The sequence below is a fragment of the Burkholderia sp. AU32262 genome (genome assembly GCF_020419985.1).
Lineage (GTDB): Bacteria > Pseudomonadota > Gammaproteobacteria > Burkholderiales > Burkholderiaceae > Burkholderia > Burkholderia semiarida.
The window spans coordinates 57,401-112,333 of sequence record NZ_JAIZRS010000025.1; the positions used below are offsets into that span (position 1 = coordinate 57,401).

Sequence of the window (54,933 nt, forward strand, 5' to 3'; positions counted from 1 at the left end):
ATGTCGTACCGCGCGATCATCAACATGCTGATCATGTGCGGCTGCATCGGCAAGCCGGGCGGCGGCTGGTCGCATTACGTCGGCCAGGAGAAACTGCGCCCGCAGACCGGCTGGACCGCGCTCGCGTTCGCGCTCGACTGGAGCCGGCCGCCGCGGCACATGAATGCAACCTCGTTCTTCTACGCGCACACCGACCAGTGGCGCTATGACACGATGGACCCGGGCGCGCTGCTGTCGCCGCTCGCGGACAGGGCGCAGTTCCACGGCTCGCCGATCGACTACAACGTGCGTGCGGAACGGATGGGCTGGCTGCCGTCCGCGCCGCAGCTCGCGGCGAATCCGCTGAAGGTCGGCGCGAGCCTGGACGACCCGTCGCGGGCCGGTGCGGACATCGCGCAACGGTTGAAGGCCGGCACGCTGCGGATGGCGTGCGAGGACCCGGACGCGCCCGGCAACTTCCCGCGCAACCTGTTCGTGTGGCGCTCGAACCTGCTCGGCTCGTCGGGCAAGGGCCACGAGTATTTCCTGAAGCATCTGCTCGGCACCACCAACGGTGTGCAAGGGGAGGACCTCGGCGCGACGGGCGGCGCGCGCCCCGAGGAAGTGAATTGGCGCGACGACGCGCCGCGCGGCAAGCTCGACCTGCTCGTCACGCTCGACTTCCGGATGTCGACGACCTGCATGTATTCGGACATCGTGCTGCCGACCGCGACGTGGTACGAGAAGGACGACATGAACACGTCCGACATGCATCCGTTCATTCATCCGCTGTCGGCGGCGGTCGATCCTGCATGGGAATCGAAGAGCGACTGGGAGATCTTCAAGGGGATCGCGAAGCGCTTCTCCGAGCTGTGCGACGGGCATCTCGGCGTCGAGCGCGACGTCGTGCTCGCGCCGATCGCGCACGACACGCCGGGCGAGCTCGCGCAGCCGTTCGACGTGCAGGACTGGAAGCGCGGCGAATGCGAACCGGTGCCGGGTCGCACGATGCCGAACGTGATCGCGGTCGAGCGCGACTACCCGAACACGTATGCGCGCTTCACGTCGCTCGGGCCCCTGATGGACAAGCTCGGCAACGCGGGCAAGGGCATCGGCTGGGATACGCGGGATGAAGTGAAGCTGCTCGGCGAGCTCAACTACACGGTCGCTCAAGGCGCCGCACAAGGCCGCCCGCGCATCGACACCGCGCTCGACGCGGCCGAGGTGATTCTCGCGCTCGCGCCGGAGACCAACGGGGAAGTGGCGGTGAAGGCATGGCGCGCGCTGTCCGGCATCACCGGTATCGACCACACGCACCTGGCCGCCGCGCGCGCGGACGAGAAGATCCGCTTTCGCGACATCCAGGCGCAGCCGCGCAAGATCATCTCGTCGCCGACGTGGAGCGGGATTGAATCCGAGCACGTGTCGTACAACGCGGGCTACGTGAACGTGCACGAGCTGGTGCCATGGCGCACGCTGACGGGCCGTCAGCAGTTGTACCAGGATCACCCGTGGATGCGCGCGTTCGGCGAATCGCTGTGCGCATACAAGCCGCCGATCGACACCGGCAGCTACGCGCACATGGTCGGCAAGCGTTCGAACGGCAACCCGGAGCGCGTGCTGAACTTCCTGACGCCGCATCAGAAGTGGGGGATCCACAGCACGTACACCGACAACCTGCTGATGCTGACGCTGTCGCGCGGCGGCCCGATCGTATGGATGTCGGAGGACGACGCGAAGGCGATCGGCGCGGCCGACAACGACTGGATCGAGTGCTACAACTCGAACGGCGCGTTGTGCGCGCGGGCCGTCGTGAGCCAGCGGATTCCGTCCGGGATGGTGATGATGTACCACGCGCAGGAGAAGATCGTGAACACGCCGGGATCCGAGATCACCGGCACGCGCGGCGGCATTCACAACTCGGTCACGCGCATCGCGCTGAAGCCGACTCACATGATCGGCGGCTATGCGCAACTGTCGTACGGCTTCAACTACTACGGCACGGTCGGCTCGAATCGCGACGAGTTCCTGATCGTGCGCAGGATGAACAGGATCGACTGGCTCGACGGGGAAGACGCCGCGAGCGACCCGACAACGCAGGCCGTTCGCATCGGAGAAACGTCATGAAAATCCGCGCACAGATCGCGATGGTGCTGAACCTCGACAAGTGCATCGGCTGCCATACCTGCTCGGTGACCTGCAAGAACGTGTGGACGAGCCGCGAAGGAATGGAATACGCGTGGTTCAACAACGTCGAGACGAAGCCGGGCATCGGCTATCCGAAGGACTGGGAGAACCAGGATCGCTGGCGCGGCGGCTGGCAGCGGCGCGCGGACGGCAGGATCGAGCCGCGCCTCGGCGGCAAGTGGCGGCTGCTCGCGCAGATCTTCGCGAACCCGCACCTGCCCGAGATAGACGATTACTACGAGCCGTTCACGTTCGATTACGCGCACCTGCAGGAAGCCGGCAACACGCGCGCGATGCCGGTCGCGCGGCCGCGTTCGGTGATCAGCGGCCAGCGGCTCGAGAAGATCGAGTGGGGGCCGAACTGGGAGGAAATCCTCGGCGGCGAGTTCGAGAAGCGCGCGAAGGACATCAACTTCGAGAACGTGCAGAAGGACATCTACGGGCAGTTCGAGAACACCTTCATGATGTACCTGCCGCGCCTGTGCGAGCACTGCCTGAACCCGGCGTGCGTCGCGTCGTGCCCGTCGGGCTCGATCTACAAGCGCGAGGAAGACGGCATCGTGCTGATCGACCAGGACAAGTGCCGCGGCTGGCGCATGTGCGTGTCGGGCTGCCCGTACAAGAAGATCTACTACAACTGGCAGAGCGGCAAGGCCGAGAAGTGCATCTTCTGCTATCCGCGCATCGAGGCCGGCCAGCCGACCGTGTGCTCGGAAACCTGCGTGGGCCGCATCCGCTACCTCGGCGTGCTGCTGTACGACGCCGACCGGATCGGCGAGGCGGCCAGTGCCGCGAACGAGAAGGATCTGTACGAAGCGCAACTGTCGCTGTTCGTCGATCCGGACGATCCGGCCGTGATCGCGCAGGCCGAGCGCGACGGCGTGCCGGCCGCGTGGATCGACGCCGCGCGGCGTTCGCCGACCTACAAGATGGCGATCGACTGGAAGATCGCGTTCCCGCTGCATCCGGAATACCGGACGCTGCCGATGGTGTGGTACGTGCCGCCGCTGTCGCCGATCAACGCGGCCGCCAATAGCGGCGACCTGGGGATGAACGGCTACCTGCCGGACGTCGAATCGCTGCGCATCCCGCTGCGCTATCTGGCCAATCTGCTGACGGCCGGTGACGAGGTGCCCGTGAAGCGCGCGCTCGAACGGCTGCTGGCGATGCGCGCGTTCATGCGCGCCCGCCACGTGGACGGCATCGATGCACGCGGCGTGCTCGACCAGGTCGGGCTGTCGCTCACGCAGGTCGAGGAGATGTATCGCTATCTGGCGATCGCGAACTACGAGGATCGCTTCGTGATCCCGACCACCCACCGCGAATATGCGGAGAACGCGTACGACCTGCGCGCGTCGTGCGGCTTCTCGTTCGGCAACGGCTGCTCGGACGGCCGTTCCGAGACGAGCCTGTTCAGCCCGAGGAAGGGCAACAAGACGATTCCGATTCACGAGGCTGCCCGATGACGAGCACCGCACCCGATCCGACCTATGCGGCGCTCGCGGCGCTGCTCGACTATCCCGACGAATCGCTGGTCGCCGCGCTCGATTCGATCGACGCGCACCTGCGCGAGCGCACGCGTTTGCCGAAAGCGGTGCGCGCGGGCCTCGACCGGTTTTTTGCGTACGTGCGCGAGCGCGATCTGCTGACGCTGCAGGAGAACTACGTCGGGCTGTTCGACCGTGGCCGCGCGACGTCGCTGTACCTGTTCGAGCACGTGCACGGCGAATCGCGCGACCGCGGGCAGGCGATGGTCGACCTGCTGCAGATGTACGAGCGGCACGGGCTGTTCCTGAACCCGGGCGAGCTGCCCGACTACCTGCCCGTGTTTCTCGAATACCTGTCGCGGCTGCCGGCGCCCGATGCCCGCAAGCTGCTCGCCGAAACCGGCGAGATCCTGAGCGCGCTGGCCGGCCAGCTCGCGCAGCGCGGCAGCCATTACAGCTTCGTCGTCGGCGCGCTGCTGCCGATGGCCGGGCTCGCGCCGGCCGACGCGCCCGACGCTGCCGACGACGACGTTGCCGCCGAGCGGCCGAGTGCCGACGACTACCGCACGCTCGACGCGTCGTATGCGGACGAGGCCGTGCGCTTCGTCGGCGCGGCAACGCCGGCGTCGACCGAGCAGACCGTGCGGTTCCACGACAAGCGGCCGGCCCGCGGCGCGTGAGCGCGGGCCCAATTGGGGAATGACATGAACGCTTACTTGCATCAGTTCCTGTTCGGGATCTACCCGTACATCTGTCTCGCCGTATTGCTGGTCGGCAGCCTGATCCGCTTCGACCGCGAGCAATACACGTGGAAAAGCGATTCGTCGCAACTGCTGCGCCACGGCATGCTGCGACTCGGCAGCAACCTGTTCCACTGGGGCGTGCTGGTCGTCGTGCTCGGGCACTTCGGCGGCTTCCTTGCGCCGCACTGGCTCGTGTCGCCGTTTCTGTCGGCATCCGCACACCAGTTGGTCGCGATGGTGGCGGGCGGCGCGGCCGGCGTCGCGGCGATCGTCGGGCTCACGATCCTGATCCGGCGGCGCCTCGGTGATGCGCGCATCCGCCGCAACAGCCGCCGGTCGGACATCCTGATCGTGTTGATGCTGTGGGTGCAGCTCGCGCTCGGGCTCGGCACCGTCGTGCTGTCGACGCGCCACATGGACGGCGTGATGTTCGAACAGCTCACCGATTACGTGAAGGGCGTCGTCACGTTCCGTCCGGACATCGCGAGCCTGCTCGTCGGCGTGCCGCTCACGTACCGGCTGCACATCCTGCTCGGCTTCACGATCTTCCTCGTATCGCCGTTCACGCGGATGGTGCACGTCTGGAGCGGGATCGCGTCGGTCGCGTACCTGATCCGCCCGTACCAGCTCGTGCGCAAGCGCTGAGGAGGCTGCATGAACGACGTTCTCTCCGAAGTCGTCACGGCGCCGCTCACGGTCAACGGCGTAGCGATCGGCAACGACGCGATCGCGGCCGAAGCCGCGCATCACGGCGATGCGCCCGATCCGCTCGATGCGGCGCGGCGCGCGCTCGCGGTGCGCGAATTGCTGCGGCAGCGCGCGGTGTCGCTCGCGCTGCTCGACGAAAGCGCGGCGCTCGACGACGCGGCGGTCGACGCATTGCTCGAACGCGAACTCACACACGTGCCCGACCCCGACCGCGAGGCGTGCGAGCGCTATTATGCGCGGCATCCGGCGCGCTTTCGCCGCAACGACATCGTCTATGCGAGCCACGTGCTGTTCGCGATGACGGACCGCGTGCCGCTCGCGCCGCTGCGGCAGCGCGCGGAACGGGCGCTCGCCGGCATCGTGGCCGCGCCCGACACGTTCGAGACGGTCGCGCGCGCGTCGTCGAACTGTCCGTCGGCCGAAGTCGGCGGTAGCCTCGGGCAACTGCTGCGCGGCGACACGGTGCCGGAATTCGAGGCCGCGCTGTTCGACACCGACAGCATCGGCGTGCTGCCGAAACTCGTCAACACGCGCTTCGGCTTCCACATCGTGCGCATCGAGCGCCGCGTGCCGGGCGATGCGGTGCCGTTCGACGAAGCAGCCGATCAGATCGCCGCGCACCTGGCCGCGCGCGTACGGCAGCAGGCGATGCGGCAGTACGTGGCGATTCTCGCGGGCGGCGCACGGGTCGAAGGCGTGACCTTCGACGGTGCGAACGGGCCGCTGGTCCAATGAAAACGAGGTTGACGTATGGCAACTCAACAAGGTAACGCCGGGCCGGTCGTGAGCGCGCCGGCCGTCCCGCTGCGCGCGTGGTCGGTGCTGGCCGCGAGCACGCTCGCGTTCATGGTGTGTTTCGTCGTGTGGATGATGTTCGGCGTGCTCGGCGTGCAACTGCGCGCCGATCTCGGCCTGAACAGCACCGAGTTCGGGATGCTCACGTCGACGCCGGTGCTGACCGGCGCGCTGATGCGTTTGCCGCTCGGCACCTGGACTGACCGCTTCGGCGGTCGCATCGTGATGACGGTGCTGCTCGTCGTGTGCGCGGTGCCCGTCTATGTCGTCAGCTACGCGACGCAGCTGTGGCAGTTCCTGCTGATCGGGCTGTTCCTCGGCTGCGTCGGTGCGTCGTTCGCGGTCGGCACGCCGTATGTCGCGCGCTTTTTCCCGCCGCAGCGGCGCGGGCTTGCGATGGGCGTGTTCGGCGCGGGGACGTGCGGCGCGGCGGTCAACCTGTTCGTCACGCCGGTGCTGCTCGACGCGTACGGCTGGCGCGTCGTGCCGCGCATCTACGCGGTCGCGCTGCTCGTCACGGCGCTGATCTTCTGGTTCGCGTCGGCGCCCGATCCGGGCGCGGGCAAGCGCGGCGGATCGATGCTCGATTCGTTCAAGGTGCTGCGCGACCCGCGCGTGTGGCGGCTCTGCCAGTACTATTCGATCACGTTCGGCGGCTTCACCGCGCTGTCGCTGTGGATCCCGCAGTACCTGAAGAGCGAATACGGGATGTCGCTGGTGATGGCGTCCGCGTTTGCGGCCGGCTTTTCGCTGCCGGGCTCCGTGCTGCGCGCGCTCGGCGGCGCGCTGTCCGATCGCTTCGGCGCGCATGCGGTCACGTGGTGGGGGCTGTGGGTCGCGTGGATCGCGCTGTTCCTGCTGTCGTATCCGGCGACCGATTTCGTGATCCACACGATCGACGGCACCGCGACGCTGAACGTCGCGATGCCGGTGGCCGGCTTCGTCGCGCTGACCTTCGTGCTCGGTGCGGTGTTCGCGCTCGGGATGGCCTCGACGTTCAAGTACGTCGCCGACGATTTCGCGGACAATATGGGCGTCGTCACCGGCATCGTCGGGCTCGCGGGCGGGCTCGGCGGTTTCCTGCTGCCGATCCTGTTCGGCATGTTGCTCGACCTGCTGCGCGTGCGCACGACCTGCTTCATGTTTTTGTACGGAATCGTGTGGGTGTCGCTGATTCTCATCTACCTGTCCGAAGTGCGCCGCACGCCTGTCGTCACGGGTTGAGGTCGGTTCGAACGGTCCGATGCGCTCGCGTGATGCCCGGAGGAGGGTTCGGGGTCGCGCACGCGCATCGTTGCGTTCTGGAGGTTCGCGCGCGACGTACCCGGCCGCCCGCGCTTCTGTCAAACTGGCGCCCATGAAACCGCGCCTCACTGCACAGCTTTCCCCCGATTCCACGCCTGCGCCCGCAGGCTTTCCCGATGCCGACGAACTGGCCGCACTGCGCGCGTGGTACGCGGGCATGGCCGTGCGCCAGGCCGTCGAGCGCTATCTGCCCGACCGGCTCGGCGACGGGCGCTCGGCGCGCGGCGTGATCGGCGCGATTCGCCGCCGCCTCGTGCGCGTCGCGCGGCAGGTCGGCCGCCCCGATCTCGCGGAACGGCTCGGCCATCCGGACGGTGAGCGTTTGCGGCAGGCGAAAGCGGCCACCGACGCGATCGGCCAGTTGCGTCATGCGCGCGCACCGGTCCCGCAGATGGGCGACGACGTCGGCCTGTGGCTGCCGGCACGCGCGGTCGTTGCGTTGCGTGCGCACGGCATCGCGACGCTCGCCGACCTGACGGTGCGGATTCCGCGCCGGCGCCAGTGGTGGCGCGCGATCGCGGGCCTCGGCATGGCCGGCGCGCGGCGCATCGAGGCATTCTTCGCCGCGCATCCGAACCTGACCGAACGGGCGCGTGCGCTGATCGCCGCGACGCCGCGCGGCAGCATCGTGCCGTGGGAGCAATTGAAACTGCCGCACGAAGTCGACGGCTCGGCCGGCACGTTCCGCGCGCCGCGCGCGACCTGCACGCTCGACGCGGACAACGATTACGCGGCCGTGCACGCGTGGCTGTCGCTGCACGAATCGGCCGCGACGCGGCGCGCGTACCGCAAGGAGGCCGAGCGGCTGATCCTGTGGGCGATCGTCGAGCGCGGCCGCGCGCTGTCGTCGCTGACGACCGAGGACGCGCTCGCCTATCGCGCGTTCATCCGCCGCCCGACGCCGCACGAGCGTTGGGTCGGGCCCGTGCGGCCGCGCGGCGCGCCCGACTGGCGGCCGTTCTCGGGTGCGTTGTCCGCGCGATCGGCGGCGTATACGCTGTCGGTGCTCGGCGCGCTGTTCCGCTGGCTGATCGAGCAGCGCTACCTGCTCGCGAATCCGTTCGCGGGCGTGAAGGTGCGCGACACGCGCGGCGTGACCGCACTCGATACGTCGCATGCGTTCACCGAAGGCGAGTGGCTGCTGGTCCGCACGATCGCCGACGGGCTCGAATTCGGCAAGCGCACGGCCGACGGTGCGCCGCGGTCGGGCTGGACGCCGGCCGCCGCGCAACGGCTGCGCTTCATTCTCGATTTCGGCTATGCGACCGGGCTGCGCGCGAGCGAACTGGTCGGCGCGACGCTCGGCGACATCGAGACGGACGCGCACGGCGACGCGTGGCTGAAGGTCGTCGGCAAGGGCAGCAAGGCCGCCCGCGTCGCGCTGCCGCCGCTCGCGCGCACGGCGCTCGATCGCTATCTGGTCGCGCGCCGGTTGCCGGTCACGCCGGCGCGCTGGCGGCCCGATACGCCGCTGATTCCGAGCCTCGCGGAAGACGACGCGGCCGCGATCACGAGCGTGCGGCTGTGGAAGGTGATGCAGCGCTTCTTCGCGCAGACGGCCGATGCCGTCGAAGCCGACAACCCGGCGCTCGCGCACAAGCTGCGCCAGGCGAGCCCGCACTGGATGCGGCATACGCATGCGACGCACGCGCTGGCGCGCGGCGCGGAGCTGACGACGGTGCGCGACAACCTGCGGCACGCGTCGATCTCGACGACGTCGATCTATCTGCATGGCGACGACGTGAAGCGGGCACGGCAGATGTCGAGCGCGTTCGGTATCGACAAATGAGTGGAACGGCACGGCATCGACGCAGGTCAGACGAATTTTCGATTCCGGAGATCGCTATGGCATCGAGCCAGGGTACGTCGATTTCATCGTCGAGCAGATCGCGGCGGCCGGTACGGTATCGGCGCGCAAGCTGTTCGGCGATCGCCGGGACGATCGCGCATGGCTGGCGACGCCGATCCGGATCACCGCCGCGCGCTTGCCGCTGCCGGTGAAGCGCGGCCGATGACGAACGCGCCGCATGCCGCACCGCATAGCAGGCAGGCGTATTCTGTGACACATGCGCGCGACCATCGTGCGCCAGGGAGTACCAACATGGAGACATCCGGAGCTTCGCGCGGCACGCGGCTGGCGCGCCGCGCCTGGCGCGCGCTCGTCGTGACCGTGTGCGTGGGATGGAGCGCGCTGTCGTTCGGCGCGGAGGGCGCGAACGGCGCGGCCGCGCTGCTCGAGCGCTATCGCAGCCTCGGCGCGCAACTGAAGGACAACGCGTTTCACCGGCCGGTGGTGCTCGAATCGTCGGAAGCGTCGTCTTCGCTGAAGGGCGACATCTATGCGGTCGTCGATTATCCGTTCGCGGTGGTGAACGGCCAGCTCAACGATCCCGCGCAAGGCCCCGCGAACTGGTGCGCGGTGCTGATCCTGCACCTGAACACGAAGTACTGTCGTGCGTCGAGCGGCGGCAACGGCCCGGTGCTCGACGTGAACCTCGGCCGCAAGGTCGAGCAAAAGCTGTCGGATACCTATCGCGTGCAGTTCCGCTATCGCGTGGCGGCCGCGACGCCCGACTATTTCCAGGTCGACCTGACCGCCGACAGCGGCCCGATGGGCACGAAGGATTACCGGATTGCGCTCGAAGCCGTGCCGGTCGGCGCGTCGCGCACGTTCCTGCACCTCACGTATTCGTATGGTTTCGGCACGGTCGGCCGGATGGCGATGAAGACCTACCTCGCGACGGTCGGCAGCGACAAGGTCGGGTTCACGCCCGCCAGCGGCGCGTCGGCCGCGCAGCCGCAGTACATCGGCGGCGTGCGCGGGCTGCTGGAGCGCAACACGATGCGCTACTACCTCGCGATCGACACCTACCTCGCGACGCTCGACAAGCCGCTCGGCCAGCGCCTCGCGCGCTGGTTCGACGCGACCGAGCAGTATCCGCAGCAACTGCATGAAGTGGAGCGCGGCGCGTATCTGCAGATGAAAGCGCAGGAGGTGCAGCGGCAGCAGACGGCGCGATGACGCCGCCTGCCGGCTGCCGCTCGGCGTCGATCAGTTCGACGCGCCGCCGACCGTGCGAATGCTGCGCCACTGCCCCTGTTCGACACGGAACAGCGTGTACGGCGGCTTGACCAGGTCGCCGCGCTCGTCGAACGAGATCTTGCCGTGCGCAACCGATTCGACGAATACGAGCGACAGCACCTGCCTGCGCTGTCGCGCCATCACACCCAGCGGTAAATCCGACAACCGGTTCAGCAGCGCCAGTGTTGCGTCCCGATATCGCGCTGGCGGACCGGATTCGTCGCGCGGGCACCGGCCGCCGTACGGGGCGCATCGTCGTCGAGCGCGAACGTGGACACGGACACGCTGACGAGCAGGTCGACCGCACGCGCGACTTCCGAAAACACCACCGAATGGCGCCCGCCTATCGGCAACGGCGCCCCGGCGCGCGCCGTGCCGGTGAAGCCCGGGCGGGCATCCAGGGCCGATCCGGCCGCGCGGTGCCGGCCAACCGGCCGTCCGGCCATTTCATAAGACGTACAGTTTCCCCGCGATGCGCGATTCGCGCCGAACTGTACTCTTGTTCGCGCGCTCGATGTGTGTACTCGCCGTTAACTGTTCTTCTCTTAAGATTCGATCATCAAGTGCACAGTGCTGCAGATCCAGCCGTATCGGAACCCTGCCGGCGCATCTTCAAGAGAGAGCCAGTGCGATGGAAAAGGCAAAACCGGAGGGAAAGATCAGGAATCACGGCGGCCCGGTCGGCGGGCGAAACATCTGCAACACGTGCGTATGGGACGCACACGGCGAAGCGGTGCGATGGCGCGTGCCGGCAGGAGGGGCACGATGAAACTCTATGAAAAACTCGCGGACGATATCGAGCGCCTGATCCGCCAGGGCGTGTACCGGCACGGCGACCGGATTCCGTCGGTGCGCCAGGCGAGCCAGCAACACCGGATCAGCATCACGACGGTGCTGCATGCGTATCTGCTGCTGGAAAGCCGCGGGCTGCTCGAAAGCCGTCCGCAGTCCGGCTATTTCGTGAACCTGCGGCGCGACGACGGCCATGCGCCGGTGCGCGAGCTGCGGCCGTCGAAGCCGATCGCGATCTCGTCGTCGGTCGACGTGAGCCGGCTCGTGCTGTCGACGCTGCGCTCGATCGGCACGGACGACGCGGTGCCGCTGGGTTCGCCGTATCCGGACCCGAGCCTGTTTCCGTTCGAGAAGCTGAACCGCTACGCGTACGCGGCCGGTCGCGACAAGTCGCTGTGGGGCGTGACCGACGGGTTGCCGCCCGGCCATCCGCGGCTGATCCGGCAGATCGCCCGCCGCTACCTGGAAAACGGGATGTCGGTGGACCCGAACGAGATCATCGTGACGGTCGGCGCGACGGAGGCGATCAACCTGTGCCTGCAGGCGGTGGCGAAGCCGGGCGACACGATCGCGGTGGAGTCGCCGACGTTCTACGCGATGCTGCACGCGATCGAGCGGATGGGGATGAAGGCGATCGAGGTGGCCACGCATCCGGAATACGGGATCGACATCGCGGCGCTGGCCGCGATCGCGAAGTCGCAGCCGATCGCCGCGTGCATGGTGATGCCGAATTTCCAGAATCCGCTCGGCTTCCAGATGCCGGACGAGCGAAAACGCGAACTGGTTGAGTTCGCAACGAAGGCTGGCATGCCGATCATCGAGAACGGCGTGTACAACGAACTGTATTTCGGCGATACGCATCCGAGTTCGCTGAAATCCTACGACCGGACCGGGATCGTGCTGCATTGCTCGTCGTTCTCGAAGAGCCTGACGGCCGCGTACCGGATCGGCTGGGCGCTGCCGGGCCGCTACCGCGATCAGGTCGAGAAGCTGAAGTTCCTGAATACGCTGGCGACGCCGTCGTTGCCGCAGCTCGCGATCGCGGAGTTTCTCGAACGCGACGGCTACGAACATCACCTGCGGCGGATTCGCAAGGCGTATGCGCAGCAGGCGAACCTGATGCGCGCGATGGTGTCGCGGTTCTTTCCGGAGGGCACGCGCATTTCGAGCCCGGCGGGCGGGTACGTGCTGTGGGTCGAGCTGCCCGCGCAGGTCGATGCGATGCGGCTGTACCAGCTCGCACTGGAGCAGGGGATCACGATCGGCCCCGGCTACATGTTCTCGATCACGGACAATTACCGGAACTTCATCCGGCTGAACTACAGTAGCCCGTGGTCGCCGGAGATCGAGCAGGCGGTGATCACGGTCGGGAAGCTGGCCACGGCATGCATGCGGTGAATGGACGCGCGCGGTACGCCGCGCTTCGATGACACAGCCGGCCTCGTGCCGGTTTTGTTTGGGGTCTTCGTGGATTTCCGTGGACGTCCCTGGCCGACCCACGTCGGCCCGTCGCACCCGCTCGACGACAATGACGGCTTTCAACTGCGGATCAAACGCATCCTTCGTTTTGGCGCACCTCCCTACCCACTCATGCTGCTTCCGTTAATGTGGAGTAAGCCTGTGAGATACTGCATTGGAGGCTTTTACCGCAGTTAGCAGCATCTATTGTCATAAAAAATGGAAAATCTGTCTGAAACAGTCGATATACACACGATACGCATTCCCGCAGGAACGATTGCATTGAGGGACGACAGAATTGGCCGTAGGTGGTCTGTCGACCTGCCGCATTTTTTGATCGGCCGCTATCCCGTCACGCAGGCGCAATATGCTGCGGCAACCGGACAATGGCCGTCGTCCTATGTCGCCGCGCAATGTCCGGTAGTCAACGTATCCTGGATCGATGCCGCCCGGTTCTGCAATATGCTTTCAAAGGCAGCGGGCCTTCTCGATTGTTATGAATTTGATGGCGATGGAACGGGGGCTTCTCTTGTCCCGAAAAGTAACGGCTATCGCCTGCCCACCGAAGCTGAATGGGAGTACGCTTGCCGCGCCGGAACAAATGGTCCGAGATACGGCAAACTCGACGATATAGCCTGGTATAGAGAAAACGCGGGGGGCCACACGCATGAGGTGGGTCAAAAGCAAGCAAATGACTGGGGGCTTTTCGACACGCTAGGAAACGTTTGGGAGTGGTGCACCGATCTATACGACCCGGAAGTCTATGGTTCGTATCGCGTGTTTCGTGGCGGTGGTTGGGCTGATGCCGAACGAGGCTGCCTTGCGACGAATCGACGCCGTAGCCATCCGACATTTGCAATCGACGATCTTGGCTTTCGGGTTGCGCGATCGCTTGACGCTCGTGATGGGTAATCGCGAGCACATCCGGCTTGGTCGGCCGGCTGTGTTGGACGAGTCTGGAGCTTGCCAGGCAGCGGGCTGTCGAAGCACATCAAGTAGCGACGCGACCGAAGGATCATCCGTTATCCAAGGTGCAACGGACATTCGAACGTCCGCCTGAGCGCGCGGGTGAACGACCGAATGCGGCGGTTGCCGGCGGGGCAGTCGACCGGTTGAATCCGCCACCCGAAGCAGTCGGCCGCCAATACCATGCCCACGTCAGGAAAAGATCGTCGCAGCGCTTTCCAACCTGAGTTTTTTAGCACCTTCTTTTGAAAACGAAGTAACTGAGACAACGATAGGTGAGCACTCCTAGTGCTCTTTAATTTTGCCCTACTTCTGCCTCTCCTGGTCCAAGATTAATCATGCTGGAGAATCATTTTTCTATATTCGTCATGGCGGCCCTCTTGCTGATCATTAAATATGCAATCCACAAATTCTCCATCATCCATTCCGTACTTATTTTTATAGCCGCAAATCACAAAGCTATTTCGATGGCCGTCATAAATTTCCCAATGCAGATCCTTGTAAAAAGAAAAGAAATCTACGGGATAAAAACATTCTGAAGGCTTCCCTGACTCGTAGTGAATCATTCTTTTGGATGAACCATCATCATTGCAATGCAAGCGATCAAGCCTCAATAATACGTCATTTTCCACGCGCTTAACGTCCTGCATGGATATGTTGTGCTTGAATTTGAAGGCGCAGAATAAATAATAACTGGGGCGGGTTGAGCTATACGATCTCGACGCCAGATCCCCCATCGTCATGCCAACCTTGGCGAAACCCCCGTCCAATATGTCGGCACCCAAATACAGCCACTTACCAATCGACTCAAAATTACTTATTGTTTCCTGTGCAACATAATCTAACTTATAGTCGCCTCCGTAAAATGAGTCGAACTCCTCATAAGATGGAATTTTCTTTTTCAAGGTCTTCCTCTTTTAACTAAAATATTGCGTGGAACAATCATAGCACCGAGAGCTCGCTTCAAACGACTGTTTCTGGCCGGAAGTAGCGTATGTGTGACTCGGTGCCGCAGAGCGGTCCGTCGACTGGGCATGGGACATGGGGACTCGCTTCCCGCGTGCTAGCCGCCTGGCGCGGTGTGACTAGGGATGAAAAGCCGAAGTGTATCTTCTCGGGGCAGTTCTGCTGGGGCAGCATTTCAGTCAAACCGCTTCAAAACCCATGAGCCTGAATCGCCTTTGATGAAATCAATCCCCCATTCCGTGTTGACGACGTCTGAAAAGTAATGGAATTCAACCTCGTCAGGCGAGATGTCGATATATGCCAGATATTCCTCGTAATCCATTTCCTTCGGAAGCGATCGAGCAGCGGCGTCCATCTCGACAATATTGCTAAGAACCTCTTTGACAATTTCGATAAATCGATGATCAATCCTTGAATTGCAGCTAGGCACATAAATTTCAAATTCGAAAAAGTCAGCCTTTATCTTGCAATAACCTCGTTCCGGGCGCGACGGAAAGAATATCGCTGATGATTCGGGTTCATCGGCTCTAACATATTCTCCGCGCTCGAATTTGTAACGCCCAGCCTCACGATGCGGCTGAATTTCGAGAGACGATTCCGTAAATTGGTCCAAATAGTAAGAGGATGGTCGTGTATCGAGAGCGTACTCGTTCATGGTCAGTGCGTGAGGCATGGCAGAAAACCGTTGCTAGTTGACGGCGCGAGGCAGTGGCCATCTACATTGATTGCTCGAAATTGTCGACGATTTGAACCAAGGTGTCGAACGTCTTTTCCTGGCCGGGCTCTGCCTGTCGGCGACCGGCAGCATGCGACCGTGAACAGTCGCCGAAGTCATCCAACTCGCATGTCCTCTTGCGACGCATCTTCGGCCACGGCGTCGCGCTGATGGTGTGCGGCAAGCGCCCTGATTCGCTGGGTGACTTCACTGTCGAGCGGCGTATAGACGATCAAGCCCTGGTCCGGCCGACCGTCGACGGAAAGTGCCGAGTACTCCAGTTCGATCGGACCCAGCGTGGGACGCTGAAGTAGCTTGACGCTGTCTCCTTCGCTCTGACCAAGTACCTCGTGGTCCCGCCACAGTGCGTCAAACTCCGCGCTGAGATCGCGCAATTCGGCAACCAGCTCGCCGACCTCGGGCGCGAGACCCGCGGGCGCCACATCTGCTCTGAACGCGCCCACCACGACGCGGGCGATGCTTTCCCAGTCGTGCTGCTTCGCACGTACGGCGGGATTGCGGAACAGGAATCGGAGAATATTGCGCTGACCGGGCGGCAAGGTCCCGTAATCGGTCAGCACCACCGCGGCGGCACGGTTCCAGGCAACGACGTCCCAGGTAGCGGTCTTGATGATCGCCGGGCTGGCGTCCAACGAATCGAGCAGCCGCTGTAACCGAGGATTGACGGTGTTGACAGGGTGGTAGCGGACCTCGGGCGGCCGCCCAAGCCCGAGCATGAAAAGATGCTCGCGCTCGGCAGGCCTCAGCATCAAGGCACCGGAGATCCGGTCCAGCACCTCCGCAGAAGGCGCACCGCCACGCCCCTGTTCGAGCCATGTGTAACCACGTCGGGCTGATATTAGCCCGCTGGGCAACCTCTTCACGGCGTAGTCCAGGCGTTCGCCTGCGCCCAGTCAATCCAAAGCTCGCGGGGGCAAGGCGCGTCCGCCGGCTTCTCAGAAAATCGCCAAGCGACCCGGGCGTATTGACTGACATAGTGAAACCTGTTAGTCACTTTACTATGATGAGGTCACTACTTTAACGGGATAACAAATGATCGGATAGTGGACACCTGACGACCAAGGAGGCTTCACCATGCGTGTTTTCCTGACAGGTGCGACTGGCTTTATCGGTTCGGCACTCGTTCCCGAACTCATTCAGGCCGGTCATCAGGTGATTGGTTTGACGCGCTCGGACGCGGGAGTGCGAGCACTCATCGACGCGGGCGCCGAGCCGCATCGCGGCACGCTCGAGGAGCCGGAAAGCTTGCGCAGCGGCGCCGCAAAGGCAGACGGCGTTATTCACCTGGCGTTCGACCACGATTTCACCCGGTTCGCCGAGAATTGCGAAAAGGACAGGCGCGCGATTACCGCACTCGGCGCCGCACTCGCGGGTTCCGATCGGCCGCTGATCATCACGTCGGGGACCGGAATCGGCAGCGGCCAGCACGGCGAACCCGCGACCGAAGATGTCTTCAATGCCAGTCATCCCAATCCGCGCATTGTCTCCGAACTGACGGGGCAGGCTCTGCTGCAACAGGGCATCAACGTGTCGGTGGTACGACTGCCGCAAGTTCACAATCCGTTCAAGCAGGGCCTCGTTGGGCCGCTTATCGACGTGGCTCGTGAAAAAGGCGTAGTTGCCTATGTCGGTGACGGAAGCAACCGCTGGCCGGCCGGCCACCTGTCCGACGTCGCGCGTCTCTACCGGCTCGCCCTGGAGGCGGGCGAACGGGACGCGCGTTATCACGCTGGCGGCGAGGAAGGCATCAGCAGTCGCGAAATCGCCGAGGCGCTGGGTCGAGGCCTTAAATTGCCAGTGATTTCGATCGCCCCGGCGGAAGCCGCAGCGCATTTCGGATGGATGGGGATGTTCGTCGGGCTGGATATGCCCGCTTCGAGCGCGTGGACACAGGCACGGTTGGATTGGCACCCGACAGGACCAACACTGATTGAGGATCTTGACGAAGCGCTGTACAGGACATAAGCGTCGTTTTTGAGGTTGCATTGCACGACGTTTTCCGGCCGCAATCTCGTGCCGCGAGCCGGGTGAATGCATGCCTGGCTCAGGTCGAGTCCGAACCGCCGTTCGGACACGGACGCTCCCGGGTTCAGACCTGTGGTTCCAACGGCGCGATCTGCGAGCGTACGAGTGACGCTTCATGGCCAGCTGCCGACGAGTGTGGCCGATCGTTGCCGACCCGAAGCGGTCGCGCGGCATTCACCCAAACCGCCATTCGAACATGCGATGCAGACTTGCTACCATGGCACTTTCCCGCATCCGCTAGATGCAGTGATCGGAATTCGCGAAGGATAATTGGCATGGAGAAACTAAGGGACCATCGACCACTAGGCGTCTTTTCCGATGGTGGAGGCTACTTCCGGTCGGAATATCAAATCGGCAAGAGGTTGGTCTGGGTGAGATGCCGCCATCGCCTCGACTGCTTGGAATGCGTCGGTAAGGCCGACGAAATCCTCGCCGATATATGGGCCGCGATGCCCGATGCCATCGCCCTCGCCGAAGACTATTCCAGGACAGAGATCCCGGACTTCTGGAGTATGCACGATATGTCTAAACGGGAAGGGGCTCGCTTGGACGTGTGGGGTATAACCACTACCCCTGACCTTGGGGAGGCGCGGTTCGATATTTCTCGCAACTACAACTTCGATTATTTATCACCGACTTTTTTCAAGGACGATTATTGGAACGAAGAACCTGTGTTGCTACCAGAATTACCTGATCGGTATCACGTGTACCTCATCCGCAACAGGTCTGGGCAACTCAGTGTTGCTATCGATTCTCTTAACCGACATGACGGGCCGTAAGTGCGTACAACTCCGCGCTAGCGATAGGGAGGATCAACAACAATCTATGCCCCTATGTCGACCGCCGCTCCCGGCCGAGGCTGTCACTGGCCAAATCGGTCCAGACAGCCAAAGATGCTTATCAGCGCAACGACGGCGAGAAACCCCCCGACCGATGCGTAGGCGAAGAGAAATTTGATAGGCGATTCGGCTTTGTATATGGTCGTACCACCGCGAGTACAGACTTCGTCTTCCGTTAAATAGCTCGACAGCGTTGCCACCAAGCCGGCTGCTGACGCAAACAATGTTCCGATCCATCCAAAGTGGACGGTATCGGTTAGGCCTGCCACGCATGCTCCCCACGAGGAGATGGCTAGCGCGAGAAGAATCCACACGGCTGTCCTCATAAATGGGGCTGTCCAGTTGTCTAAAATATATGCAATTGTCGGCGATCCGAGCAAAACTGTCGAATGTCTCTTAGCGCCGACCGCCGACGTTTCTCCCCCAGCCGTCCCCCGGGGAATCCGCAAAGAACTGTTGTCTTTCCACGCCGGCGCCGATGACCAGTTTCGCGCTCGACGCATCGATCGAGGCGAAACGACTGCCTACGAGCGCACAGCCCCGCGCGTCCCCGTCATCCCCCCGTCACCGGCGGAAAGAACGCAACCTCGCTATCCTCCCGCACGACGAATTCCCCCGTCACCATTTCGAGGTTCACGGCCGCGCGTACGGGGCGGTCCATCCGCAGTGCTTCGGCGCTGCGCGCGTCACGCGCGGCCAGCGTGCCGCGCAGCGCGTCAACGGTGAGTTCGCAGGCATCGATCTCGACGGTTTCTTCGTCGATTGCCAGTTGTTCGCGAATGCTTGCGAAGTATTTGATCTTCAGTTTCATCGGGATGTCTCGAGCAGGAGCGGCGGAATCGGAAAACACGAAGCGGACGCGTTCAGCCCCAGCGCCGCATCGCCTGATCGTCACGCGCCTTCGCCTCGACCCAGCCGGATTCGCCGTCGTGCCGGATCTCCTTCTTCCAGAACGGCGCATGGGTCTTCAGGAAATCCATCAGGAATTCGCACGCGTCGAACGCACACGCGCGATGCGCGGCGGCCACCACGACCAGCACGACGGGCTGGCCGAGCGGAATTCGGCCGACGCGGTGCACGATCCTGACCGCTTCGAGCCGCCAGCGTGCAGTGGCCTCCTCGACGATGCTCCACAGCGCCTGTTCGGTCATCGTCGGGTAGTGCTCGACTTCCAGCGCGACGACGTCGTCGACGTCGCCTTCCTTGCGCACGACCCCGAGAAAATTCACGACCGCGCCGACATTCGGATTGCGAACGATCGGCGCAAGCTCCGCGCCCGCGTCGATCGGCGCATGCTGCACGCGCACTTCGAAGCCGGCGGCAATCGCGGGCGCCGCTTCGGGGTGCGGGTCGGTGGCGTCGACGGTCGGCGCGGAGCTGCCGGCGCGCAGCGGATCGTCCGGCAGCCCGGCGCGGGATTCGGTGAAGGTGGTCATGACAGGTTCTCCAGTGGGCGGCGCATCCTGTATCGGGCGGCGGCCCGTCAGCCGCCGACGAGCGACATGCGCACGGTCGGATAGGTCTTGCCCGGCGCGCGGGCCGGTCGTGCGGCCCGGCGCTCGGAATAGCGGTCGTCGCGCCGCGTCCAGCGTGCGCGCACGGCGGCCGCGAGGGCGTCGATCGACGCCGCGCCGTCGAGCCACGGGCGCAAGTCGGTGCCCTGCGTCGCGAACAGGCACGTATAGAGCTGGCCGTCAGCCGACACGCGGGCGCGCGAGCAGGTGCCGCAAAACGGATGCGACACGCTCGCGATGAAGCCGACTTCGCCGACGCCGTCGATGTGCGCGCAACGGATCGCGGTGGCGTCGTGCCCCGGTTCGCCGACGAGCACGAGCGGATAGTGCTCGTCGATCAGTTCGCGCATCCGCGCGGCCGGCACCACGTTGTCGCCGGACCAGAAGCTGGCGCCGCCGACGTCCATGTATTCGATGAAACGCACGGCCACGCCCGTATGCCGGAAGTGCCGCACGAGCGGCAGGATCTGGTCGTCGTTCACGCCGCGCTCGATCACCGCGTTGACCTTGACCGGCGCGAGCCCGGCCGCCTGCGCGGCCTCGATGCCGGCCAGCACGCGTGCGACGGGCACGTCGGCGTCGCTCATCCGGCGAAACACCGTGTCGTCGAGCGCATCGAGGCTCACGGTCACGCGCGTCAGCCCCGCGTCGCGCAACGTGCGTGCCTTCGCGGCGAGCAGCGAGCCGTTGGTCGTCAGCGCGATTTCGACGGGCTTGCCGTCGACGGTGGTCAGCGCGGCGAGCCGTTCGATCAGCGCTTCAAGGTGGCGGCGCAGCAGCGGCTCGCCGCCCGTGATGCGGATCTTCTCGACGCCGAGCGACGTGAAGGCGCGCGCGATCTTCTCCAGTTGCGCGAACGACAATCGCTCGGACGACGGCATGAACGCGTAGTCGGCGCCGAAGCTCTCGCGTGGCATGCAGTAGCCGCAGCGGAAATTGCACTGGTCGATGACGGACAGGCGCAGGTCGCGCAGCGGGCGGCCGAGCGTGTCGAACGGGCGGGGAGAAGCGCCGGGTGACGCGCCGCCGGATAAAGCGGCGGCGGCCGGCGCGGCGGAAACGATGGCATTCACGATCGGGTCGTCGGCCTGCATGAAGTAAGCGGAGGGGCGTCGCCGTCCGGCCGTGCGGGTGCCGACGTGTCGGCGCACAGCTCGTGACGAGCCTCATCGTGAGCATAGTCCGCCGGGTTTCGTCGGCAGAGACACAATCGCGCCTGAATGGCAGGAATACAGTTCGCCGCGCGGGAGGTGCGGCACGCACGGCGAATCGGGCGAAGGCGCCGCATGGGGCGGGTATTCGGCGTCGCGCTCATGCGAGCCAGCGCGCGAATTCGTAATACGGTACCGCCTCGCCGCGCGCGATGGTGCGTCCGGCCGGCAGCCGCGCGAGCCCGCTCGCCAGCACCAGCGACTGCAGCGTGCCGGCGCCTTGCTGGCGCAACGTATCGAGCGCGGGCGCGCCATCGGCGCCGACGGCACGGCACACGCGCACGAACCGATCGCGCTGCGCATCCGGCTCGAAGCCGGTGTCGATCGGCAGCGACGGCACGGCCGGCAGGCACGTGTCGCGCCCTTGCAGGCGGCGGATCAGCGGCGCGACGAACAGCGCGAACGCCGTCATCGCGGCGCCCGGATTGCCGGGCAGCAGCACCACGGGCCGCGCATCGAGGCGTGCGAGCGCGACCGGCTTGCCGGGTTTCATGCGTACGCCGGCGACGAGGAGCGACGCGCCGAGCGCGGCCAGCGCGGGGCGCAGCAGGTCCTTGTCGCCGACCGACGCGCCGCCGACGCAGATCACGAGGTCGCACTGCGCGTGCAGGTCGCGCAGCGCCCGATCGACGGCGGCCGCGGTATCGGTCGCGTGCACGCTCATCGCGACGTCGGCGCCGGTGCCCGCCACCAGCGCGGCGAGCATCGGCGCATTGCTGTTGTAGATTTGCTGCGGCGCGCGCGGCTGGCCGCACGCGATCAACTCGTCGCCGGTCGTCAGGATCCCGACGCGCAGCGCCGCACGCACGTCGATGCGCGCGAACCCTTGCGCGGCGGCCACGCCAACGTGCATCGCGCCCATCCGCACGCCGGCCGGCACGAGCCGATCGCCGGCGCGCACTTCCTCGCCGCGGCGGCGGATGTGCGACCCGCTGCGTTGGGGCGCGTCGAACGTGACGCCGCCCGCTTGTTCGCGCGCATGCTCCTGCATCACGACGGTGTCGGCGCCGGGCGGAATCAGGCTGCCGGTGAAGATGCGTGCGGCCGTGCGCGGCGCGAGCGGCGCGGGCGTGTCGCCGGCATAGCAGCGCTGTGCGACGCGTAGCGGCTCGCCGTGTGCGAGGTCCGCATGACGCACGGCGTAGCCGTCCATCGCGCTCTGGTCGGCCGGCGGCTGGTCGAGCACGGCCGTCAGCGGCGCGGCCAGCACGTGGCCTGCTGCCTGCGCGATCGGCACGGATCGGGTGCTGTCGAGCGGCGCGAACGCGCCGGCGAATTGCTGCTGCGCGGTATCGAAATCGAGCAGGTGTTTCATGACGAATGGGCCGGGTGCGCCGGTGCGGGCGCCGGTGAGTGGAAGGGCGCGACAGCGGGCGACACGTATTCGACGAAGCCGTCGTTGCGGCAAAAGCCGAGCAGCCGCACGCCGGCTTCGCGGGCGACGTCGATCGCGAGCGACGTCGGCGCCGAGATCGTCGCGACCATCGGGATGCCGACCCGCGCGGCCTTGCGCACCAGTTCGTAGCTTGCGCGGCTCGACAGGAACACGAAGCCCGCGCTCCAGTCGGCGCGGCGGCGCGCGAGCTGCCCGATCAGCTTGTCGAGCGCGTTGTGGCGACCGACGTCCTCGAACACGTCGAGCACGGCGCCGTCGCGGTCGCACACGCGGCCGCGTGGATGCCGCCCGTCTCGCGCATCAGCGTCTGCCGGGCCGGCAATGCACGGGCGGCGCGTGCGATCGCGTCGGCGCCGATGCCCGCGGCCGCGCCGGCGGCGGCGATGCGCGGCGGCTGCAGGTCGAGTTGCGCGATGCTTTCGATGCCGCACACGCCGCAGCCCGTGCGGCCGGCCAGCGCGCGGCGGTGCGCCTTCAGCGCCATGAACGCCTGCTGCGACACGGTCAGCCGCACTTCGGCGCTGCCGGGCCGGCATTCGCTTTCGATATCGAAGACGTCCGACGCGCGCTCGACGATGCCTTCGCTCAGTGCGAAGCCGAGGCCGAATGCGTCGAGGTCGATCGGCGTCGCCATCATGACCGTGTGCGAGATGCCGTTGAACACGAGTGCAACCGGCGTCTCGTCGACGACGCGATCGACGGTGTCGCGCGCGTCGCCGGCACGGTGGCGCGTCACCCGACACGCGGTGCTGCCGGTCGGATCGTCGCTGCGGATGCAGGACTCCATGCAGGTTTCTCCAGGCGGGGCGGCCGGCGGGCCGGCCGGGCTCGGCGCTTGCGCCGAACGACGGGAATCGATGCCGCCGGGCGGGGCGCCGAAGGGCGCGCGACCGCCGCGGGTTGGCGTTGCATCACATGTTAAGTGGAGCGAACAGCGCACCGCAGGCACAGCGCCGCAACGGGGAAAGCAGTACAGCTGAGCGCCCCGCCGGCACGGAAAGTGTTTTCCGTGCACACATCTTTGGCGGAGCGGGCATCACAGTTTCAGCGCACGTCCGAATGATTGCGAGTATCGTTGCAAACGCGATATCGTCATTCACGCTTCGATGCCGTGCGAGCGACCGGTTGCGTTCGCATGTGTCGCCGCCAAGCCGTCGCGCGATTTCCTGCTTCGAGCGTACGTCCTCACAAACCACGAGCAAATTACGGTCATGGAAATCTTCGATGCGTTCCATCTCGCCCGATTGCAATTCGCATTCACGGTGTCGTTCCACATCGTGTTCCCCGCGATCAGCATCGGCATGGCGAGCTTTCTGGCAGTGCTGGAATGGCGCTATCTCGTCACCGGCGACGCCGCCTACAAATCCATGTTTCAGTTCTGGTCGAAGATCTTCGCGATCGGCTTCGGGATGGGCGTGGTCTCCGGCGTCGTGATGGCGTACGAGTTCGGCACCAACTGGTCCGGGTTCTCGCGCGTCGCGGGCAACATCACGGGGCCGCTGCTCACGTACGAAGTGCTGACGGCGTTCTTCCTCGAAGCTGGCTTCCTCGGCGTGATGCTGTTCGGCTGGCAGCGCGTCAGCCCGCGCGCGCACTTCTTCGCGACGCTGATGGTCGCGGTCGGCACGCTGATCTCGACGTTCTGGATTCTCGCGTCGAACAGCTTCATGCAGACGCCGCAAGGCTACAAGATCGAAAACGGCCTCGTCGTGCCGGTCGACTGGTTCAAGGTGATCTTCAACCCGTCGTTTCCGTACCGTCTCGCGCACATGACGATCGCGGCGTTCATCGTCGCGGGCTTCATCGTCGCCGCGTGCGGCGCGTGGCACCTGCTGAAGGGCCGCCGCGACGAGCCGGTGAAGCGCAGCTTCTCGATGGCGCTGTGGATGCTGCTGGTGCTCGCGCCGATCCAGATCTTCGTCGGCGACGCGCACGGGCTGAACACGCGCGAATACCAGCCGGCGAAGATCGCGGCGATCGAGGGGCTGTGGGAAACCGAGAAGGGCGGCACCGCGCTGAACCTCGTCGGGCTGCCCGACATGCAGGCCGAAACCACGCGCTATGCGATCCAGGTGCCGCACCTCGGCAGCCTGATCCTCACGCACAGCTGGGACGGCGAGATCCGCGGGCTGAAGGAATTCGCGCCGCAGGATCGCCCGTATTCTCCGATCATCTTCTGGACGTTCCGGATCATGGCCGGCCTGGGGATGCTGATGCTGCTGACCGCGCTGCTCGGGCTGCTGCTGAGAAAGGGCGGGCGCCTGTACGAGACGCGCTGGTTCCAGTGGCTCGTCGTGTGCATGGGGCCGTCGGGCATCGTCGCGCTGCTGGCCGGCTGGATCACGACCGAGGTCGGGCGCCAGCCGTGGACCGTGTACGGCGTGCTGCGCACCATCGATTCGGTCGCGCCGCTCACCGCGCAGCAGGTCGGCGTATCGCTGCTGATCTTCGTGGTCGTGTACTTCCTGGTATTCGGAACGGGCATCTACTACATGATGAAACTGATGAAGCGCGGGCCGGCCGCCCAGGCCGGGTACATCGAGCTGCACCGGCATCCGGGGCTGCGCAAGAGCGCGCTGTCCACGCCGCTGAACGTCACCGAGGCGGAGTAACCATGCACATCGATCTTCCTGTCGTCTGGGCCGCGATCATCGGCCTCGGCGTGTTCATCTACGTGATGCTGGACGGTTTCGACCTCGGCATCGGGCTGCTGTTTCCGTTCTTCGATGCGAAGGCCGAGCGCCAGGTGATGCTCGACACCGTCGCGCCGGTGTGGGACGGCAACGAGACGTTCCTCGTGCTCGGCGGCGCGGGCCTCTATGGCGCGTTTCCGGTCGTGTATTCGACGCTGCTGCCGGCCAACTACCTGCCGCTGGTGCTGATGCTGGTCGGGCTGATCTTCCGCGGCGCGGCGTTCGAGCTGCGCGCGAAAGCCACCCGCACGCAGCACATGTGGGATCTCGCGTTCATCGGCGGCTCGGCGCTCGCCGCGTTCTGCCAGGGGATCGTGCTCGGTTCGCTGCTGCAGGGCATCAAGATCGAGAACAACCATTTCGTGGGCGGGCCGTTCGACTGGCTGTCGCCGTTCAGCATGCTGTGCGGGATCGGCGTGCTCGTCACCTATGCGACGCTCGGCTGCGGCTGGCTGATCCTGAAGGTCGACGGCGAACTCCAGCGCAAGATGCGGTTGCTGATGAAGCCGCTCACGGGCGTGCTGCTCGCGGTGATGGGCGTCGTGAGCCTGTGGACCGTGATCGGGCTGCCGGCCGTCGCGCACCGCTGGTTCGGCAGCGGCAACCTCGGCTGGTTCCTGCCGGTGCCGGTCCTCGTCGTCGCATGCGTGTGGGGCATCTTCCACGCGGTGAAGCGTGCGCACGAGGCCACGCCGTTCCTGCTGACGCTCGCGCTCGTGTTCCTCGGCTACACGGGGCTCGTGATCAGCATCTGGCCGAACATCGTGCCGCCGTCGCTGACGATCTGGGACGCGTCGTCGAGCCATTCGAGCCAGTTGTTCGCGCTGGTCGGCACCGTCATCGTGCTGCCGATCATCCTCGTGTACAACGCGATGCAGTATCGCGTGTTTCGCGGCAAGGTGCGCGAGGGCGACATCGGCTATCACTGAGCGGCACGCGAGGTGACGGGGCGCGGCGCTCGCGTATCATCACGCGCGGCGCCCGGCACGGTGCCCGACGGAAAGCGGCCCGCCACGCGCGGGCCGTTGCGCATCGGGTGCGGGCGCAACGGGTTGCGTTGCGCATTCCTTTGGCAGTCGAGAAAACATCATGATCGTCAGACCACGACAGAACTGGCTCAGGATGCTGTTCGTATGGAACGGCTCCGTGCTGCAATCGATCATTCCGCAGCTCGTGTTCATGGCGATCGTCAGCACGCTGGCGGTCTTCACGAACGGGCGCATCTTCGGCGAGAAGATTCCGCTCAACACCGCGCCGTTCACGCTGTTCGGGCTCGCGCTCGCGATTTTCCTCGGGTTTCGCAACAACGCGAGCTTCGAGCGCTTCAAGGAAGCGCGGCATCTGTGGGGCAACCTGCTGATCGCCGCACGCGCGGTGACGTCGCAACTGCATCGCTACCTGCCCGACGGCGTGAGCGACGCCGAGCGCAACCGGCTCGCCGATCTGCTGATCGCGCTCGCGTATGCGTTGAAGCATCAGTTGCGTCATACCGATCCGACCGCGGATCTGCAGCGCATTCTCGGGGCGGAACGCGCGGCGGCGCTTGGCGGCAAATGCTACAAGCCGGTCGCGATCCTCGACGAACTGCGCGGCGGCATCGTCCGTGCGCTGGGCCGCGCGCCCGCCAGCGACACGGCCTGCTGGATGTTCGAGACGCAACTCGACGAGCTCGGCAAGTCGATCGGTGGTTGCGAGCGCATCCTGTCGACGCCGATTCCGTTTTCGTACAGCGTGCTGCTCCATCGCACCGTGTATGCGTATTGCGTGCTGCTGCCGTTCGGGCTCGTCGATTCGACGGAGTTCTTCACGCCGCTGATCTGCGTGTTCATCTCGTACACGCTGATCGCGCTCGAAGCGATCGCGAACGAAGTGGCCGAACCGTTCGGGCTCGCGCCGAATGCGCTCGCGCTCGATGCGATCACGCGCACGATCGAGCGGTCGGTGCTCGAACTCGGCGATCGACCGATGCCGGAGGAGTTCGTGCCGGCGTCGACGTATCAGATCACGTAGGCGGCGCGGTCGGTAGTGCAGTCGTCGGTAAGGTTGATCGGCCGGGCCGGGAACGGTTGTGTAGACTCGGGCTCGTTCAATGGAGCCCATACCATGCAACCTCTCGATCACGTGTCGATCAGTGTTCCGGACATCGACCTGGCACGCCCCTTCTACGATGCCGTCATGGCTGCGCTGGGCGCGACCAAGGTCTATGACCGGCCCAACGCGCTCGGCTATGGCGAACGTTGCAGCGCGAATGACCCGGAGTCGACTTTTCTGGCGGTGTATCTGGACCCCGCCGAAATCGGGGCGAGCAAGCGGCACTGGTGTTTCAAGGCTGCTTCCCGCGAGCAGGTGCATGCGTTCTTCGACGCAGGGCTCGCGACGGGCGGCCAGTCCGACGGCGCCCCGGGCTTGCGGCCGCAGTACCACGGCGACTACTACGCGGCTTTCCTGGTCGATCCGGCCGGCAACCGGATCGAGGCCGTGTGTCATGCGGCGGGGGCGGGGCGCGAGCGGACGTGACGGTGGTGAGGCCCGGCGGCCGCTAGTTTTCGACTGCGTGGGAGTCCCACGTCCCGAGCGATATCGCTTTACTCGGCATGCCGACGGTCAACGCATGCCGCCGGAACGTATCAGTCGAAATACGTCAACCCCATCGCACCCTTCACCTCCGCGAGCGTCGCGCCTGCCACTTCCCGTGCATGCAGCGTGCCGCGCTTCAGGATCGCCATCACTTCGGCCTTGTCGGCCTCGAATTCGCGGCGGCGCGCGCGGATCGGCTCGATCAGCGCCTGCAGCCGCTCGTTGAGCACGCGCTTGACCACGCTATCGCCGAGGCCGCCGCGGCGATAGTGGGCCTTCAGTTCGTCGACCTTCGCGACGTCGGGCTCGAACGCATCGAGGAACGTGAACACGACGTTACCCTCGACCTGGCCCGGGTCGCTCACGCGCAGGTGGTTGGGGTCCGTGTACATGTCCTTCACGGCTTGCGCGATCTCGTCCGGCGTCGAGCCGAGCGTGATCGCGTTGCCGAGCGATTTGCTCATCTTCGCCTTGCCGTCGATGCCCGGCAGCCGCGTGACCGACGACAGCACGGCCTCGCATTCGACCAGCACCGGCTGCTCGACGGTCGCGTTGAAGCGGCGCACGAGTTCGTTGGTTTGCTCGATCATCGGCAGTTGATCGTCGCCGACCGGCACGTGGGTCGCCTTGAACGCGGTGATGTCGGCCGCCTGGCTCACCGGATAGGTGAGGAAGCCGGCCGGGATGTCGCGCTCGAACCCGCGCAGGCGGATTTCTTCCTTGATGGTCGGATTGCGTTCGAGGCGCGCGACCGTGACGAGATTGAGCAGGTATTGCGACAGCTCGGCGAGTTCGGGCACCTGCGATTGCACGACGATCGTCGAGATCGCCGGATCGATGCCGACGGCGAGGTAGTCGAGCGCGACCTCGATCACGTTCTCGGTGACGCGCTGGCGGCGGCCCATGTTGTCGGTCAGCGCCTGCGTGTCGGCGAGCAGCAGGAATTGCCGCGCTTCGTGCTGCATCTGCACGCGTGCGCGCAGCGAGCCGATGTAGTGGCCGAGATGCAGCGGGCCGGTCGTGCGGTCGCCGGTGAGAATGGTCGGGCGGGCGGGGTGAGTCATGGTCGTCGTTGGCTCCGGGTTGTCGAGGCCGCCAGCCATGATGTCGGCGCAGAAACGCGAATGCCGCCATCGCTGGCGGCATCACGTTTGGGACATGCAAAAGGAAACGGGCCGCCTGGGTCAGGCGCGCCACCAGCAATGCACGATCGGCGAGGCGGGTCGGGTTTCCATCGCGGCAGTATAGCGTAGTGCGTCGGGGGACGTGCGCGTCAGCGGATCACCGACTCCATCGCGAGGTAGGCGGTTTCGGCGGACGGCCACAGCAGATACAGCAGGCCGGCCATCAGCAGCCACGCGCCGGCGCGTACGAGCGGCGTGCGGTCCTTGTCGCGTGGGGAATGGATGGGCTGCTTCGATTTCTTCATGCTTGCAGGCGCGAGGTGCGCCACTCCAACGTTACTGCAACGGGTCGCGCGGGGCGAGGCCGGGGTGTTGCGGGGAAATGGGGCTCAATCTGGGTTCCCGTGCGGCGGGGCACGCGCGGGCATCTAAAGGGGAACGATCATGTGTTCCGCGAACGCATCGTTTCGTGCGAAGCGGTGCGCATGCTACCAGTTCGGGGCGGTACGCACAGTCAGGAATTGTAGGGCAATGGCCCGAATGGATCGCGTCGCGTTCGGTCGGCGAGCCAAGCCGAGGCCGCGGTATTTCTCGGTCGGGTGCGACTGCCGGGGGCCAATGATATCACCCGGAAAAAACCGGATGGACCCGCTGGTCTCGCGCGTGGGCACCATAATGAGCGGGCGATAATGGGTTCGCTTTTCTTGCGTGGGTATTCGAAATCGTGCGAAATCAATTACGTCCGACTGCTGCCAACCGTATGGGCTTCATGCAATTGGTTTCTGTTTTCCTGTGCTTCGCGTGTACAGCCTGTTCGAGGAACGATGTTCTCCCTCGGAATATGTCGCTGGCTGCCTTCAATCCGCATCGCGGGGCATTTGCGTACAAGCACGAATCTTCCGTCGCGCCGCCTGTCGAGCCAGAGGCCGATCGCTGGAATCAGGAAGCAATGGCGCTGACCAGTTCGCTGTTGTGGCCGAACCAGCGCGATTACAAGGGCGCTGTCGACTTGTGGACGAAGGCGGCCGAGCGCAAGCACTGGAAAGCCATGTTGAATCTGGCGAATGCCTACGCTCAGGGCCAGGGTGTGGAACGTGATGCGGAACATGCCGTTCAGATCACCGAACAGGCGATGAAACTCGGCATTCCGGCAGCCTACGACCTGATGGGCACGTACCACATGAACGGGATGGGCGTTAGGCAGGATGCCAGCCGCGCCTATGCATTCTGGCAACTGGCCGCCGATATGGGCAGCCCGAGTGCGATGGCGTATCTGGGCGGCAAGATGGACGCGCTCTATGACGACCCGAAGGCGGGCTTCTGGGGGAACCGCAAGATCGCACTCCAGATGCTTGAATGTGCGGTTGCGCAGGGCAACGGACTTGCCGCATATGAATTGGGAACGACGATTGCCGGCGATCGAGCCGAGTTGAGCGAGAACAACGAACGCGCACTCCAGACGCTGCATACGGGTGTGAAATTCGGTAATGCCGAGAGTGCGGGGTGGTTGAGTGCGTCGTTTGGCAAGGGGGACGCTCTGGTCGGCCATGTCAAGGATGAAGCCCGCGCCGAGCGCTACAGTGTCCTTGCCGATCGCCTCGAGCGCGACCCCGGCCTGCGTCTGCCGAATCTGGACAAGGTCGTGCCGCTGCCGCCCGCCAAGCTGCCCAGGTGGGACGGAAAGAAGGAGACGTTGATCGACGCGGCGAAGGCGGAGACGGAGACGTCCGCGCCGGTGTCGCCGGTCAAGCCCGCGGCGCATCCCGTGTCGCCGCGTACGGGCCGCGTGCATGTGCCCGATGGCTACATGCCGCCGGAGAAGCCGCAAGCCGCCGATCCTCCCCGAGCGGAAACGACGGCCGCTCCTGTCGGTGGTTACCGGCTCACCTGACACACACCGCCCGCCCGCCCCGCCTCCCGATTTCACATCCTCGTCGCACGGTTCGTCCTTGCAGCGGTCCTGCCGACATTTCCGGCAAGGCCGTCGCACGTCCCTTTCCCGGAGAACACCATGCGATATCCATTGCAGCACGCCGACCAGGCCGCCGTGACGCGGCGCCCATCCGAACCCGAACCGCACGTACTCGCGCCGCGAGCGACCGGCGAGGAGGGGTAAGCCATGAGCACTGAAGCACTGACCCCGCTGCTGCGGCAGCTTGCGGAGAAGCGACTCGGACGGCCTCTCGAGCCCGAAGAACAGGCGTTGCTCGAGCGGCTGCCGAGCCGGCAGGGGAACCCGCCGCCGCCCGCCGGCGGCCCGGCCGTGCAGGCGGGCGCCGCGAAGCCGCCATTGCCGCAATTCAAAACGCGGCAAGAGGCGCGCGAACAGATCAAGCATTTCCTGCAGCTCAACCAGCAAAAGGCGTACGAGAAGATGCGCGGGATCCTGCAGACGATCGATACGCAGAACGAGACGACTCTCGGCATGCTCGCGTCGGAGCAGCGGAAAGTATCGGGCGTACTCGACGCGCACGAGCCGGCGGGCGACGCGCAGGCGTCCGGCGCGGTCGAGATTCAGGACAGCACCCGCGAGGCGCTGACGATGATCGGGGAACAACTGACGGGGCTGATGCGGCAGGAAATCGAAGCATGCTTCCGGCAATACGGCGATGCACTCGCGGAACGGCTCGCTGGAGGGCTCGCCGTCAGGCTCGACGCGATGGAGGACCGGTTGCGGACCATCGGCGCCGGCCCGGCCGGCCCGGCCGAACCCACCGCCGCCGTTCACGATACGCCCGGCGCAGCGTCCATGGAGTAGCACGCGGGTCATGCGGCCGATCGCGAAACCGGCCGGCCCCGAAGTGCGACCTCTCAACTACGTGAACCAAGGAGCAACAAATGGCTGATACGTGTCAAGTGTGCCAGGTCAATCCCGCGATTACCGATGCGGTCACACAGGTCAACGTCAAGGTGGTCGCGGAAGCGCCGGCAATGGCGATGGGCTCGCTGTACCAGGCCCAGAGCCATTCGCTCAGCATCCTGTTCGAGAATGCGGTGCAGCAGCAGTCGCAGGCCGCGATCCAGTCGCAAACGTCGACGAACGTGGGGACGATGCAGCTCTACACGATCGGGCCGGAAAGCGCGGGCGCGGCCGCCACGGAAATCGGCGCGAACGGGATCATTTCGATTCTGGCCGACGTGATCGCGATCGGGAAGGCAGTCAAGGGCTGACGCGCCATCGCAACGCCGTGGTCGAGCGGCGGCGCAAGCGGCGTGAGCCGCCCATGCCACCGCCGTGCCGCGAGTCGGCAGCATGGCCGCCGGCGCCTGAACAGCGGTGCCGCGCGGTGTTCCGGAGCAATCGACAGAACGGGCAGCACCGATTCGATGCGGCGCCCGTTCGCCAATCAGGAGAAATACGATGGCAAACGACGTAGACGATCCGAAAGACCCCTGCAACTGCACGACGTGCGCGGTCAACGCCGCGATCACCGACGCGGTCACGCAGACCAACGTCAAGGTGGTCGGCGAAGCGCCCGCGATGGCAACGGGTTCGCTGTACCAGGCGCAGAGCCACTCGCTGAGCGTGTTGTTCGAGAACGCGGTGCAGCAGCAGTCGCAGGCCGCGGTGCAACTGCCGACCTCGACGAACGTGGGCACGATGCAGCTGTACACGCTCGGGCCGGCGAGCGCCGGCGCATCCGCGACGGAAATCGGCTCGAACGGCGTGCTTTCCGTGCTGGCCGACGTGCTCGCGCTCGGCAAGGCGCTTGCCTGACGCATCGCTGGCGCGGACGCCGGGCGGCGGCTCCCATCGGGTGCTGCCGCCCGGCGTCGGACGCCGTGTCGACACGCCCGCGCACGCGGGCCCCAGCGGGCGCATCGGCGGCGCCGTGCCGCGCGCGGCAGCAACCGACCCACTCATGCTTTCGCCGTGACAGCGCGTCAGCGGCGAACCAACCAGGAGCAACGACATGCCGGAACAGGTTTCTCCCGCGATGACCGATGCGGTCACGCAAGCCAACGTGAAGGTGGTGGGCGAAGCGCCCGCCGTGGCGTTGGGCACGCTCATGCAGTCGAACAGCCATGCGTCCGCGATCCTGCTTCACAACGCGGTGCAGATGCAGGCGAACCAGGCGATGTCCAACCTTGCCGCCACGACCGTCGGCGTCATGCAGCTCTATGCCGGGTCGCCGGCGGCGGCGGCCGGCGCGGCGCGCTCGGCGAACGACAGCTTCGTATCGCAACTCGCCGCCGTCGCGCAGTTGATGAACGCCCTCGGTCACGGGCGCGGCTGACCTTCACCGCGCGCCGCATGACCCGGCGCGCATCCCGCCCGCCCGGCGGCGCTGCCCGACGCACGCGCTTGCCGCGGCATCAATTGGCGTCGACGATGGTCCGGAGCTGCTCCGGTTTCTGAATCGTCACGCCGTGTTCGTGTAGCCGGATCAGGCCGTCGCGCTGCATCTTCCGCAGGCTGCTGTTCAGTCGCGGCCGGCTGACGTTGAGCATCGCGGCGAGAATGCTCTGGTTCTCCGGCAGCGGCACCTCGAGATCGTTCCCTTGCATGCGGTTCAGCAGATGGCGCGCGAGCCGTGCTTCGACCCGGTACAGGCATGCCGACTCGACGAAGTCGCTCAACTGGTGAAGGTGCCGGCACAGCTGCTCATGGATGCGCCCCATGAATTCCGCGTTCGCCAGCAGCGGCGCGAAGTACTGGCGATACAGCAGCGAAATGCGGCAGTCGGCGCTCAACTGGGCGGTGAAACTGCGCCGGTGCGCGCGAATCAACGTGTTTTCGCCGATGAGTTCGCCGGGCATCGAGTGGCCGAGAATGATCTCGCGCCCGCCGGGTTCGTGCAGTGTCTTGTAGACGCGGCCGCTGTGCACGAACGCGACGAAATCCCCCGGATCGCCCTTGAAGAACAACAGGCGATTGCCGTGTTCGGGCCAGGGCGTCACGTGCCGCTCGATGTGGGCGATCAGGCTTTCCGGGAGGCCGGCGAGTATCGGTATATTGCGCAGCGTTTGAGCGTTAGCAAGGGCAGGCATGGTTTCCGCGCGAGGTTGTTTGACGATGCGGCCACCTAGCGAAAAACGCTGCCTTCGGCATTGCGTGAAAAATGAATAATGAAAGTATTGAAATAATCGGCAAGCAGTCCGGACAGGGCGGCGCTCCGGCGGCAAGCGCGCTCGATCGACCGACACGGGAAGCAGCATGCCGACGCACGGACGCATCGCGGCGGTAGTCGTTCTTGTTCATCGCAATGCCGTTATTCAGTCAGGTCCGGCGGCGCACCTGAAACGACGGATCGGGCTATGCCGGCTAATTAAAATTTCCGTTCATAATAATCAAGATAATTTACTGCGCCCGATTATCGTTATATCGGTGTTACGCGGGTAACAGCGCCATTCCCGGCGTCGAATCGATTCTGTGTTTTCCATAAAAAAAGGAAGACACGGGATGACAACCTCGAACCAGCACGCTGCCTCGGCGCCCGAGTCTCCGGCGCAGCAGCTCGACCGCGCATGGCGGGAAATGCAGGGGAAATTGCGGCGCCGTGCGCGCCTGTTGTGCAAGGGTGATATTCACCGCGCCGACGAACTGCTTTCCGATACCGCGCTCAAGGTCCACATTTACCTGCAGCGCTCGCCCGAGCGCGTGCGGAACCTGACGGGCTTTCTCTTTCTGGCGCTGAATCACGCGTTCCTCGATGGCGCGCGCCGCCGTGTGCGCGAAAGCGGCATGCTCGAATTCGACTCGGGCTGGGACGACGATCACGCGGTCGAGCTCGCCGGCCACGCGCCGTCGGTGGAGCAGCAACTGCTGCTGCGGCAACAGCTGCTGCGTCTCGAACAGGCGCTGTCGATGCTTTCCCCGCAGCAGCAGATGCTGTTCACGCTGAAGTTCGAGGAGGACCGGCCCTATCTGCACATCGCCGCGACGCTCGGGATCAACGAGCCGCTCGCCAGAAAACGCGTCGAGCTGCTGCGCAAGAAGTTGCGCGAGGAACTCGCGTGAGCGCGTTCACGAATGCCGGCACGCAGCGTTCCTAACGGCATGCGCGGCGTCGATGGCCTGCCGGCCCGCCCGTTCCTTCAACCGCATGCCGGAGCCGAGATCCGAGGAGGCCTCGTGGCAGACACAGTCAATGAGCAGATTACCGACGCGGTGACGCAGACCAACGTCAACGTCGTGGCGGGATCGCCGGCCCAGGCGCTGGGCATGCTTTACCAGATGTTCAGCCAGGCCGTCGGCATCTCGGCGCAGAACATGACGCAGCAGCAGGCCGCGCTGAACCAGATTTCGAACGCCGTGGTGTCGAAGGCTGTGGCCATGATCCTGTCCGTCGAAGCGTCGCCGAAGCCGGCCTCGGGCGGCGCGTCGCAGCCGGAGGCGGGCGCGCCGAAGACGGGTTCCACGCATTAGTACGCGATGACTATCGGGATACCTGAATCATGAACATGAAAGGTCTTTTGGGCGGACGCGGCGACGGCGCGACGCCGGCACCGGACGATGGCGCGGCCGCCGCGGCCGAAGCAACGACGGCGGCCGATGTCGCATCGCACGCCGCTGCTTCGACAGCCGGCACGCGCACGTGGCCGGTCAACCGGCAGCGCAGGTTCACCGACGCGCTGAAGGCGCCGGACCAGATCGCGGGGGCCACCGGGGCCGCCTCGTCGGCGCTGCAGACCGTGCAGGCGATCAACGCGGAGGCGGCGTCCTACGCGACGACGCAGATCGCCGTCGGCCCGAACATGATGATCACGCAGGCGGGCGGCATGGTCGCGCAGGCGGCGGCCAACTACTTCGAGGCGACGACGTCGCTGGCGATCGCGGGCAAGAGCGTGTTGATGAAGGACCTGGCGCAGAAGACCATCGACGAGGACGTGAAAGGCATGGCGATGGATGCGGTGGGCCTGCTGTTGACGGACTTGTTCGTCGCGACCGCGGCGATCGTCGCCGGCGCCGCGGAGGCGATCGAAGGAGAAGCCGCGAGCGTCGCGCTCGACAAGATCGACGAGAGCCTGCAGAGGTATCAGGCGCTGCTGGACAAGAAGGGCACGTAGGGCGCGCCAGCGGCGCATGACGATGCCATCGCAGGCCGCGCCCAGCACGCCGACGACGGTGCGGCGTGCTCGACCGGCATCGATCGACACGACCCGCCGGGCCGTCGGGCCGGACGGGATGTGAGCGGCAGGCGCGACGCGCGTTCTTCGTCGAATACGTCGCGGCCTGCTACCGGCAGTGTTGTCCAGTCATGTGAGGAAACCCATGTCCTACATCATTCAGAACGTAAACGGTCCCGCGCCGCTGGGGGTGGGCGAGCGCAAATGGGGAGATGCGACGGAAATCGATTTCGGCGCGATGACGAGCTGCATCGCGCTCGTCGAGCAAACGCCGGGTCAACCGACGTTGGTGCGCGGCATTCATCTGTCGATCGTGAGCCCCGACGGCACGAATGTCTACGATCCGGCGGCGGACGTTGCCGGACAGGTCGAGACGATCATGCAGCAGCAGGGCAACATGCGCGCGTGCCTCGGGCGCATCGATCTCTGGCAGGCCAGCACGTCGCAAGAGCTGCAGGATTTCTTCGTCGCGTTGATGATGAGTCTCGACATGACCGAATGGGTGCAGGTGCCGGACGGCAACCTGCGGGTGCGGCTCCACGGCGGCGTGATGCAGTATCAGCACGGCACTGGCGCATGGACCAACGTGTAGCCGAAACGATCGGCTGAAGCCGGCGCCCGCCATGCAGGCGGGCGCCGGTGCAGTGTCGTTCGACGGTATCGGCGCTGCGCGCCGGTACGGCCGGCCGTCCAGGCCGTCCCCAGCTTTTTTCTCGTCAACATCAACAAAAATCATCATTTCGCCCCCGGCGGCGTGTCAGCAGAATGTCTCCATTCCAGCTCACGCGACAGCACGCGCGTCGCACCGAGCCGCACTTCAGAAGGAGACAGCCGTGGCAGTCGAAACAACTTCAATCGATACGCTCGTCGTCGGCGCCGGGCAGGCCGGCATCGCGATGAGCGAGCATCTGGGCAAGCTGGGCGTGCCCCATCTCGTGCTGGAGCGCAGCCGCATCGCCGAGCGCTGGCGCACGGGGCGCTGGGATTCGCTGGTCGCGAACGGCCCCGCGTGGCACGACCGCTTCCCGGGGCTCGAATTCGACGGCCTCGCGCCCGATGCGTTCGCATCGAAAGACCAGGTCGCCGACTACTTCGAAGCGTATGCGCGCAAATTCAACGCGCCGATCCGGACCGGCGTCGAAGTGAAGAGCGTCGTGCGCAACACCGGCAAGCCCGGCTTCGTCGTCGAGACATCCGACGGCACGATCGACGCGAATCGCGTGGTGGTCGCCACCGGTCCGTTCCAGCGCCCGGTGATTCCGCCGATCGCACCGGACGACGCGCGCGTCGTGCAGATCCATTCCGCCGACTATCGCAACCCGGGCCAGCTTCCGGAAGGCGCGGTGCTGGTGGTCGGTGCCGGCTCGTCGGGCGTGCAGATCGCCGACGAACTACAGCGCGCGGGCCGGCAGGTCTATCTGTCGGTCGGGCCGCACGATCGCCCGCCGCGCGCATATCGCGGCCGCGACTTCTGCTGGTGGCTCGGCGTGCTCGGCGAATGGGACAAGGAAGTCGCGACCCCGGGCCGCGAACACGTGACGATCGCGGTGAGCGGCGCGCGCGGCGGCCACACGGTCGATTTCCGCGCGCTCGCGAATCAGGGCGTGACGCTGGTCGGGCTGACCAAGGCGTTCGACGGTGGCGTGGCCACTTTCGAACGCGATCTCGCGATCAATCTCGCGCGTGGCGACGAGAACTACCTGTCACTGCTCGACGCGGCCGACGCCTACGTGGCCCGCAACGGCCTCGACCTGCCGGAAGAACCGGAAGCCCGCCGCATCCTGCCTGACCCGGCATGCGTCGCGCATCCGCTCCTCTCGCTCGATCTCGCCGCCGCCGGCGTCACGTCGATCGTGTGGGCGACCGGCTATGCGATCGACTACGGCTGGCTGAACGTCGACGCATTCGCGCCGAACGGCAAGCCGCAGCACCAGCGCGGCGTGTCGAAGGAGCCGGGCATCTATTTCCTTGGCCTGCCGTGGCTGTCGCGGCGCGGCTCCAGCTTCATCTGGGGCGTGTGGCACGACGCGAAGCACATCGCCGATCACATCGTCACGCAGCGCAAGTACCTCGCGTACCACGACGCGGCGCAGCACTGCGCGGCCGCGCACGCGGCACGGCCCGAAGCCCGCGCGCTCGCCGAAGCGGCGAACTGACCTCCCGACCCAGTCCGCCGCGCCGCGACCGCTTCCGGCGCGGCGGGCGATCATACCGACACTCGAAGGACTTCGATGAGCCAGCCTACCCATACGCGTATCCGCATGTTCAACACGAAGGATACCTACCCGAACCAGACGCTCGACAACGACCTGTGCCAGGCGGTGCGCGCCGGCAACACCGTCTACGTGCGCGGCCAGGTCGGCACCGATTTCGGCGGCAACCTGATCGGCCTCGGCGATGCACGCGCGCAGGCGGAGCAGGCGATGAAGAACGTCAAGCAGTTGCTCGAGGAAGCCGGCAGCGACCTCACGCACATCGTGAAGACGACGACCTACCTGATCGACCCGCGTTATCGCGAACCCGTGTACCAGGAAGTCGGCAAGTGGCTGAAGGGCGTCTATCCGATCTCGACGGGGCTCGTCGTCTCGGCGCTCGGCCAGCCGCAATGGCTGATGGAGATCGACGTGATTGCGGTGATTCCCGACAACGGGCAGCCGAACCGCGCACAGGAGGCGACATGACTTTCTCCATCGTCGGGCGTTGCCCGGAGACGGGCCAGCTCGGTATCGCGATCAGCTCGTCGAGCATCGCGGTGGGCGCACGCTGCCCGTGGGTGCGCGCGGGCGTCGGCGCGGTCGCGACGCAGAACGTCACGCTGCCGGCCCTTGGGCCGCAGACGCTGGACCTGATCGAGCACGAGCAGCTCGCGCCCGCCGCCGCGCTCGACCGCGCGCTGAGCGCGAACGGCTGGAGCCAGTACCGGCAGGTCACGGTGATCGACGGGCAGGGGCAAACGGCGTGTTTCACCGGCAAGGAAGCGCTCGGCACGCACCACGCGGTGCGCGGCGAGCAATGCGTGGCGGCCGGCAACCTGCTGGCTTCGCCCGACGTGATCGGCGCGATGGTGTGCGCGTTCGAGCAGGCGTCCGGCTTGCTTGCCGATCGTCTGCTGGCCGCGATGCACGCGGCGATGGTGGCCGGCGGCGAGGCGGGGCCCGTGCATTCGGCCGCGTTGAAGGTGGCCGGCGACGTGGTCTGGCCGATCGTCGACCTGCGCGTCGACTGGGCCGATACCGACCCGATCGGGCAGCTCGATGCGCTGTGGCGTGCGTATCGGCCGCAGATGCAGGACTACCAGACGCGCGCGCTGGACCCGACCGCCGCGCCGAGCTACGGAGTGCCGGGCGATGAATGACACGTCGAGCCGCGCGTTGCTCGAACGGCTGATCGCGTTCGCGACGGTCAGCCGCGATTCGAACCTCGAGATGATCGGCTTCATCCGCGACTATCTCGCGGCCTTTGGCGTGGCGAGCGAGCTGTTCCACAACGCGGACCGCACAAAGGCGAGCCTGTACGCGACGATCGGCCCGTACGTGCGCGGCGGCGTGGCGCTGTCAGGCCATACCGACGTCGTGCCGGTCGACGGGCAGGCGTGGACGGTCGAGCCGTTCCGGCTGACCGAGCGCGACGGCCGCCTGTACGGCCGCGGCACGGCCGACATGAAGGGTTTCATCGCGTCGGTGCTCGCGGCCGTGCCGGCGTTCGTCGCGCGGCCGTTGCGCGAACCGGTGCATCTCGCGTTCTCGTACGACGAGGAAATCGGTTGCGTCGGCGTGCGGCCGATGCTCGCCGAGTTGGCCAAGCGTGCGCACCGCCCGCGCGTATGCGTGATCGGCGAGCCGACCGAGCTCAAGCCGGTGCTCGGCCACAAAGGCAAGCTGGCGATGCGGTGCCACGTGAAGGGCGCGGCGTGCCACTCGGCGTATGCGCCGCTCGGTGTCAACGCAATCGACTACGCGGCGAAGCTGATCGGCCGGCTTGGCGAGATCGGCGCGGCGCTCGCGCGGCCCGACCGGCACGACAGCCGTTTCGATCCGCCGTTCTCGACTGTGCAGACGGGGCTGATCAAGGGCGGCCGCGCGCTGAACATCGTGCCGGCCGAATGCGAATTCGATTTCGAGGTGCGGGCGCTGCCCGATTTCGATGCGCACGACGTGCCGAGAACGCTGCAGGACTATGCGGAATCCGAACTGTTGCCGAAGATGCGCGCGGTGCAGCCCGATACCGACATCCGGCTGCAGCCGCTCGGTGCGTATCCGGGGCTGGCGACCGCGCCGGACAGCGATGCCGCGCGCCTGCTCGCGACGTTGAGTGGGTCCGACGCGTTCGGCACGGTGGCGTTCGGCACCGAGGGCGGCCTGTTCTGGCAGGCCGGCATTCCGACCGTCGTGTGCGGGCCCGGCAGCATGGATCAGGGGCACAAGCCCGACGAGTTCGTCACGCTCGAACAACTGCACGGATGCGACGCGATGATGGCGCGCCTCGCCGCATATCTCGCTTGCGCCGGCTGAACCGGCGGCCGACACGCACGCATCGCATCGTGCGGCGCGTGCGTGTGCTTGTTCCCGTTCCTGTTTGCGATCGCGGCGCTTACCGCGCCGCTCGAGCGACGATCTGCGCAAGCCGCTCGCGGCAGAAGTCGACGAATGACTGCGCCTGCTTCGTGAGCTGGCCGCGCTTCAGCCGCGCACTCACGAGCCCCGACGGGCTCACCGTTTCGCTGAGCGCGATCGTCACGACGCGCTGGCCGTCGTACGTGTATTCGGAGTGCGGACGCGTGACGAGCAGCGAGAAGCCGAATCCCTGGCCGACCATCCCGCGCACCATCTCGATCGACGGCGAGCCGAACACGATGTTCGGCGTGAGCCCGAGTTCATGAAACAGACTGACGAAGTACGTGCGGCTCGGCTGCACGTCGAGCAGGATCATCGGCTCGACGCACAGGTCGCGCAGCGACACGTGCGTCTGGCCCGCGAACCGATGGTGCTCCGGCAGCAGCACGTACGGCTGCTGTGGCGGCATCAGCGGCTCGGTTTCGATCGTGCCGTCCAGATCGTGGTCGTACATCAGCGCGAGGTCGAACGTGCCCGACGTCAGCCCCTGCACGAGTTCCTGCTGGTCGCCGTCGCGCAGCCGGATGTTCACGCCCGGGTAGCGCTCGCGAAAGCCGGCGATCAGTTGCGGCAGATAGAGCGGCGCGACGGTCTCAAAGCAGCCGATGTCGATCTGCCCGGTGACCACGTCGTTGTCGGCGAGCGCGTTCTGTTCGAACTCGTGCGCGATGCGCAGCAGTTCCTGCGCTTTCCGGTAGAAGCGCGTGCCGCTCGGCGTCAGCGACACGCCCTGCGCGTGATGGCGAATGAACAGCTTCACGCCGAAGCTTTCCTCGAGCCCCTTGATCGCGCTGGAAATCGACGGCTGCGCGATGAAGAGCTGGCGCGACGCCTCGGCGACGCTGCCGGATTCGACCGTCGTGATGAAGTATTTCAGTTGCCGCAAAGTGTAGTGAGCCACAAGCACCTCTGATGCCGGGCCCCGGCGTGCCGCCGCGGGCGCACGTGCGTTCCATAGGGAAACAGACCCTGGCACCTTACCCGAAGTCGTCCGGCGCCGAACATTCCGCTGCAGAGCTTTTTCGTATATCCCGAAAATATTTTTAGTATTTTCCGGTCCCCACCCACGTGGCGCACCATCGTCTCCAACCTGGATCGCGACGAGGCCGCGTACGCCGGCGGGCGTCATCCGCCCCCGTCTGCCGCGCATCGCGCATCCGGACCCGATTGCAGGCGCGCATCCCGGCGCGCACCGGCGAAAACGGCCCGCGCGCATCGCCGCGCACGACAGGAGGCATCACCATGACGAACGCGGAACGCAATGCGTCCCCGATGATAGAGAAGCACACGATCGGCTACGTGCCGCCCACGGAGCGCCACGGCAAGGTGCGCGACCTGTTCACGCTCTGGTTCGGCGGCAACATCGCGCCGCTGCCGATCGTGACCGGCGCGCTCGGCGTGCAGCTGTTCCACCTGAACCTGATGTGGGGCATCGTCGCGATCGTCGTGGGCCAGGCGGTCGGCGGCGTGCTGATGGCCCTGCACTCGGCGCAGGGGCCGCAGATGGGCATCCCGCAGATGATCCAGAGCCGCGCGCAGTTCGGCTCGTGGGGGGCGCTGCTCGTCACGGTGATCGCGGCGGTGATGTATGTCGGTTTCTTCGCGTCGAACATCGTGCTCGCCGGCAAGTCGGTGCACGGCATCGCACCGTCGGTGCCGGTGCCCGTCGGCATCGTGATCGGTGCGGTCGGCTCCGGGCTGATCGGGATCGTCGGTTACCGGTTCATCCACATCCTGAACCGCATCGGCACGTGGGTGCTCGGCATCGGCATCGCCGTCGGCTTCTGGATGATCCTGTCGCACGTGAGCACGGCCGATTTCCTCACGCGCGGCGGTTTCGACTTCGCGGGCTGGCTCGCGACGGTGTCGCTGTCGGCGCTGTGGCAGATCGCGTTCGCGCCGTACGTGTCGGACTATTCGCGCTATCTGCCGGAGGACGTCGGCGTCGCGTCGACGTTCTGGGCGACCTATCTCGGCTGCACGATCGGCTCGACGCTCGCGTTCATCTTCGGCGCGGTCGCGGTGCTCGCGGTGCCCGCCGGCGCGGACACGATGGATGCGGTCAAGCAGGCGACGGGCCCGCTCGGCCCGCTGATGCTCGTGCTGTTCCTGCTGAGCGTGATCAGCCACAACGCGCTGAACCTGTACGGCGCGGTGCTCGCGGTGATCACGTCGGTGCAGACGTTCGCGTACAAGTGGATTCCGACCGCGAAGGCGCGCGCGGTGGTATCGGTCGTGATCTTCGTCGCGTGCTGTTATGCGGCGATCGGCGCGTCGACGAACTTCGTCGGCAACCTCGTCGATCTGGTGCTTGCGCTGCTGGTGGTGCTGGTGCCGTGGACGGCGATCAACCTGATCGACTTCTACGTGATCCACAAGGGCAAGTACGATATTCAGTCGATCTTCATGGCCGACGGCGGCGTGTACGGCCGCTTCAACCCGCAGGCGCTGCTCGCGTATGCGATCGGCATCGTCGTGCAGATTCCGTTCATGAACACGCCGATGTATGCGGGCCCGATTCCCGCGCATCTGGGCGGCGCGGACCTGTCGTGGCTCGTGGGCCTGCTGCTCACCTCGCCGCTGTACTACTGGCTCGCGACGCGCGACAGCGCGTACCGGCGCCGGCAGGGCGCGGCGCATCTGCCGCCGACGGCGGCGCGGTAAACGCGGCGTCGTTCGACGCGATCGAATGAAACGGCCGCTGCATCGGTAGCGATGCGGCGGCCGCGAGGCCGAGGAGCAGGGCGGCAGGCGGGCCGAAGGGCGCGGCGTGTGCCGCGACCCCGCCCGCCCGCGGATCAGACCACCGCCGAGCGCGCGACGCGCACCGGCACCGACTTGTACGACGGCGTGCCGCTTTCCTTGTCGATGTAGTCGAGCGGCACGAGCACGTTCGCTTCCGGATAGTACGCACCGACCGAACCCGGCGCGATGTCGTACTCGATCGCGGTGATCCTCTCGAGGCGCAGTGTGCGGCCCGACGCGGTGACCGTCTCGATGTCGACGAGGTCGCCGTGCTCGAGCCCGTACTTGTCGAGATCGGCCGCGTTCATGAACAGCACGTCACGCCGGCCGAACACGCCGCGATAGCGATCGTCGAGACCGTAGATCGTCGTGTTGTACTGATCGTGGCTGCGCAGCGTGATGAGACGCAGCACCTGCTCGGCGCCGAGCACGTCCGCGTCCTCCTTCACGCCCTTGTAGACCGAGAACATCGCCTTGCCGGTCGGCGTCGGCCATACACGCTCGGTGGGCGGCAGCGGCAGGCGGAAGCCGCCCGGCGTGCGGATCCGCTCGTTGAATGCCTCGAAGCCGGATACCGTCTTGTCGATCAGGTCGCGGATGCGGTCATAGTCGGCGATCAGGTCGAGCCACGCGACCTTGCTGTTCGGCAGCGTCGCGTGTGCGATGCCGGCGACGATCGCGGGCTCCGAGCGCAACTGGTCCGACGCGGGCTTGAGCTTGCCGGCCGACGCGTGGACCATCGACATCGAATCCTCGACCGTGATCGACTGCGGGCCGGTGGCCTGCATGTCGAGCTCGGTGCGGCCGAGCACCGGCAGGATGAAGGTTTCCTTGCCGACCAGCAGATGCGAACGGTTCAGCTTCGTGCCGAGATGCACGCTCAGGTCGAGCTTCGCCATCGCCGGGAACGACAGCTCGGGATCGGGCAGCGCGACCGCGAAGTTGCCACCGAGGCACAGCAGCGCCTTCGCGGTGCCGTCGATCATCGCCTGCATCGCCTGTACCGCGTCGTGCCCGTGCTGCGCGGGCGGCGTGAAGCCGCACACGTCCTCGATCTTCTTCAGGAATTCGGCCGACGGCTTCTCGGTGATGCCGACGGTGCGGTTGCCCTGCACGTTCGAATGGCCGCGCAGCGGGCACACGCCGGCGCCCGGCTTGCCGATGTTGCCGCGCATCAGCAGCAGGTCGGCGATCAGGCGCACGGTGGCCGTGCCCTTGTTGTGCTGCGTGACGCCCATCCCGTACGTGATGATCGTCGCGTTCGACTTCGCGTACGCGAGCGCGACCTGTTCGAGCTGCGCCTGGCTCAGGCCGCTCGCGCGCTCGATGTCGTCCCACGACGTCGCTTCGAGGTCGGCCGAGAATGCATCGAAGCCGTTGGTGTGCTGCGCGATGAAGTCGCGGTCGAGCACGCCGCCTTGCTCGGCTTCGAGCTTCAGCAGCGCCTTCATGATGCCCTTCAGCGCGGCCGCGTCGCCGCCCGCATCGACCTGGTAGTACGTCGACGCGATCCGCGTCGAGCCGAACGACGCCATCTCGATCATGTCCTGCGGATCGGCGAAGCGTTCGAGCGCGCGCTCGCGCAGCGGGTTGAACACGATGATCGGTACGTTGCGGCGCGCGCACTCGTGCAGCGTGCCCATCATCCGCGGATGGTTCGTGCCGGGATTGTGGCCGATCGAGATGATCAGCTCGCAGTGGTCGAAATCCTCCAGCGACACGGTGCCCTTGCCGATGCCGATCGACTGCGGCAGGCCGACGCTGGTCGGCTCGTGACACATGTTCGAGCAATCGGGGAAGTTGTTGGTGCCGAGCTCGCGCGCGAACAGCTGGTACAGGTACGCGGCTTCGTTCGACGCGCGGCCGGACGTGTAGAACTCGACCTGCTCGGGCGGCAGCGCGCGCAGCACTTCGCCGATGCGCGCGAATGCGTCGTCCCATTCGATCGCGCGGAACGTGCCGGTCGCGCGGTCGTAGGCGAGCGGATGCGTGAGCCGGCCCATGTTCTCCAGTTCGTAGTCCGACATGCGCAGCAGCGACGACACGGTGTTCGCCGCGAAGAACTCGGGCGTCACGCGCTTGGTCGTCGCTTCCCACGTGACGGCCTTCGCGCCGTTCTCGCAGAACTGGAACGTCGACTTGTGCTCCTTGTCCGGCCACGCACAACCGGGACAGTCGAAGCCGTCGGGCTGGTTGGTCCGCATCAGCACGATCGGCGCCTCGATGGTTTCCATCTGCGTGCGTACCGCATCGGCTGTCGCGCGAAGCGCGCCCCAACCGCCGGCGGGCCCGTCGTATTTCCTGATGCCTGGCACTTCGCGTCGATTTGTCATGGTGAATCTCCAATAGCCGGGCCCGATGCGGGTGGCTCGGTTGCGCCGTGTCGCGGCGTGGGGCGGCTCCGTCCGGCGGACGGAGCCGGTCATGCGTGCCCCGGGTGGCGGGGCACGCGTTTTTTTAGTGCGCGTCCTTCTTCGCGCCGGACGATTTCTTGCCGGGCTTCGCCGCGGGCGGCGGAGCGTCGGCGGGGGCGTCGTCCGCCTTCACGTCTGCTGCCGCCTTGGCGGTTTTGCCGTTCGGTTTGGCCTTGCCGTCGGCGTCCTTCGCGTCTTTCGCTTCCTTCGCTTCCTTCGCTTCAGGCGCGGCGAGCTTGTTGAACGTCACTTCGTCGCTGTCCTTGTCGTAGTCGACCTCGCACTTGTCGCCCGACTTCAGCCGGTCCGCGAGGATCTCTTTCGCGAGCCGCGTCTCGATGGTCTGCCGGATCTGACGCTTCAACTCGCGCGCGCCGAACTCCGGCTGGTAGCCGGCTTCGGTCAGGTGCGCGACGAGCGAGTCGCCCATCACGAGCGTGATGTCCTGCGCGGCGGCCGTGCGCACCACGCGGTCGAGCTGGATCTGCACGATCGCGCGGATGTTCTCCTTCGACAGCGCGTGGAACACGATCACCTCGTCGATCCGGTTCAGGAACTCGGGGCGGAAATGCCCTTTGAGCACCTGCATCAGTTCGTCGCGGATCGCCTTGTCGGTCTTGCGCGCGGCTTCCGGCTGCGTGAGGTTGTCCATGATGATCGCCGCGCCGAGGTTGCTGGTCGCGATGATGATCGTGTTGCTGAAATCGACCACGCGGCCCTTGCCGTCGGTGAGACGCCCGTCGTCGAACACCTGCAGCAGCACGTTGTAGACGTCCGGATGCGCCTTCTCGATCTCGTCGAGCAGGATCACGCTGTACGGGCGGCGCCGCACGCGCTCGGTGAGCTGGCCGCCTTCGTCGTAGCCGACGTAGCCGGGCGGCGCGCCGATCAGCCGCGCGACCGCGTGGCGTTCCATGTATTCGGACATGTCGATGCGGATGATCGCCTGCTCGTCACCGAACACGGTCTCGGCCAGCGCCTTCGCGAGTTCGGTCTTGCCGACGCCCGTCGGCCCGAGGAACAGGAACGTCGCGATCGGCCGGTGCGTCTGGCCGAGCCCCGCGCGCGACAGCCGCACGGCATCGCTGACGGCGACCACCGCATCGCTCTGGCCGACCACGCGCTCGCGCAGCTGCTCTTCCATCTTCAGCAGCTTCTGGCGTTCTTCCTGCGTGAGCTCGGACACGGGGATGCCGGTCAGCCGCGACACGACCTCGGCCACCGATTCGACGGTCACTTCGAGCGTTTCCGAGCCGGTCTTGCGCTGCCACGCCTCCATCATCTCGTCGACGGCCTTCTGCTTCGCGTTGATCTGCTCTTCGAACTGTTTCGCTTCGTCGAAGCGCTTGCGCGACGTCGCATAATCCTGCTCGCGCTTCAGTTGCGCGATCTGCGCTTCGCCTTCCTGAATGTCGACCGGGCGCGACGTCGCGCCGATCCGCACGCGCGCGGCCGCCTGGTCGATCAGGTCGATCGCCTTGTCGGGCAGGAAGCGCGACGTGATGTAGCGGTCGGCGAACTCGGCGGCCGCGACGAACGCGTCGTCGGCGAACGTCACCTGGTGGTGCGCCTCGAGGCTGTCGCGCAGCCCGCGCAGGATCACGATCGTCTGCTCGACGCTCGGCTCCGGCACGAACACCGGCTGGAAACGGCGTTCGAGCGCGGCGTCCTTCTCGATGTACTTCTGGTATTCGTTGAGCGTCGTCGCGCCGATCAGGCTCAGCTCGCCGCGTGCGAGCGCGGGCTTCAGCACGTTCGCGATGTCGAGGCCGCCTTCGCCGCCGCCCTGGCCCGCGCCGACGATCGTGTGCAGCTCGTCGATGAACAGGATCAGTTCGTCCTGCTTCGCGGTCACCTCGTCGATCAGCTGCTTCGCGCGTTCCTCGAATTCGCCGCGATACTTCGCGCCGGCCACCATCGAGTTGATGTTGACTTCGACGAGCCGCTTGTCGCGCAGCACTTCGGGCACGTCGCCGTTGACGATGCGCTGCGCGAGGCCTTCGACGATCGCGGTCTTGCCGACGCCCGGCTCGCCGATCAGCACCGGGTTGTTCTTCTTGCGGCGGGCGAGCACCTCGATCGTGCTCTCGATTTCCTGCGCGCGGCCGAGCACCGGATCGAGCTTGCCCTGGCGCGCGATCGCGGTGAGGTCGCGGCCGAACTTGTCGAGGTTCGGCGTGCCGGTCGGCGCATCGACGCGGCCGTCCTCGGCGCCCTTGCCGACCACCTTCACGACCTTCTGGCGCAGCGCCTCGGGCGTCACGCCGTATTTCTTCAGCAACGTGCCGGCGACACTGTCCGGCACCGCCGCGAGCCCGATCAGCAGGTGCTCGGGGCCGATATACGAGTGGCCGAGATCGCGCGACGCCTGGAACGCATGCTGCACGGCCTTCTTCACGCGCGGCGAGATCGACAGCTTGTCGAGCGGCGCATCGGGGGCGGCCGTGCCGGTGTGTGCATGCGCGTCGATGTACGACTTGATGTCGTCCGGCGACAGCTTCAGTTCCTTCAGCAGCGCGGCGCAGACGTCGGTGTCCGCGAGCGCGTACAGCAGATGCTCGGAATCGAGTTCGCCGCGGCGCAATTCATGCGCCTTCTCGGCCGCGCGCTGCAGCAGTTCGAGCGTCTGTTCGCTGAACGCGTCGGTCGGGTCGACCGATTCGCGCGGAATCTCGGCGGCGAGCGGCGATTCGTCGCCGAGCCCGCCGAACAGCGACGACGGTCCGCCTCCGCCCAGCAGCGAATCGAACGGATTCAGCATGCTCTGATGCCGCATCAGTTGACGGAAATGGTAATCGCAGATCGAGATCGTCTTGCGCTCGCCGTCCTGCATCACGGTTGCGCGCGCAACGGCCGGCCGCGCGTGGCAGATATCGCAAAGTGCGGGCATGGTGGTCGGGCTCCTGTCGGTGAAGGTGGGTCGAAGGTGCGGCCCGATGCGGTGCGGCGCTCGCGCGTCCCGACCGCACGTGCACGGCGCGCACCGCGGCGGCGCGCGCGCCGCACCCGTGCGGTCGCATGGCGCGCGCCGGCGTGGCGCACGGTCGCGGTCGGGGCGGGAAGCGCGAGTGCCGCGAGGAGCCCGCGGCATCGCTTCGACTGCGTTCAAAATAACGAATCGGCGTGGGCCATCCAAGACACAGTTCCTGGTCGGGCCGGCCGCGAATTGCACCCTCACATGGGCGCGCGATTCGGCGGCAAGGAGTACAGACGGGCAAGCGCGCGTCGGCGCGGGCGTGCGCGGCGTGTGCGGCTGGCGGTGGAACGGGGCGGGAACCGACGGCGTGCGAACGGCACGCGGTGCGACATCGGCGCGCATGGTGCCGGCCGCCGGCAAACGGGGCGCGAAACGGGGCGCAACACGCGATGCAACACGCGGCGCGGGTGCGAACCGGTGACGTCCGACCGCGCCCGCACCGCAGCCGATGCGCGCCGTGGGGCCGGCGAAGGCGAGGGCGGGTTGCACGGTAGACGCCGGGCATCGCGCAACCATGGTGAGCCGCGATCAGTCCGACAGGTTCATCGCGAGCCGTTGCCGTGCGATCTGTTTCACGTCGGCGGACAGTGCCGCATTCGGCAGACCATTGGCCCAGACGGAGAACGAATCCTCGATCAGGTTGCGCGTGTCGGGCGGCAGCTCGGCCAGCATCAGCGACACGACGGTAAACAGCACGGCGGTGTCGCCGGCCTGGCGGCTCGCGTTGGCGTCGACCGTCTGCTTCAGGGTCGCGACGGACGCCTGCAGCGCCTGTAATGCGTCATTTGATTCGCTCACGACATTCTCCATGCAAGATGGGCTGGATCGGCGACGAACCTGCGGCCGGCGGGGCGGCCGTCGCGTGCGGCGCCCGGGCGGGCACCGCGCGCCGGCAACCGCGCTCAGGCGGCCGCGTTGCCCTGCGGCGCCACGGCCACCGATGCCTCGCTCGTCAGCATCAGGAACGTGAACGTTTCGCGCAGGTACAGGCGGACGCTCTTGTCGGTGTGGCTCGTGTAGCCGATCGACACGTCTTCGCCGAGATGCAGCTCGTAATCGCCGCCGCGCGTGGACAGCACGCAGCCGCCGCTGATCGCCGGCGCCCAGATGATCTCGCCGCTGACGATGCGCTTGATATGGCCGAGGACCGGATAGCCCTGGTCGCGCGCTTCGCTGAGCGCGGTGTATGCGTCCGACCCGAGCACGACCGAGTACGGCCCGTCCACCCCGGCGAGGCGCAGCGCTTCCAGCGCGTCGCTGATCGCGTCCGGGTACGCGGCGACATCCGCCGGCAGCGTGAGCCGGCGGTTCGACGTGCCTTCGCGGACGCCGACGATGCCGGCCGCGCGGTAGCCGTCGAAGATCGCGCCGTCCTCGGCGAATGCGAGCCGCTGCGCGGCTTCCTTCGCCGGCTGCCAGTCGGCGTCGCGCGCGCCGCGCTCGACGCTGTCGATCGCGTCGCGGCTCAGCTCGAACGGCACCGTCAGCTCGACGATCGTGCGCGCTTCGCGCAGCCGCGCGTTCACGAGCTCGCGCGGCGCGGCGACGTCGAGCAGGTGCCCGGTGCCGACCGCCGACAGTTCGGGGCCTGCGGGGCCCTCGACGTCGACGACGCGGCGCCCGGCCACCGAGCGTTTGAAGGTGCGCGCCACTTCCTCCTCGATTTGTTCCCAGGCGGACGACGAGATCGGGGCGAGTTCGCGGTGCAGGTTATTCATAGGTCGGGGTTCCTTTCAGCGAGCCGATGTTCAGCGAGCCGTCGCGCTGCGGTGCGCAAGGCGCGGGCGGCGTGGATTCCGGTTGGGCGGCGTCGGCGGCCGGCGCCGCGCGGTCGGCGAGCGCTTCGAGCAGGTCGGCCGACGGCACGAAGAACAGCGAGCCGGTGACCGCGCGGCTGTAGTCGAGCAGGCGGTCGTAGTTGCCGGGCGGGCGGCCGACGAACATGTTCTCGAGCATCTGCTCGATCGGCGCCGGCGAGCGCGCATAGCCGATGAAATAGGTGCCGAATTCGCCGGCGCCCGGGCGCCCGAACGGCATGTTGTCGCGCAGGATCTTCACTTCCTGGCCGCCCTCGTCGAGCGTGGTCAGCGAGCTGTGCGAGCACGACGGCTTCACATCCGGCGCGAGCTCGATGTCGGACAGTTTGGTGCGGCCGATGATGCGCTCCTGCGTCTCGACCGCGAGCGCGTTCCAGCCGGCCATGTCGTGCAGGTACTTCTGCACGAGCACGTAGCTGCCGCCCGCGAATTCGGCGTCCTCGTCGCCGATCACCGTGAAGTCGACGGCCTCGCGGCCTTCCGGGTTCTCGGTGCCGTCGACGAAGCCGATCATCGCGCGCTGGTCGAAATTGCGGAAGCCGTGCACCTCGTCGACGACCGTGACCGCATCGCCGAGCGCGCCGAGCAGTTGCGTCGCGAGCTCGAAGCACAGGTCCATCGCTTCGGCGCGGATGTGCAGCAGGATGTCGCCGGGCGTCGCGATGGCGACGCGCTGGCCGGCGCCGAATTCGCGGAACGGATGCAGCGACGCGGGGCGCGGCTCGCCGAACAGCGCATCCCATGCGTCGGAGCCGAAGCCGCATACGCACGTGAGGTTGCCGCCCGGCACGCGCTTGCCGACCGAGCGCACGAGCGCGGCGATGTCGCCGCACCATGAACGGATCGTGTCGGCGTGATCGGCGCCCGGATTGATCGTCGCCACGAGAAAGATCGCGCTGCGCGTGATCGTGCTGTGAACGGCCTGGGAGAGCGGGGGAGGGGTGGTCTGCATCGCGGCCTGCCGGTCAGTCATGTCGGGACGGACGGGCCGCGGCAGCCGCGGCGCGCGAAGGCGAACGGTTGAACTGTGTCATGCGACTGATCTCTTTATGACGTGCGGATGAAGGACGTTGCGCGGGCATCGCGCAACGGGCCGCCGCGGCGGCCGGCCCCCCGGCGCGAAGGGGAAGCAGACGTGGGGGCCGCGCGTTCGCCCGGCGCGTGACCGCCTGCACCGCGTAACGTCGTCGAGCATGCAATCTAGCAGCTTCGGCGGGTCTTTGGAACACGTATCGACGATCTGTCATTCGAATGGGTTGATCGAGGTCCGATTGGGCGCGGCGCGCGTGCAGCTGTACTCCTGAAACCGGCGACGCTGTGCTCTTGAGCGGGCGTGGCGCATGCAGTAGATTGGGTTCGCTCCGCCCGGCGACGGTCATCATGATGAACCTTTTGGAAGCGATGCGTATTTTCGGTGCAATCGTCGGGCACGGCGGGCCGTCCGGCGCGGGCTTTCCGTTCCCCGAGATCCCTTGCCGCGGCGACGGCGCGTCGATCGCGGCACCTACGACACTGTGAGCGCGTTGAATACATCCACTGCATCCGCCGATACGGCCGCCGAACGCATCCGCCGCCGCTTCGGCCATTTCCTTCATGCGGCCGAGTTGGCCGGGCTGGTCGTGATCGGGCTCGCGACCGCGTTCGCGATGGCGCAGGAGGCGTGGAAGGTCGTGCTCGCGGGCGAGGTGTCGCTGACCGACCTGCTGCTGATGTTCCTGTATCTGGAAGTGCTCGCGATGGACTTGCGCTACCTGCGGCTCGGCCGGTTGCCGGTGCGGTTCCCGCTGTTCATCGCGATGACGTCGCTCGCGCGCGACCTGATCCTGCGCGGCGCGACCGACAGCCCCGAGCGGATGCTGATGACGACCTTCGGGATCGTGCTGCTCGCGGTCGGCGTGCTGATCCTGAGCTTCGGCCAGCATCGCTTTCCGGCGGACGTCGACGATGTCGAGGACGACGTGCATGCCAGCCGATAACGCGCGGGCGGCGTTCGAAGCGAAGCCCGACGCGCCGTACACGGCGCGGCGGCTCGGCCCTCATTCAATCAAGCGAGGTGTTGCACGACCAGACAATTGATCGTCGCCGTGTTCGGCAGCGTCGAGACGGCCCGCCAGGCCGCGCACGATTTCGACGCGCTGTCGGAGAAGAGCGAAGGATTCCACATCGAGAATGGCGTCGTCGTCGAGAAGGACGCGAACGGCAAGCTCGCGGTGCTCGACGCCGAATCGCGGCCGTTCAAGGGCGGCGTGATCGGCGCGCTCGCGGGTGGGTTGCTCGGCCTGCTCGCCGGGCCGCTCGGCGTGGTGACCGGCATGGCGGCCGGCGCGGGTGCCGGCATTCTCGCGCAGGCGGCCGGCAACGCGCTGCTCGACGGCACGTTCGTCGAGACGGTCGCGGCGCGGCTCGTGCCCGGCAGCGTCGCGGTCATTCTCGAAGCGAAGGAGGACACGCCGTTCTCGGTCGACAACGTCGTGACGGGATTCGGCGGCAAGGTCTTTCGCCAGGCGCTCGGCTGAGCGCGCACCTTTCGAACCGATTCGGGAGAACCGCATGCGCATCGATCAATCGTACCGGCGCTTCGACATCGCGGCGACGCTGTCGCCGCTGCCCGGCAACCGCGCGATCGCGAGCGTCGACGTGACGACCGACGATCCGGGCCGCCTCGCCGATCTCGGCACCGGCCAGTTCCTGCAGATCCGCAAGTGGCTCGAGTCGAACGACGTCGCGCTGCTGACGGTGGTGTTCGACGAGTGCAAGGTCGCGATCGACCACTACGCGGACAACGTCGACGACGCGTGAGGGCGAGCGAGCCCGCGCATTCATGGGCGGGTTGCGCTTCGCCGCCGCCGGCGCGCCGCCATCTGCGATGCATCATGACGTGCGCCGGGCAGGCGGCTGCCGCGCGATCGCGCGCGGGCCGCGCCGTCGCATTCGCATCTGTTCACCACGCCGGCCGGAATTGCCGTTTCCCCGCCAAACTGTCACTTACATTCGCCGAAATGACGCAGTAGGATGCCGAACCTTGTCTTCATGAGATTCGCATTGCTATTCGCCTTCAACTTCGGTAACGGACGAGGTTCCAGCCGGGACACCCGCACCCGGCGACGGCTATCCGGCTTCGTGCGTCGGCACAGCCGGGCCGCCCATGCGGCGCAGGCCGGTTCATCGCTCGCGGGGCGAGGCGGATGAAGCTCTACGAGAAATTTGCGAACGACGTAGAGCGACTCATTCGGCAAGGGGTATATCGGCACGGCGATCGCGTGCCGTCGGTGCGGCAGGCGAGCCAGCAACACCGGATCAGCATCACGACCGTGCTGCATGCGTATCTGCTGCTGGAAAGCCGCGGGCTGCTCGAAAGCCGTCCGCAGTCCGGCTATTTCGTGAACCTGCGGCGCGACGACGGCCATGCGCCGGTGCGCGAGCTGCGGCCGTCGAAGCCGATCGCGATCTCGTCGTCGGTCGACGTGAGCCGGCTCGTGCTGTCCACGCTGCGCTCGATCGGCACGGACGACGCGGTGCCGCTGGGTTCGCCGTATCCGGACCCGAGCTTGTTCCCGTTCGAGAAGCTGAACCGCTATGCGTACGCGGCCGGCCGCGACAAGTCGCTGTGGGGCGTGACCGACGGGCTGCCGCCGGGCCATCCGCGGCTGATCCGGCAGATCGCACGCCGCTACCTGGAAAACGGGATGTCGGTGGACCCGAACGAGATCATCGTGACGGTCGGCGCGACGGAGGCGATCAACCTGTGCCTGCAGGCGGTGGCGAAGCCGGGCGACACGATCGCGGTGGAGTCGCCGACGTTCTACGCGATGCTGCACGCGATCGAGCGGATGGGGATGAAGGCGATCGAGGTGGCCACGCATCCGGAATACGGGATCGACATCGCGGCGCTGGCCGCGATCGCGAAGTCGCAGCCGATCGCCGCGTGCATGGTGATGCCGAATTTCCAGAACCCGCTGGGCTTTCAGATGCCGGACGAGCGAAAACGCGAACTGGTCGAATTCGCAACGAAGGCCGACCTGCCGATCATCGAGAACGGCGTGTACAACGAACTGTATTTCGGCAACACGCATCCGAGCATGCTGAAGTCGTTCGACCGCCATGGCATCGTGCTGCACTGTTCGTCGTTCTCGAAGAGCCTGACGGCCGCGTACCGGATCGGCTGGGCACTGCCGGGCCGCTATCGCGAACAGGTCGAGAAGCTGAAGTTCCTGAATACGCTGGCGACGCCGTCGTTGCCGCAACTGGCGATCGCGGAGTTTCTCGAACGCGACGGCTACGAGCATCACCTGCGGCGGATCCGGAAGGCGTATGCGCAGCAGGCGAACCTGATGCGCGCGATGGTGTCGCGGTTCTTTCCGGAGGGCACGCGCATTTCGAGCCCGGCGGGCGGGTACGTGCTGTGGGTCGAGCTGCCCGCGCAGGTCGATGCGATGCGGCTGTACCAGCTCGCGCTGGAGCAGGGGATCACGATCGGGCCCGGCTACATGTTCTCGATCACGGACAACTACCGGAACTTCATCCGGTTGAACTACAGCAGCCCGTGGTCGCAGGAGATCGAGCAGGCGGTTGTCGTCGTCGGCAAGCTAGTGTCCTGTTCCGCTGATTCGCGAGCAAAGTCGATGCAGCTTTTCGAGGATGGAATCGGCTGACGCGGTCCAGACGAACGGTTTGCAGTTTTCGTTGTAGTGGGAAACGAATTGATCGATTCGC

The 54,933-nt window shown here is 66.2% G+C and carries 50 protein-coding genes and 4 pseudogenes (1 of these 54 running past the window's edge); 34 read left to right on the forward strand and 20 right to left on the reverse strand.

Features of this window, described 5'->3' with window-relative positions; all coding sequences use genetic code 11:
- The 8 genes from LGN10_RS26055 to LGN10_RS26090 form a co-directional block, all read left to right on the forward strand.
- Positions 1-2,106: the 3' portion of a nitrate reductase subunit alpha gene (locus LGN10_RS26055; protein ID WP_059574902.1), read on the forward strand. 1,674 nt of this gene lie to the left of the window's left edge; only the last 2,106 of its 3,780 coding nucleotides appear in the window; the start codon falls outside the window, past its left edge; the stop codon is at positions 2,104-2,106.
- The gene (gene narH, locus LGN10_RS26060) at positions 2,103-3,632 is read left to right on the forward strand and encodes a nitrate reductase subunit beta (protein ID WP_226225510.1); all 1,530 of its coding nucleotides are present in this window, start codon (positions 2,103-2,105) and stop codon (positions 3,630-3,632) included. Before LGN10_RS26055 ends, narH begins: the two co-directional genes overlap by 4 nt.
- Complete coding sequence (gene narJ / locus LGN10_RS26065; protein WP_226225512.1) at positions 3,629-4,333, forward strand: nitrate reductase molybdenum cofactor assembly chaperone; 705 nt, start codon at positions 3,629-3,631, stop codon at positions 4,331-4,333. The genes narH and narJ overlap by 4 nt, the downstream gene beginning before the upstream one ends.
- A 24-nt stretch (positions 4,334-4,357) precedes the next feature.
- Positions 4,358-5,041: a respiratory nitrate reductase subunit gamma gene (gene narI / locus LGN10_RS26070; RefSeq protein ID WP_089466099.1), complete on the forward strand. Its 684-nt coding sequence runs from the start codon at positions 4,358-4,360 to the stop codon at positions 5,039-5,041.
- Positions 5,042-5,050: 9 nt separating this feature from the next.
- Positions 5,051-5,839, forward strand: a complete 789-nt coding sequence (locus LGN10_RS26075) for a peptidylprolyl isomerase (protein ID WP_089466100.1) — start codon at positions 5,051-5,053, stop codon at positions 5,837-5,839.
- Between the two features lie 15 nt (positions 5,840-5,854).
- A complete protein-coding gene (locus tag LGN10_RS26080) occupies positions 5,855-7,123 on the forward strand; it encodes an MFS transporter (protein ID WP_059574912.1) in 1,269 nt (422 codons plus the stop codon).
- Between the two features lie 133 nt (positions 7,124-7,256).
- A complete protein-coding gene (locus LGN10_RS26085; RefSeq protein WP_226225513.1) occupies positions 7,257-8,993 on the forward strand; it encodes a site-specific integrase in 1,737 nt (578 codons plus the stop codon).
- A gap of 312 nt (positions 8,994-9,305) precedes the next feature.
- The gene (locus tag LGN10_RS26090) at positions 9,306-10,226 is read left to right on the forward strand and encodes a hypothetical protein (protein ID WP_226225515.1); all 921 of its coding nucleotides are present in this window, start codon (positions 9,306-9,308) and stop codon (positions 10,224-10,226) included.
- Positions 10,227-10,256: 30 nt separating this feature from the next.
- Here LGN10_RS26090 and LGN10_RS26095 read toward each other — a convergent pair whose 3' ends face one another.
- Positions 10,257-10,427, reverse strand: coding sequence for a hypothetical protein (locus LGN10_RS26095; RefSeq protein ID WP_180278289.1), 171 nt, complete (start codon positions 10,425-10,427; stop codon positions 10,257-10,259).
- Between the two features lie 29 nt (positions 10,428-10,456).
- Positions 10,457-10,732, reverse strand: coding sequence for a hypothetical protein (locus LGN10_RS26100; RefSeq protein WP_226225517.1), 276 nt, complete (start codon positions 10,730-10,732; stop codon positions 10,457-10,459).
- Positions 10,733-11,051: 319 nt separating this feature from the next.
- Between LGN10_RS26100 and LGN10_RS26105 the strand changes: the two genes are divergently transcribed.
- Both LGN10_RS26105 and LGN10_RS26110 read left to right on the forward strand, forming a co-directional pair.
- On the forward strand, positions 11,052-12,476 hold the full coding sequence (locus LGN10_RS26105; protein ID WP_059574922.1) for a PLP-dependent aminotransferase family protein: 1,425 nt from the start codon (positions 11,052-11,054) through the stop codon (positions 12,474-12,476).
- 279 nt (positions 12,477-12,755) lie between these two features.
- Positions 12,756-13,448 carry a formylglycine-generating enzyme family protein gene (locus tag LGN10_RS26110; protein ID WP_226225518.1) on the forward strand — a complete coding sequence of 231 codons (693 nt, stop codon included), beginning with the start codon at positions 12,756-12,758 and terminating at the stop codon, positions 13,446-13,448.
- 386 nt (positions 13,449-13,834) lie between these two features.
- Here the strand turns inward: LGN10_RS26110 and LGN10_RS26115 are convergent, their stop codons facing one another.
- From LGN10_RS26115 to LGN10_RS26125, 3 genes and pseudogenes are all read right to left on the reverse strand, one after another.
- Positions 13,835-14,407, reverse strand: a complete 573-nt coding sequence (locus LGN10_RS26115) for a hypothetical protein (RefSeq protein ID WP_226225519.1) — start codon at positions 14,405-14,407, stop codon at positions 13,835-13,837.
- 236 nt (positions 14,408-14,643) lie between these two features.
- A complete protein-coding gene (locus LGN10_RS26120) occupies positions 14,644-15,123 on the reverse strand; it encodes a hypothetical protein (protein ID WP_226225520.1) in 480 nt (159 codons plus the stop codon).
- A gap of 176 nt (positions 15,124-15,299) precedes the next feature.
- Positions 15,300-16,179, reverse strand: a pseudogene (locus LGN10_RS26125) (helix-turn-helix transcriptional regulator).
- A gap of 99 nt (positions 16,180-16,278) precedes the next feature.
- Between LGN10_RS26125 and LGN10_RS26130 the strand changes: the two are divergent.
- Together LGN10_RS26130 and LGN10_RS26135 are read left to right on the forward strand one after the other, a co-directional pair.
- On the forward strand, positions 16,279-17,169 hold the full coding sequence (locus tag LGN10_RS26130) for an SDR family oxidoreductase (RefSeq protein ID WP_226225521.1): 891 nt from the start codon (positions 16,279-16,281) through the stop codon (positions 17,167-17,169).
- A 335-nt stretch (positions 17,170-17,504) separates the two neighbouring features.
- Positions 17,505-18,008, forward strand: a complete 504-nt coding sequence (locus tag LGN10_RS26135; RefSeq protein ID WP_226225522.1) for a hypothetical protein — start codon at positions 17,505-17,507, stop codon at positions 18,006-18,008.
- Between the two features lie 613 nt (positions 18,009-18,621).
- Here LGN10_RS26135 and moaD read toward each other — a convergent pair.
- The 5 genes and pseudogenes from moaD to fdhD form a co-directional block, all read right to left on the reverse strand.
- On the reverse strand, positions 18,622-18,879 hold the full coding sequence (gene moaD / locus LGN10_RS26140) for a molybdopterin converting factor subunit 1 (protein WP_059642890.1): 258 nt from the start codon (positions 18,877-18,879) through the stop codon (positions 18,622-18,624).
- A 52-nt stretch (positions 18,880-18,931) separates the two neighbouring features.
- Positions 18,932-19,504 (reverse strand): molybdenum cofactor biosynthesis protein MoaE, encoded by a 573-nt coding sequence (locus LGN10_RS26145; RefSeq protein WP_226225523.1) that lies wholly within the window; start codon positions 19,502-19,504, stop codon positions 18,932-18,934.
- A 47-nt stretch (positions 19,505-19,551) separates the two neighbouring features.
- On the reverse strand, positions 19,552-20,676 hold the full coding sequence (gene moaA / locus LGN10_RS26150) for a GTP 3',8-cyclase MoaA (protein WP_226225525.1): 1,125 nt from the start codon (positions 20,674-20,676) through the stop codon (positions 19,552-19,554).
- A gap of 217 nt (positions 20,677-20,893) precedes the next feature.
- Positions 20,894-22,108, reverse strand: a complete 1,215-nt coding sequence (glp, locus tag LGN10_RS26155) for a gephyrin-like molybdotransferase Glp (RefSeq protein ID WP_226225526.1) — start codon at positions 22,106-22,108, stop codon at positions 20,894-20,896.
- A pseudogene (fdhD, locus tag LGN10_RS26160) lies at positions 22,105-22,976 on the reverse strand (formate dehydrogenase accessory sulfurtransferase FdhD). Before fdhD ends, glp begins: the two are co-directional and overlap by 4 nt.
- Positions 22,977-23,400: 424 nt before the next feature.
- Here fdhD and LGN10_RS26165 point away from each other — a divergent pair.
- From LGN10_RS26165 to LGN10_RS26180, 4 genes are all read left to right on the forward strand, one after another.
- On the forward strand, positions 23,401-24,801 hold the full coding sequence (locus LGN10_RS26165) for a cytochrome ubiquinol oxidase subunit I (RefSeq protein WP_059574934.1): 1,401 nt from the start codon (positions 23,401-23,403) through the stop codon (positions 24,799-24,801).
- Positions 24,802-24,803: 2 nt separating this feature from the next.
- Positions 24,804-25,811, forward strand: coding sequence for a cytochrome d ubiquinol oxidase subunit II (gene cydB, locus LGN10_RS26170; protein ID WP_059574936.1), 1,008 nt, complete (start codon positions 24,804-24,806; stop codon positions 25,809-25,811).
- A gap of 160 nt (positions 25,812-25,971) precedes the next feature.
- A complete protein-coding gene (locus LGN10_RS26175) occupies positions 25,972-26,892 on the forward strand; it encodes a bestrophin family protein (RefSeq protein WP_226225527.1) in 921 nt (306 codons plus the stop codon).
- Positions 26,893-26,985: 93 nt separating this feature from the next.
- Positions 26,986-27,399 (forward strand): VOC family protein, encoded by a 414-nt coding sequence (locus LGN10_RS26180; protein WP_226225528.1) that lies wholly within the window; start codon positions 26,986-26,988, stop codon positions 27,397-27,399.
- Positions 27,400-27,509: 110 nt separating this feature from the next.
- On the opposite strand, the gene trpS is transcribed toward LGN10_RS26180, so the two are convergent.
- Positions 27,510-28,523, reverse strand: coding sequence for a tryptophan--tRNA ligase (trpS, locus tag LGN10_RS26185; RefSeq protein ID WP_059575188.1), 1,014 nt, complete (start codon positions 28,521-28,523; stop codon positions 27,510-27,512).
- Positions 28,524-28,732: 209 nt separating this feature from the next.
- A complete protein-coding gene (locus tag LGN10_RS26190) occupies positions 28,733-28,888 on the reverse strand; it encodes a hypothetical protein (protein WP_167351636.1) in 156 nt (51 codons plus the stop codon).
- A 536-nt stretch (positions 28,889-29,424) separates the two neighbouring features.
- Between LGN10_RS26190 and LGN10_RS26195 the strand changes: the two genes are divergently transcribed.
- The 5 genes from LGN10_RS26195 to LGN10_RS26215 all read left to right on the forward strand — a co-directional run bounded on the left by LGN10_RS26195 (position 29,425) and on the right by LGN10_RS26215 (position 32,821).
- On the forward strand, positions 29,425-30,474 hold the full coding sequence (locus tag LGN10_RS26195) for a DUF6396 domain-containing protein (protein ID WP_226225529.1): 1,050 nt from the start codon (positions 29,425-29,427) through the stop codon (positions 30,472-30,474).
- 228 nt (positions 30,475-30,702) lie between these two features.
- The gene (locus tag LGN10_RS26200) at positions 30,703-31,341 is read left to right on the forward strand and encodes a hypothetical protein (protein ID WP_226225530.1); all 639 of its coding nucleotides are present in this window, start codon (positions 30,703-30,705) and stop codon (positions 31,339-31,341) included.
- 80 nt (positions 31,342-31,421) lie between these two features.
- Positions 31,422-31,754, forward strand: coding sequence for a RebB family R body protein (locus LGN10_RS26205; RefSeq protein WP_059574945.1), 333 nt, complete (start codon positions 31,422-31,424; stop codon positions 31,752-31,754).
- A gap of 190 nt (positions 31,755-31,944) precedes the next feature.
- A complete protein-coding gene (locus LGN10_RS26210; protein WP_124864258.1) occupies positions 31,945-32,301 on the forward strand; it encodes a RebB family R body protein in 357 nt (118 codons plus the stop codon).
- A gap of 196 nt (positions 32,302-32,497) precedes the next feature.
- Positions 32,498-32,821: a RebB family R body protein gene (locus tag LGN10_RS26215; RefSeq protein WP_059574949.1), complete on the forward strand. Its 324-nt coding sequence runs from the start codon at positions 32,498-32,500 to the stop codon at positions 32,819-32,821.
- A gap of 79 nt (positions 32,822-32,900) precedes the next feature.
- On the opposite strand, the gene LGN10_RS26220 is transcribed toward LGN10_RS26215, so the two are convergent.
- A complete protein-coding gene (locus LGN10_RS26220; protein WP_226093982.1) occupies positions 32,901-33,743 on the reverse strand; it encodes a Crp/Fnr family transcriptional regulator in 843 nt (280 codons plus the stop codon).
- A 244-nt stretch (positions 33,744-33,987) separates the two neighbouring features.
- Between LGN10_RS26220 and LGN10_RS26225 the strand changes: the two genes are divergently transcribed.
- The 8 genes from LGN10_RS26225 to argE all read left to right on the forward strand — a co-directional run bounded on the left by LGN10_RS26225 (position 33,988) and on the right by argE (position 40,165).
- Entirely contained in the window at positions 33,988-34,545 is a 558-nt protein-coding gene (locus LGN10_RS26225; protein ID WP_059574953.1) for an RNA polymerase sigma factor, read from the forward strand.
- 12 nt (positions 34,546-34,557) lie between these two features.
- Positions 34,558-34,953, forward strand: coding sequence for a RebB family R body protein (locus LGN10_RS26230; RefSeq protein WP_226225531.1), 396 nt, complete (start codon positions 34,558-34,560; stop codon positions 34,951-34,953).
- Between the two features lie 35 nt (positions 34,954-34,988).
- A complete protein-coding gene (locus tag LGN10_RS26235) occupies positions 34,989-35,594 on the forward strand; it encodes a hypothetical protein (RefSeq protein ID WP_226225533.1) in 606 nt (201 codons plus the stop codon).
- A 205-nt stretch (positions 35,595-35,799) separates the two neighbouring features.
- Positions 35,800-36,246: a hypothetical protein gene (locus LGN10_RS26240; protein WP_060967396.1), complete on the forward strand. Its 447-nt coding sequence runs from the start codon at positions 35,800-35,802 to the stop codon at positions 36,244-36,246.
- Between the two features lie 241 nt (positions 36,247-36,487).
- A complete protein-coding gene (locus LGN10_RS26245) occupies positions 36,488-37,810 on the forward strand; it encodes a flavin-containing monooxygenase (RefSeq protein ID WP_226225535.1) in 1,323 nt (440 codons plus the stop codon).
- 75 nt (positions 37,811-37,885) lie between these two features.
- Complete coding sequence (locus LGN10_RS26250; protein ID WP_059574963.1) at positions 37,886-38,335, forward strand: RidA family protein; 450 nt, start codon at positions 37,886-37,888, stop codon at positions 38,333-38,335.
- A complete protein-coding gene (locus LGN10_RS26255; RefSeq protein ID WP_226225537.1) occupies positions 38,332-39,009 on the forward strand; it encodes a DUF1028 domain-containing protein in 678 nt (225 codons plus the stop codon). Before LGN10_RS26250 ends, LGN10_RS26255 begins: the two co-directional genes overlap by 4 nt.
- Complete coding sequence (gene argE, locus LGN10_RS26260; protein ID WP_226225539.1) at positions 39,002-40,165, forward strand: acetylornithine deacetylase; 1,164 nt, start codon at positions 39,002-39,004, stop codon at positions 40,163-40,165. Before LGN10_RS26255 ends, argE begins: the two co-directional genes overlap by 8 nt.
- 79 nt (positions 40,166-40,244) lie before the next feature.
- Here the strand turns inward: argE and LGN10_RS26265 are convergent, their stop codons facing one another.
- Positions 40,245-41,168 (reverse strand): LysR substrate-binding domain-containing protein, encoded by a 924-nt coding sequence (locus tag LGN10_RS26265; RefSeq protein ID WP_059574969.1) that lies wholly within the window; start codon positions 41,166-41,168, stop codon positions 40,245-40,247.
- A gap of 341 nt (positions 41,169-41,509) precedes the next feature.
- Between LGN10_RS26265 and LGN10_RS26270 the strand changes: the two genes are divergently transcribed.
- On the forward strand, positions 41,510-42,931 hold the full coding sequence (locus tag LGN10_RS26270) for a purine-cytosine permease family protein (protein WP_059642907.1): 1,422 nt from the start codon (positions 41,510-41,512) through the stop codon (positions 42,929-42,931).
- 134 nt (positions 42,932-43,065) lie between these two features.
- Here the strand turns inward: LGN10_RS26270 and LGN10_RS26275 are convergent, their stop codons facing one another.
- The 5 genes from LGN10_RS26275 to LGN10_RS26295 all read right to left on the reverse strand — a co-directional run bounded on the left by LGN10_RS26275 (position 43,066) and on the right by LGN10_RS26295 (position 51,193).
- Positions 43,066-45,345, reverse strand: a complete 2,280-nt coding sequence (locus LGN10_RS26275; RefSeq protein WP_226225541.1) for an FdhF/YdeP family oxidoreductase — start codon at positions 45,343-45,345, stop codon at positions 43,066-43,068.
- Between the two features lie 124 nt (positions 45,346-45,469).
- Positions 45,470-48,316, reverse strand: coding sequence for an ATP-dependent Clp protease ATP-binding subunit (locus LGN10_RS26280; protein ID WP_226225543.1), 2,847 nt, complete (start codon positions 48,314-48,316; stop codon positions 45,470-45,472).
- A gap of 615 nt (positions 48,317-48,931) precedes the next feature.
- Positions 48,932-49,201 carry a hypothetical protein gene (locus tag LGN10_RS26285; RefSeq protein ID WP_060310547.1) on the reverse strand — a complete coding sequence of 90 codons (270 nt, stop codon included), beginning with the start codon at positions 49,199-49,201 and terminating at the stop codon, positions 48,932-48,934.
- 104 nt (positions 49,202-49,305) lie between these two features.
- Entirely contained in the window at positions 49,306-50,121 is an 816-nt protein-coding gene (locus tag LGN10_RS26290; protein ID WP_226225545.1) for a family 1 encapsulin nanocompartment shell protein, read from the reverse strand.
- Positions 50,114-51,193 carry a Dyp-type peroxidase gene (locus tag LGN10_RS26295; protein ID WP_226225547.1) on the reverse strand — a complete coding sequence of 360 codons (1,080 nt, stop codon included), beginning with the start codon at positions 51,191-51,193 and terminating at the stop codon, positions 50,114-50,116. The genes LGN10_RS26290 and LGN10_RS26295 overlap by 8 nt, the downstream gene beginning before the upstream one ends.
- A 550-nt stretch (positions 51,194-51,743) precedes the next feature.
- On the opposite strand from LGN10_RS26295, the gene LGN10_RS26300 reads away from it, so the two are divergent.
- From LGN10_RS26300 to LGN10_RS26315, 4 genes and pseudogenes are all read left to right on the forward strand, one after another.
- Positions 51,744-52,196 (forward strand): phosphate-starvation-inducible protein PsiE, encoded by a 453-nt coding sequence (locus LGN10_RS26300; RefSeq protein WP_059642901.1) that lies wholly within the window; start codon positions 51,744-51,746, stop codon positions 52,194-52,196.
- Between the two features lie 96 nt (positions 52,197-52,292).
- Positions 52,293-52,736 (forward strand): DUF1269 domain-containing protein, encoded by a 444-nt coding sequence (locus tag LGN10_RS26305; protein ID WP_226225548.1) that lies wholly within the window; start codon positions 52,293-52,295, stop codon positions 52,734-52,736.
- A gap of 34 nt (positions 52,737-52,770) precedes the next feature.
- Positions 52,771-53,019 (forward strand): hypothetical protein, encoded by a 249-nt coding sequence (locus tag LGN10_RS26310; RefSeq protein WP_006481293.1) that lies wholly within the window; start codon positions 52,771-52,773, stop codon positions 53,017-53,019.
- Positions 53,020-53,405: 386 nt separating this feature from the next.
- Positions 53,406-54,815 (forward strand): annotated as a pseudogene (locus LGN10_RS26315) (PLP-dependent aminotransferase family protein); the annotation flags it as partial.
- On the opposite strand, the pseudogene LGN10_RS26320 reads toward LGN10_RS26315, so the two are convergent.
- Positions 54,807-54,933, reverse strand: a pseudogene (locus LGN10_RS26320) (IS630 family transposase); the annotation flags it as partial. The pseudogenes LGN10_RS26315 and LGN10_RS26320 sit on opposite strands and share 9 nt — an antisense overlap.

Coding starts and splice junctions, on each gene's coding strand:
- LGN10_RS26235 (WP_226225533.1), top strand. CDS start 34,989: ATGAAAGGTCTTTTGGGCGGACGCGGCGACGGCGCGACGCCGGCACCG.
- LGN10_RS26165 (WP_059574934.1), top strand. CDS start 23,401: ATGGAAATCTTCGATGCGTTCCATCTCGCCCGATTGCAATTCGCATTC.
- LGN10_RS26280 (WP_226225543.1), bottom strand. CDS start 48,316: ATGCCCGCACTTTGCGATATCTGCCACGCGCGGCCGGCCGTTGCGCGC.
- LGN10_RS26220 (WP_226093982.1), bottom strand. CDS start 33,743: ATGCTGCTTCCCGTGTCGGTCGATCGAGCGCGCTTGCCGCCGGAGCGC.
- LGN10_RS26255 (WP_226225537.1), top strand. CDS start 38,332: ATGACTTTCTCCATCGTCGGGCGTTGCCCGGAGACGGGCCAGCTCGGT.
- LGN10_RS26195 (WP_226225529.1), top strand. CDS start 29,425: ATGTCGCTGGCTGCCTTCAATCCGCATCGCGGGGCATTTGCGTACAAG.
- LGN10_RS26080 (WP_059574912.1), top strand. CDS start 5,855: ATGGCAACTCAACAAGGTAACGCCGGGCCGGTCGTGAGCGCGCCGGCC.
- LGN10_RS26295 (WP_226225547.1), bottom strand. CDS start 51,193: ATGACTGACCGGCAGGCCGCGATGCAGACCACCCCTCCCCCGCTCTCC.
- LGN10_RS26120 (WP_226225520.1), bottom strand. CDS start 15,123: ATGAACGAGTACGCTCTCGATACACGACCATCCTCTTACTATTTGGAC.
- moaD (WP_059642890.1), bottom strand. CDS start 18,879: ATGAAACTGAAGATCAAATACTTCGCAAGCATTCGCGAACAACTGGCA.
- LGN10_RS26190 (WP_167351636.1), bottom strand. CDS start 28,888: ATGAAGAAATCGAAGCAGCCCATCCATTCCCCACGCGACAAGGACCGC.
- LGN10_RS26180 (WP_226225528.1), top strand. CDS start 26,986: ATGCAACCTCTCGATCACGTGTCGATCAGTGTTCCGGACATCGACCTG.
- narJ (WP_226225512.1), top strand. CDS start 3,629: ATGACGAGCACCGCACCCGATCCGACCTATGCGGCGCTCGCGGCGCTG.
- LGN10_RS26225 (WP_059574953.1), top strand. CDS start 33,988: ATGACAACCTCGAACCAGCACGCTGCCTCGGCGCCCGAGTCTCCGGCG.
- LGN10_RS26215 (WP_059574949.1), top strand. CDS start 32,498: ATGCCGGAACAGGTTTCTCCCGCGATGACCGATGCGGTCACGCAAGCC.
- LGN10_RS26110 (WP_226225518.1), top strand. CDS start 12,756: ATGGAAAATCTGTCTGAAACAGTCGATATACACACGATACGCATTCCC.
- LGN10_RS26105 (WP_059574922.1), top strand. CDS start 11,052: ATGAAACTCTATGAAAAACTCGCGGACGATATCGAGCGCCTGATCCGC.
- LGN10_RS26230 (WP_226225531.1), top strand. CDS start 34,558: ATGCCGGCACGCAGCGTTCCTAACGGCATGCGCGGCGTCGATGGCCTG.
- LGN10_RS26200 (WP_226225530.1), top strand. CDS start 30,703: ATGAGCACTGAAGCACTGACCCCGCTGCTGCGGCAGCTTGCGGAGAAG.
- narI (WP_089466099.1), top strand. CDS start 4,358: ATGAACGCTTACTTGCATCAGTTCCTGTTCGGGATCTACCCGTACATC.
- LGN10_RS26290 (WP_226225545.1), bottom strand. CDS start 50,121: ATGAATAACCTGCACCGCGAACTCGCCCCGATCTCGTCGTCCGCCTGG.
- LGN10_RS26250 (WP_059574963.1), top strand. CDS start 37,886: ATGAGCCAGCCTACCCATACGCGTATCCGCATGTTCAACACGAAGGAT.
- LGN10_RS26100 (WP_226225517.1), bottom strand. CDS start 10,732: ATGGCCGGACGGCCGGTTGGCCGGCACCGCGCGGCCGGATCGGCCCTG.
- LGN10_RS26090 (WP_226225515.1), top strand. CDS start 9,306: ATGGAGACATCCGGAGCTTCGCGCGGCACGCGGCTGGCGCGCCGCGCC.
- LGN10_RS26175 (WP_226225527.1), top strand. CDS start 25,972: ATGATCGTCAGACCACGACAGAACTGGCTCAGGATGCTGTTCGTATGG.
- LGN10_RS26085 (WP_226225513.1), top strand. CDS start 7,257: ATGAAACCGCGCCTCACTGCACAGCTTTCCCCCGATTCCACGCCTGCG.
- LGN10_RS26205 (WP_059574945.1), top strand. CDS start 31,422: ATGGCTGATACGTGTCAAGTGTGCCAGGTCAATCCCGCGATTACCGAT.
- LGN10_RS26210 (WP_124864258.1), top strand. CDS start 31,945: ATGGCAAACGACGTAGACGATCCGAAAGACCCCTGCAACTGCACGACG.
- LGN10_RS26270 (WP_059642907.1), top strand. CDS start 41,510: ATGACGAACGCGGAACGCAATGCGTCCCCGATGATAGAGAAGCACACG.
- LGN10_RS26240 (WP_060967396.1), top strand. CDS start 35,800: ATGTCCTACATCATTCAGAACGTAAACGGTCCCGCGCCGCTGGGGGTG.
- LGN10_RS26275 (WP_226225541.1), bottom strand. CDS start 45,345: ATGACAAATCGACGCGAAGTGCCAGGCATCAGGAAATACGACGGGCCC.
- trpS (WP_059575188.1), bottom strand. CDS start 28,523: ATGACTCACCCCGCCCGCCCGACCATTCTCACCGGCGACCGCACGACC.
- LGN10_RS26095 (WP_180278289.1), bottom strand. CDS start 10,427: ATGGCGCGACAGCGCAGGCAGGTGCTGTCGCTCGTATTCGTCGAATCG.
- argE (WP_226225539.1), top strand. CDS start 39,002: ATGAATGACACGTCGAGCCGCGCGTTGCTCGAACGGCTGATCGCGTTC.
- narH (WP_226225510.1), top strand. CDS start 2,103: ATGAAAATCCGCGCACAGATCGCGATGGTGCTGAACCTCGACAAGTGC.
- cydB (WP_059574936.1), top strand. CDS start 24,804: ATGCACATCGATCTTCCTGTCGTCTGGGCCGCGATCATCGGCCTCGGC.
- LGN10_RS26130 (WP_226225521.1), top strand. CDS start 16,279: ATGCGTGTTTTCCTGACAGGTGCGACTGGCTTTATCGGTTCGGCACTC.
- LGN10_RS26075 (WP_089466100.1), top strand. CDS start 5,051: ATGAACGACGTTCTCTCCGAAGTCGTCACGGCGCCGCTCACGGTCAAC.
- LGN10_RS26135 (WP_226225522.1), top strand. CDS start 17,505: ATGGAGAAACTAAGGGACCATCGACCACTAGGCGTCTTTTCCGATGGT.
- LGN10_RS26145 (WP_226225523.1), bottom strand. CDS start 19,504: ATGACCACCTTCACCGAATCCCGCGCCGGGCTGCCGGACGATCCGCTG.
- LGN10_RS26310 (WP_006481293.1), top strand. CDS start 52,771: ATGCGCATCGATCAATCGTACCGGCGCTTCGACATCGCGGCGACGCTG.
- moaA (WP_226225525.1), bottom strand. CDS start 20,676: ATGCAGGCCGACGACCCGATCGTGAATGCCATCGTTTCCGCCGCGCCG.
- glp (WP_226225526.1), bottom strand. CDS start 22,108: ATGAAACACCTGCTCGATTTCGATACCGCGCAGCAGCAATTCGCCGGC.